Raw genomic sequence first — 57,671 nt, 5'->3', positions numbered from 1 at the left:
CCGGGCATCGTGCGGTAGCCCTCGGTGTGGAATTTGAAGGAGAGGATCTCGCCGTGGGCGTTGACCGAGGCGGTCACCATCCGGTCCTTGGAGGTTGCCGAGGCGGACGCCCTGGCCAGTTCCTCCTGGACCTGCTGGATCTTCTTCGTCTGCTCCGCGAGGCCGGCCATGGCCTCCGCGAGCTGTTCCTGGAACGACACCATCAGTACTGCTCCTCCTTGCCTTCCGCCGCCGCTTCCAGCACGTCGACCGCGCGGGACAGGTCGTCCGCGGACAGCCGCAGAGCGACGGGGCCCGTCGGGTTGAGGTACAGGTCCTGGCCTTCGGGTACGAGTGCGAACGCCTCCGAGACGGGCAGCACCCGGTGGGCGAGCGCGCCCGCCCGCTCCAGATGGGCGGGCGCGGTGAACACCGGCACCACCGGGTCGCCGTCCGGGGTACAGGCGCTGACCGCGCCACCGCCGGGAGCGGTCAGGACGGCCAGTTCGGCCGTGACCACGGCCAGGGCGACGCCCTCGACCGGGCCGTAGCCGGTGGCCGCGAGCTGCATGGCGGCATCCACGTCGTCGGTCGGTTCGGGCCAGCCGAGCATGCCGGGAGACGGCCGGTACTTGTCGTTCCGCTGCCATTCGACGATCTCGCCGTCGGCGTCGGAGCGCCACTGCCCGATCACCGCCCACAGCGGCGGTTCGCCTTCTCCGCTCCACGCGGGGTCCACCGTGCCGAACCAGTGCTCGGGTGCGGTGCGCGCCGCCGCACGGATGTCGTCGGGCACCGGCGGCATGGCGGAATCCTCGCTCCCGGTGGGTATCGCGCCCGCTTCTGCACCTGCGGAACTCATCGCCCGATCACGCCCGTTCCGGCGTCGGGCTCGGTGCCCCACACCTCTTCGTCCTCCGAGAGCCATACGTTGCGCTGCCGGTCACCGCCGTTGCCTCCGCCACCCGGGGCACCACCGCCACCGCCCATGCCCATCGGCGGCATGAACGGCATGCCGGTCCCCGCCCCGCCCCCCGCCCCGCCCCGCCCGAGGGCGCCGAGCGACTGGGTGGACACATTGCCCTGCGTGGGCGGGACATTGGGGGTCGCGGGCAGCCCCATGGCGGCACGGGCGCGGTTGCTGAGCCCGGACACCACGGAGGTCGGCTCGCGGATCGCGTTGCCGTTGCTGTCGACCATCCTGCGGAGATTCTCGGAGGCTCCCTTCGAGCCGCCGAAGAGATCACCGCTCGACGTGGACGGACGGCGCTGGCCGTTCAGCAGCTCGTCGAGCGTCTTGGGGTTGCGGGTCTTCAGGTTGTTGCTGCTCTCGGTGATGTGCTTGCCCTGCGGGTCGCTGATGGTTCCGTCGGCGTTGATCCGGGAGCCGGGCGGGACGGTGAGCTTCCCGCCGTACATGTTGGTCAGCGGCTTACCGTCCGCGCCGATCAGGTTTCCCTGAGCATCCACCCTGGTGCCCTTGGGGACGATGACGTTGCCCTCGGTGTCGACCCGGAAGCCTCGCGTCAGGTCCCCGGAGGTGGAGCCGCCCGGAAGCGTCGGCGGCTTCGGGCCACCGGTCGTGGGCGAAATGATCTTACCCCCGGGGCCGATCGTGGAGCCGGGGGGCACGATCAGGGGCTTGCCGTCCGCGCCGAGGACCGGTTTGCCCTTGGAGTCGGTGACGGCGCCGGTCTTGGGGTCGATGCGCGATCCGGCCGGAACCGTCAGGGACCCGCCGCCGCCCGTACCGGAGGTGCCGCCGCTGGCTCCGGTGACCGGATTCGGGCCCAGGCCGAGGTTTTTGTTCTTCGGGAGATTGGTTCCGGAGACGCCCCCGCTCGGCCCGGTGACCGGAGGCGGGGCACCGAGGTCGAGATCGCCGCCGCCCGCACCGCCGGAACCACCGCCGGTGCCGCCGCCCTCACCGCCCGCGCCGTCACCGCCGGCGCCTCCGCCGAGCATCTCCTTGAACTTGTTGAGGATGTCGTCGGCACCGCCCGTGCCGCCGTCACCGCCCGCACCTGCGTCGCCGTAGAAGTCCTTCTGCTCCTCGGCCGTCAGCGAGATGGTGAACGTCGGCTTCACGACGGAATTCGCGTCGGAGAGCCTCCCGCTCGCCTTGTCGTAGGCCGTCGCCAGGTCGAGCATCGTCTGGGAGGACTTGTCGTCGAGCTCGGTCTTGACGCCGTCGAGCCAGCTCGCCTTCGCGTCGCGCTCTATGCCGTCCCAGTCAGGACCACTCACCGTCGCGTCGTGGTCCGACTTGGGGTTCTGGGTGCTCATCACCTTCAGGAACTGCGCTTTCAGGTGGGTGAACGCCATGGAGATGGCACCGGCTTCTCGGTACTCGATGCCCGTGCCCACGGTTTCCAGCTTGTTGAACCAGTCCAAGGAGTTCTTCCTCAGTACCCCTATGGTGGTCGTCAATTGGTCGCTCACCGCTTGGAGATCGTCCTTTATCGCACCACCCATGTAAAAGGACTGAGTCTCTTGCAGCGAACGCTTCACCGCCAGGAGAACGGCTTCGAAGAGTGCGGCGGACTCCCCTTGCAGTTCCTCCGAGCCGTTGCCCACCTTTTCTGCCCATTCATTGAACTTGGCCGCCCATCCGCCCGTCCAGAGATCCATGTTGTTGAGGATCGCGGACGCTTTGCTCGACGACAGCGGATTGGCGTCCTTGTTCGTCCAGGACGCCACCGACCCAAGAATCGGACCGGCCGCTCCGGTGAACTCGGCCAGCGCCCCGGAATCATTGCCGAAGTCGGTATAGTTGTAGCCGAACCCGAACATCAGCCATTGTTCTTTATCCCTGGCGGGGAAGGCGAACGCGTACCACCCGTCCAGCCCCCACTCCTCCGCCTTGAGCTTCGGAGTGCCGCTGAACCATTGGCCGTTCACCTCTTTGATGATCCACTTCTTGGAACCCGAGCCCGCCACCAGGTTCCGGTCCGGCAGCTTGGTGATGCCGTCGTGAAACATGGCGAGGATGTCCTCCCACTTGGCCGGCATCCCGGGGGGCACCTCAGCCATGGTTTCACTTTCCCTTCGGGGTCAGGATCTCGGAGAACTCGTCGGCGAGGGCGCCGCCCATGCCCGTGGAGTCGTCCTCGGCGTCCTGGTGCTTGGTCTCCACGTCCCGCAGGCTGGCCGAGAAGTTGTTCATGAGCGTGATGGCCGTTTCGTACCGCGTACGCATACTGGCGCGGTACGTTTCCATCTGACCCTCGAGTGCCTTCGCCTGCGTGCACTTCTCGGGGTTTCCGACAGCGAGAGGGATCTTCGATCCCAGGCTCACATAGTCCGCCTTGACCGTGAGGTCACGACGGAACGTGGGGAGTTCCTGGTTCGCGTACCTGAGATAGACGCCGTCGGTCGACTGGAACATGTCGCCCGGTTTCTCGTCACCAGCCATGCTCACACCTCACAAGTCGATTCGGTCGGTCGGGTCAGCTGCCCTGAAGGTTGCTCAGACCGCGGCCACCGTCCAGGTCCCCGTCGATCTGCCGGGCGTGCATCCGCTGGAGAGTCGTCCGGGCGACCCCGTACTGCTCGTCGAGCTGCAGCTTGATCCGGCCCAGTTCCGCCTGGAATTCCTCCCAGGAGGTACGGGTCTGACCGCTCAGGGTGTCGCGCAGCGCGCCGAAGTTCTTCTCCATCCAGGCGAGCGCCTCCTTCATCTCCTGCTGAGCCGTATCCATGTTCTTGATGGCGTCCAGGACCCCTTGGTGGCTGATCTTGACGGTCATGGCGGAACTCCTCGTGAGGCGGTTAAGAGAGCGGGGAAGAAAAGGCGGGGGGAGAGCCGGGGAAGGTCACCCGGGGTTGATGGTGCCGGCGATACCGGCGGCGTAGCCCTGCGCCTCGTGCTCGGCGTCCGTGAGAAGCCGGTTGGCCATCGCGGTGCCCTCGCGGAAGAACTGGGTGCGCTCCATGACCCGTCCGTGCGCCCTGAGCCACTCGTCGATGCCCGCCGCGTGGGTCTCCGAGGAACCCGCCTGGTAGGCGGCCCGGACCTGGCCCTGGATGGTCCTGACCTTACGGCCCGCGTCATCCATGTCGCGAAGATGCTGGTCCAGCGTCTTCAGCGTCTCGAGCATCGCTGTTTCATCGTTGGACAGGCCGTCGGCCGAGTTGACGTTGAAGCCGGAGACATCAGACATGGGGGTCCTCCTGGACACTGCGGGAAAACGGCGGCACCACGGGCGCACGACAGGCCGACCACACCGGAATCACGCCCTCCGGGAGTCGACGGATCATCAGGTTAATACGCCGTACGGGATCTTGGTACGAATGTTCCCCGGCAATCTGAGTGTTCATCTGCAATACGTGCGTGAGCTGCGGAAATGCCGGGAAAGCGCGTACCCCCCGGCCCTCCTATCCTCAGAGAAACCTCAATTCCCTTAAGGCGGAGGGGAATCGGCTATCGGGGCATCGTGTTCTTCGATGCTTCCACGAGTCCCTGCGTCAGCAGGGCGGTGTCGTCCAGCGCGGGCCCCGACGCGAGCATGCCGAGGACACCGGACGGGACGGGCACGGACTGATCGGCTCTGTACCCGAGCCGCTGGAGTCCCTTCTCGCCCCCGGGGACCGGGTACTTGGCACCCGACTCGGTGACCAGGTAGTAGGCCGTGCCGGTGCCCGCCGAGGAGAGTGCCGTGACGAGGGCGCCGCCCTCCGGACGTACCGCGAACAGGTCGGCCGCTCCCGAACCCGCCGTGATCCCCGGCTGGTTGGACACCGCCCGGCCGCCCACCGCGTCCGCGCGCGGCAGGACGACCGAGACCGTCGGCCTGCCGTCCGCGGTGCCGACGACGGCACAGACGCCCTCGCCCGCGCCGACCGGACCGGGCCTGGGCAGACCGGTCGGGACCGTACCGCCTCCGGCCCCCACGAGCCGGGCCGCCTTCGGGTCCTGGTGGCGCGCCAGGTCGTCCGGGCCGATCTTCTGCAGGACGACCGCTCCTCCGGCGTAGGCGGTCCGCTGGGTGCGCGGATCGCCCTTCAGCAGTGCCTCCTCCAGCGCGGTGACCTTGGTCAGCCCGCGCTCCGTCAGCAGGTAATGGCCGCCGGAACCGTCGAAGAGCTGCCCGATCCGTGTCGGGCGGCCGGCCAGCGAGGGGCCCGCCTTGCCGCGTCCGGACACTTCCGGCACCGCCAGATCCGGGCCCGCCGGCAGGGCGTTGAGGAACGCGTCCGGGACCGGATGCGCCCCGTCGGGGTCGTAACCCAGCGCCTGGACCGCGTAGTTCGCGGTGTTCAGCCGCAGCCGGGTGCCGTGCCAGAGGAGGTACGTGGTGCCGCCCGGGACGGTACGGACCAGGGTGGCCCCGTCCGAGGTCACGGGCCTGCCCTCGGCGGTCAGGCCGACGGCCAGGGTGAGGAGCGGCTCCGCGGCGGCGTCGGGCCGGGTGGCGCACACCGACCAGGCCTCGCGGCTGAGCGCGCCCGCCTGCGGCAGCGGGTCCGGCGCGCCTACGATGCCCAGGGTCGCGCCGCGCGGGGCGTCCTCGATGGAGGCGGGCTTGACGCTCACCACCTTCATCCGGTCACCCGCCAGCAGTCTGGCCGAGGTCTCGTTGAGGACCGGGTGGAGGACTCCGTCGAGCGTGAGGTAGCGGGCGCCCGAACGTTCGTCGAGCACCAGCGTTCCGGTGGCCTTCCACGCGTTCGAGCCGCCGGGCACCACCAGCCCGTACACCGCGACGATGAGCGCGGCCAGGGCCGCGACCACGAGGCCGATGACGAAGCCCTTCGTGGTCCGCCGGTGTGCGGACTCGGGGGCGTCCGGGTCGTCCCGGAGCATTCCCAGTGACAGCCGGCTCATGACGAACATGTGCGCGTGGACCTGGTCCCGCCTGGACTGCATTCCTTGCCTTTCCGACCGGGCATCGGCCCGGCGCGCGAGGGCCCGGGGTTCCGGGGCTTTCGGCCGCCGGACCCCGGGATCCGCCGGCTGTCCGGCGGCGGACGCCGGAGAGCGGGCTCAGCTGTTGAGGCCCCGCAGGTACTGGTAGAGACCGGCGACGAGCAGGGCCAGTGGGACGAGGACGATGGCGAAGAGCAGGTGGAGCAGGTCGACCGCGCGCCCCCAGTAGGGCACCAGGCGACGGCCGGGGAGCGTCCAGCCCGTGATGGCGAGCACGGCCGCGACGGCCAGCAGACCGGCGAGCAGCAGCGGCCGGGACCCGTCGTCGGTCCGCAGGACCAGCTGCACCGTCAGCAGTACGGAACCGTAGGCGGCCGGCAGGACGACGGCGAGCCGCTGCCAGGCGCCGCCGATAGCCCGTGCGTGCGTGAACATCAGCGCGCACAGGACCGCGGCCAGGGTGAGCGGCGCCCAGGACGTCTCGAACGCCAGCGCCGTGAGGCAGCCCGCGGCCACCAGCCCGGTGGCGCCGTAGAGGCCCGTGAGGTAGCTGTCGGCGACGGCGCCGCGGGCGGCGATCCGCTCGTCCGGGGTGGGCTCGATGCCCTCCTGGAGCTGGCCCGCGTTGGTGGGCAGCAGCGGCACCTTCAGTCCGGACAGGCGGAACGCCAGGGACGGCAGGAAGTGTCCCAGCAGGACGACCGCCAGGATCAGCGGGGCGGCCGTGCCGGTGGCCGGGACGCCGAAGAGCATCACGGCTCCGCCGACCGCCCCGAGGACCGCGGCCAGGGCGGCGGCCAGGAACAGCGGGGCGCACGCGCCCACGGCGGCCAGTGCGAGCACGGCGGCGCCGGCCGCCGCGGAGCAGCCCGCGAGCAGCCGGGCGCCCAGTTCCGCGTCGGACTCGGCCCCTTGGGGCACCAGGGCTCCGGCCAGGGCGAGGTAGGGGACGGCCGCCGCGCCGAGCGCGGCGCCCGCGCCGACGTCGCCGACCGCCCGTGAGGCGGCCGCCGCACCGGCCAGCAGGAGGATCGCGGTCGCCGCCGCGCAGACCGTCCTGAGCCCCGTGGAACCGGGCAGCAGCAGGAGCAGCAGGCCGGTGGCGAGGGTGCTCAGGGCGAGCGCGGTCATGAGGTGGTGCGACCACACCGGCCGCCAGGAGTCGGGGCGTTCGCGCAGCCGGCTGGAGAGCCCGTCGACGAGGTCGTCGTAATGGATCTCGGGGAGGGCGTCCCCGCGCAGGCGCAGATGGACCGTTTCGCCGTCGTGCAGGCCCAGGTCGCCGAGGGTGTTCTCGTCGTCGAGGGGTTCTTGGCCGAGGCGCTGGAGCACCCAGCCGCCTGCCTGCGCGCCACGTTCGTAGAGGTCGGTGCCCCCGTGGTCGACGATGGTCGGCATCAGATCGGCGAGCACGATGTCGGACGGTACGGCGAGTTCGACGGAGCGGTCGGGCGTCAGCACCGTGAGGCGGCACAGGGGTGCCGCGGATATGTCGGTCAAGCGCGTTTCATCGCCTTCCAGGACAGTGGTCGACGCGGTCAGATTGATCACATTAACTTGTGCGTGCAGTCTGTACGTTGTGGGGTGCCGCCAAGATCGGCGGCCCCGCCCCCGCCCATCTCCCGGCCTGCACTCCCGCACCGTCGGCCGTACCGCAGGCGTTTGACGTTCCGTCATCCCGAAGACGCGTCACGGCAACCGCCGGCACCCCTCAGGAAGGCGATTCCCTTTGAGCGTGGTCCTCTTCAAGAGGCCTCCCCGGCGTCTTGGCCCCGAGATGCCCCATGGCGAACTGAGCCTCCAGGAGCCGCCCACGGTGCCGGAGACGCAGAGCGCGATGGGCAACCTGATCACGTACATGCCGATGGCGCTCAGCTCGCTCGGCATGGTGCTCATCTTCCTGCGTCCCGGCAGTGGCGGCGGCCCCATGATGTACGTCGCCATCGGGCTGATGGCGCTGTCGGCCGTCGGCATGCTGGTCTCGCAGATCGTCCGGGCATCCGGGGACCGCAAGCGGGCGCTGCTCGGTGAGCGGCGCGACTACATGCGGTACCTGTCGATCAGCCGCAGGCGCATCCGCAAGGTGATCACCCAGCAGCGGGAGGCGCAGGCGTGGTCGCATCCGGACCCGGTGTCCCTGTGGAGCCTGGTGCCGACGGCCAGGCTGTGGGAGCGGCGGGCGGCGCACGCGGACTTCGCCGAGGTGCGGATCGCGGTGGGCGAGCAGCAGCTGGCGACGAAGCTGACACCGCTGAGCACCAAGCCGGTCGAGGATCTGGAGCCGCTGTCCGCGCATGCCCTGCGGCGCTTCATCAAGGCGTACGGCACGGTGCCCGACCAGCCGGTCGCGGTCTATCTGCGTACCTACGCACGCGTCCTGCTCCAGTCCGAGGAGGAGGCCGCGCACGCGATGGTGCGGGCCCTGCTGGCCCAGCTGAGTGTGTTCCACGCGCCGCAGGACCTGCGGATCGTGGTGCTGGCGGACCATGACCGCCGGGACGCCTGGGAGTGGGTGAAATGGCTGCCGCACGCCCAGCATCCGACGGACGTCGACGGCGGGGGCCCCGTGCGGCTGGTCACCGATTCCGTCCTGGGTCTCGAATCGCTGCTCGGCGAGGAACTGACCGGCCGGCCCGCATTCGAGACGGACGCCGTCCCGAGCACCGAGGAGCCCTACTGCGTCGTGGTCCTGGACAGCGCCCGGACGCCCGCCGACTCCCGGCTGGCCACCGACGGCTACCGCAACACGGTGACGCTGGACGTGTCCGGCTCCCTGCCCTGGCGTCAGTCCCGCCACACCCTGCGGCTGCGGATCGCCGGGCAGCAGCTCGAACTGGTCGGCACCGACCGGTCGGGGAAGGAGACCACGTCCGCGCTCGGCAGGCCCGATGTGCTGGGTCCCCGGCGGGCCAGGGCACTGGCCACACTGCTGTCCCCCTATCGGATGGGCATCACCACGGACAACGGTGAGGCACTCACCTCGGACGTGCAGCTGACGACCCTGCTCGGCCTCCCCGACCTGCACACCGTCGATCTGGACGCCGTGCGCGACGACCGCAGCGAACGGGCCAGGCTGCGGGTGCCGCTGGGGCTCGCCGGTGACGGCACCCCGGTGGAACTGGACATCAAGGAGGCGGCGCAGGGCGGTATGGGCCCGCACGGCGTGCTGATCGGCGCGACGGGTTCCGGCAAGTCGGAGCTGCTGCGGACCCTGGTGCTGGCGCTGGCGCTCACCCACTCCTCGGAGAAGCTGAACTTCGTCCTGGTCGACTTCAAGGGCGGCGCCACATTCCTGGGCCTGGACGGTCTGCCGCACACCTCGGCCGTCATCACCAACCTCGCCGACGAGTCCTCCCTGGTGGACCGCATGCAGGATGCCCTCCACGGTGAGCTGATGCGCCGACAGGAGCTGCTGCGCAGCGCCGGGAACTACACGTCGGCGTTCGAGTACGAGACGGCGCGGGCGGCGGGGACCGACCTGGAGCCGCTGCCGACGCTCTTCGTGGTGGTCGACGAGTTCAGCGAACTCCTCTCCGCGCACCGCGACTTCATGGACCTGTTCGTGATGGTGGGGCGGCTGGGCCGCAGCCTGGGCGTGCATCTGCTGCTTGCCTCGCAGCGGCTGGACGAGGGCCGGATGACCCAGCTGGAGTCGCATCTGTCGTACCGGATCGCGCTGCGGACGTTCTCCTCGATGGAGAGCCGTGGCGTCCTGGGTGTGCCGGACGCCTACCAGCTGCCCTCCGTACCCGGCAGCGCCATCCTGAAGAAGGACACCGGGACCCTGGTCCGGTTCAAGGCCGCGTACGTCTCCGGGCCCTACCAGGGCGCCCGCAGGGTCGGCGCGTCGGCCGTCGCCGGTCAGGTCGTCCCGTACCGCACGGAGTGGACCGCGCCCCGGCTCCCCGCGCCCGACCCGGACCCGCAGCCGGTGGCGGAGGAGGAGAGCGAGGAGTCCCTGCTCGCGCTGGCCGTGTCCCGGATGCGGGAGGGCGGCAGGCCCGCGCACCGGGTCTGGCTGCCGCCGCTGGACAGCCCGCTGTCGCTGGACGTCCTGCTGATGGGGGTGGAGCCGCACGCCGAGCGGGGTCTCACCACCATCGATCCCGAGCTGCACGGCCGGCTGACGGTGCCGGTGGGCATCATCGACCGGCCCTTCGACCAGAGCCGCGAGCCCCTGGTGGCCGAGCTGTCCGGCGCGGGCGGGCACGTCGGTATCGCGGGCGGTCCGCAGAGCGGCAAGTCCACGCTCGTACGCGACCTGATCATGTCGCTCGCGCTCACGCACACTCCGCGCGAAGTCCAGTTCTACTGCCTGGACTTCGGCGGAGGTTCACTCGGTTCGCTCCGCGACCTGCCCCATGTGGGCGGCGTGACGGGCCGGCTGGACCTGGAGCGGGTGCAGCGCACACTGGCCGAGGTGCACGGGCTGGTGGCCCGGCGCGAGAAGCAGTTCTCCGAGCTGGGCATCGACTCCATGGCGATGCTGCGCGCCCGCCGGGCCGCCGGTGAGTTGCCGGACGAGCCGTACGGCGATGTGTTCCTCGTCGTCGACGGCTGGGGCACGATCCGCCAGGACTTCATGGACATCATGGACACCTTCACGGCGCTGGCGGCGCGGGGCCTCAACTACGGTGTGCACCTCATCGTGGCGGCGGGCCGCTGGTCGGAGATCCCCACCGCGCTGCGGGACCAGCTCGGCACCCGCTTCGAGCTGCGGCTCGGCGACAGCATGGACTCCATGATCAACATGCGGGCCGCCGCGACCATCCCCAAGTCACCCGGCCGCGGCATGACCGATTCCAAGCACCACTTCCTCACCGCTCTGCCCCGGCTGGACGGCGGCGACAGCGCCTCGGACCTCGGGGCGGGCGTCGCCGACGCCGTGGCCCAGGTGGCCGAGCACTGGCAGGGCCCGCCCGCACCCGCGGTCCGCACCCTGCCGTCGGTCCTGGAACCCTCCGAGCTGCCCGACGCCGAGGTCGGCGCGGACGGCGATCTGCGCCTGCCGCTGGGCCTGGAGGGCAACCAGCTCGACGTCATGTGGCACGACTTCGCACAGACCGCGCACCTGGTGGTGGTGGGCGACGCGGAGACCGGCAAGACCAACCTGCTGCGCTCGGTCTGCCGGGCGGTCACCGACCGCTACACCCCCGCCGAGGCGCGGGTGTTGCTGATCGACTACCGGCGCGGGCTGCTGGAGAGCGTCCCCGAGTCGCACCGGCTGGGCTACGCCGTCTCCGTCGACGTACTCAAGCAGGCGGTGGACGGCGTCGCACGGGCCATGAAGGAGCGCCTGCCCGGCGCGGACATCTCGCCCGCCCAGCTGAAGCGGCGGGACTGGTGGAGCGGCCCGCGGGTCTTCCTGGTCGTGGACGACTACGACATGGTGTCCGGCGGCAACATGAGCAACCACTTCGGGCCACTGCTCGACTACCTCGCCCAGGGCGCGGAGCTCGGTCTGCACCTGATCGTGGCACGCAGCGCCAACGGCGCGGCGCGGGCGATGAACGACCCGCTGCTGCGCCGTCTGCTGGAGGTCAACACACCTGCCGCGCTGCTCTCCTGCCCGCCCTCGGAGGGATATCTGTTCAACGACACCAAGCCGAGGCAGCTGCCGCCCGGCCGGGCACAGCTGATCACGCGCAGGGGTGTGGTGCAGGTGCAGACCCCACTGCTGCCGGACCCGGAGGGCGAGGCCTAGGCATGTACGCGAAGACCCGTCCCGCCCACTTCATCTACCGGGCGTACGACGGGACTTCGCGTGCGCGGCCGGACGGGATTCGTCCGGCGCACTGCCCCCGGGTGCTGCCGGCGCGGTCGTGCTGGCAGGCTGTCCCGGTCGGGATGCCGCCGGGCATCCTCCGATCCGGGGAGGTCCTGTCGTGGATACCGGTGGAAGGCCGTCGGAGCACCGCCCCGACTCCCCGGCGCGGCACGCGCCTCCGTTCGACCCGGAGTTGCGTGCCGCGCTGGCGGCCATGGGGGCGGAGGCACGTGAGCCGCTGACGCCGGAGGGTCTCGCGGCCAGGCAGGAGCGGGATGCCGCCGCCCGCCCCAGACCGGCCCTCGGCGAACTCCGGGCCGACGGCCGGTTCGAGGTGGAGGAGCTGCGGACGCCCGCGGACCGGGACGGGCGGGAGGTCAGGCTCGTCAGCGCACGGCCCACCGGTGCCGCCGGGCCCCTGCCGCTGCTGTACTACATGCACGGCGGCGGCCTGATCATGGGCAACGCCTGGTCCGTACTTCCCCGGCTGCTCCGGGAATGGGCTCTGCCGCTAGGGATCGCCGTCATCTCCGTCGAGTACCGGCTGGCGCCACGGGCGCCGTACCTCGGTCCCGTGGAGGACTGCTACGCCGGACTCGTCCGGGCGGCCGACGACGCAGCCGCACTGGGCCTCGACGCGGACCGCGTCATTCTCGGGGGCAAGAGCGCGGGCGGCGGTCTCGCCGCGGCACTCGCCCTGCTGACCCGCGACCGCGGCGGACCGGTCCCGATCGGTCAGCTGCTCCTGAGCCCGATGCTCGACGACCGCGGCACCACGTTCTCCAGCCACCAGATGGCCGGCCTCGACACCTGGGACCGGACCTCCAACGCGACCGCGTGGCAGGCGGTGCTCGGCGACCGGTACGGCGCTGCCGGCCTGTCGCCCTACGCCGCACCCGCCCGCGCCACGGATCTGTCCGGGCTGCCCCCGGCCTACATCGAGGCCGGGTCGGCCGAGACCTTCAGGGACGAGGCCGTGGCCTACGCCGACGCTATCTGGCGGGCCGGTGGCGAGGCCGAACTGCATGTGTGGCCCGGCGCCTTCCACGGGTTCGACACCCTCGCGCCGCGGGCGGTCCTCAGCCAGGATGCCCGCGATGCCCGTTCCCGGTGGCTGCGGCGGATCGTCGGACGTTGAGGCCGGCCGAGCGGGTCACCGGATGTCGAGACCGGCCGAAAGGACCGCCGGACGTTGACGCCGCTGCCGCCCAGCGGTGATGGCCGGGGCTCAGTCCGCTTCCGCGGCAGGACGACCTGCCGCCCGGCCGGCCCGCCATCCCCGGCGGCGCCCTCTGGGCAGCACGAACGCCAGGAAGGCGACCACCAGCGTCACCCCTGTCGCCCCGCCGGCCACGGCCAGCGCCCGGTTGCGCGCCTCCGGCGGGTCGAGCGGCGGGACGGCCGGTGCGGAGGCGTTCTCCGTTGCGGCCGGGGACTGTGTGTGTTCCTCGGGAAGTACGGCGGAGAGCGCCCGCACCGGATCGACGATCCCCAGCCCGATGCCGGGGTCCGGCGTGTCACCCACGGCCCCGTAGGCGGTGGACTCCAGCCGGTGCGCGACCTGCTCGGCGGTCAGCCGGGGGTGGTAGGAGAGGACCAGGGCCGCCGTACCGGCCACGAAGGCGCCGGCCACCGCGTCGCCGCGGCCGGTGAACTGGCCGCGGCCGCCCGGCCCCGGCCCCGTCACCGAGACGCCGGGGGCGCTCAGCCTGGGCTGCGTACGCCGCCCCTTCTCCGTGCCCGGTGCTTCCGGTTCGCCGCCCGGCCCCACCGAGGAAACGGCGAGCACCCCGGGCAGCGCCGCCGGGTAGGCGGGCCCGTTCACCGTCTGCGATGCCGCCGCGCCGCGCTCCCACTCCCGTGCCGAGGCGGGCGCCACCACCAGCGCACCGGCCTTCTGCGCGGCGAGGACGGCGTCCTTGAGCTGCTTCGGTGCGGAAGGGACGCTCAGCGCCACGTGGACGATCCGCGCCCCGGAGTCGGTGGCCGCCCTGATGCCCTTGGCCAGCGCCTCGGGTGTGGTCGCACCGTATTTGTCGGTGGCCCGCACCGCGATCACCTCGGCCTCCGGGGCGACGCCGGCCGCCTTGACACCCTGCTGCTGCCCGCCCGCCACGATCCCGGCGAGGAACGTGCCATATCCGACGCAGTCGTCCCGCACGGTGCCGCCCGCCACCACATCCGGGCCGCCGGTGACCCGGCCGTCCAGCGCCGGAACCCGCCGCAGATCCGCTCCGGTGCCGATGACGGCGACCTTGACCCCCGCGCCACGGCTGAGTTCCCAGGCCCTGTCGATCCCGAGGAAGCTCTGCGCCCAGGGGACTTGGGCAGATTTCTTGGCGGATCCCGGAGTGCATGGGCGGCCGTCGGCGACAGTGGCGGGCATTCCCGGCAGCGAGGGGCTGTCCGCGTCCCCCGCCGCACCGGCCGGAGCCGCGGTGCCGGGTATCAGGAGCAGGGCGGCCAGTGCTGCCGGCCCGAGTGCGTGGGACACCGAGGACCTCGAAGATCGCATGCGCCGATGGTAACGACGCTCCCCGGACCCGTGCCCCGGCGGCCCCGGAACGCCGACCACCATGGCGGGCGACCTGCGGCAACAGGCATGATGGGCACAGCAGTTTCCCACGCCCTACATGCCGCGCGTCTCCGCCCCGTACCTACGGCGCAGGGGTCCGGGAGGTCAGATAAGTGTCACGCCAGATGCTCACCGTCGCCGCCGACGGGACGGGCGACCACCGCACCGTCGGGGAGGCCGTCGCACGGGCCCGTGCCGGAGCGGTCGTCAGGATCGCTCCGGGGCGGTACGAGGAGAGCCTGACGGTCTCGGCCGCGATCACCCTGACCGCCGCCGAGGGCGAGGGGACGGTGGAGCTGGCGCCCCGGCGCGGTACGGCGCTGACACTCACCGGGGACGCGGTGATGGTCAGGGATCTCGTGCTGCGCGGGCACGACGACGAACTGCCCGTGGTCGACGCGCCGCGCGGGCAGCTCGCGATGGACCGGTGCGACATCCACGGTTCGGCCTGGTCGGCGCTCTTCGCGCGGGACGGCGGGTCGCTGGCGCTGCGTCAGTGCCGGATCAGCAACCCGGTGGGCGCCGGTGTGGTGTCCACCTCCTCGGCCGAGAGCTTCCTCGAGAACTGCGTCGTCGAACACCTCGGTACGTCCGCCGTGGTGGCCGGTGAGCAGGGCAGGATCACCGCGCGCTTCAGCCGGCTCAGGGACACCAAGGGCAACGGTGTCCTCACCAACGGGCAGGCGCACGTCCTCCTGGAGGAATGCGCGATATCGGCGACCGGAAAGCCGGGCGTCGCCGTCGAGGAGGAGAGTTCGGTCAGGATGGTGCGCGGCACGGTCCGCAAGGCCGTCGTCGGCGTGTTCGTGAACAGCGCCGGGCCGGTCGTCCTGGAGGACATCGCCGTCAGCGACGTCACCGGGCACGGATTCGTCCTGGGCGGCGGCAGTTCACCGACGCTGGCCCGGTGCAGTACCGAACGGACCGGCGGGCACGGCCTGTTGGTGACCGAGCGCAGCCGTGGCACGTTCGAGGAGTGCGTGTTCGCCACCGCCGAGGAACCCGGCGTACGCGTCACCGGCTTCTCCTCACCGGTGCTGACGGACACCGTCGTCCATGACGCCAAGGGCACCGGCGTGCTGCTCGACGAGGACTCGGCCGCCGAGTTCAACCGCCTTGAGGTACGGGACAGCGGCGGGTCCGGAATCGTGATCCGCGGCGGCGCCAACCCGCTGCTGCTGCGGGCCACGGTCACCGGCGCCGGCACGCACGGCGTGGAGGTCGTCAAGGACGGCAGGGGGCGGCTGGAGGAGGGCGTCGTCGAGCGGTCGGGCGACTCGGCGGTCCATGTCTCGGGCCACGGCAATCTGTTCGTCGGCAAGGGCCGGCTGCGTACCTCCGCCGGGGCCGGGATCCACATCGGGGCGCTCGGTACGCTCACGCTGCGGGACACCGGGGTCGAGGAGTCCGGCGGCGCGGGCGTCCACATCGCACCCGAGGGCGAACTGGCGGCCGTGCGTGCCGTGGTGACGGGGTCCGCCGAGTACGGCGTACTGGTGTCCGCGGGCGCGCGGGCCTCCCTCAACGGCTGCGAGGTGACCGGTTCGGGAGCCGACGGCATACGGGTGGAGGGCACCGACGCCGTGTCGCTGACCGGCTGCACCGTCCGCGCCAACCGGGGCAGCGGAGTGCGCCAGACGGTGCCCGGCGACCGGCTCGCCGTCGAGGGGCTGGCCAGTGCGGAGAACGGTGCCCCGGACGCCTGGGGCACCGCAAAGGACGCGGAGGCGGCGGGCGACGGGCGGCTGCCCGGCGGAGCCGCCCCGGCGGCGGCCGAAACCCGGTCCGGTACGGGCCCGATGGCCGAGCTGGAGTCGCTGATCGGCCTCGACGAGGTCAAACAGCAGGTGCTGACGCTGATCAACCTCAACCGGATGGCGCAGCGCAGGGCGAGCATCGGCATGCCCGCTCCGCCGATGAGCCGCCACCTGGTCTTCGCGGGCCCTCCCGGCACCGGCAAGACCACCGTCGCCCGGCTGTACGGCTCCATCCTCGCCTCGCTCGGCGTGCTGCGCTCCGGGCACCTGGTGGAGGTGTCGCGTGCGGACCTGGTGGCGCAGATCATCGGCGGGACGGCCATCAAGACCACCGAGACCTTCAACAAGGCGCTGGGCGGGGTGCTGTTCGTCGACGAGGCGTACACCCTGCTCTCCGACGGCGGCGGCAGTGGTGCCGACTTCGGGCGCGAGGCGATCGACACCCTGGTGAAGCTGATGGAGGACCACCGCGAGGACGTGGTGGTGGTGGCCGCCGGCTATCCGAAGGAGATGACGGACTTCCTGGCGTCCAACCCGGGTCTCGCCTCGCGTTTCACCCGCAGCGTCGAGTTCAGCGACTACACCTCGGACGAACTGGTCACGATCGTGGAGCGGATGTGCACCGGCCACCACTACGAGCTGGATCCGGCGGCGCGGACCGCACTGCTCACCCGCTTCGAGCGGATTCCCCGTGACGCGGGCTTCGGCAACGGCCGTACCGCCCGCAAGGTCTTCGAGGAGATGGTGGACCGGCAGGCATCCCGGCTGGCCACCCTGCCGGAGGCCGGCGAGCGGGAGCTGGCCGTGCTGACCGCGGAGGACGTGGGCGTCCCGGCGGGCGGCGCGCCGGAGGACGGGCAGGACGAGGATCCGCTGCTGCGGCTGGACGCCCTGGTGGGCCTCGCAGCCGTCAAGCGCGAGGTGGGCGACCTGGTCAATCTGCTCGCCACCGCGCGCCGGAGGAAGGAGGCCGGCCTGCCCGCGCCCCGGATCAGCAACCATCTGGTCTTCGCCGGCCCGCCCGGCACCGGCAAGACAACCGTGGCGCGGCTCTACGGCGAACTGCTGGCCTCCCTGGGCGTGCTGCCGCGCGGCCAGCTCGTCGAGGTCTCACGTGCGGACCTGGTGGGCCGCTATGTCGGACACACCGCGCAGCTGACCCGGGAGGTGTTCGAACGGGCTTTGGGAGGCGTCCTGTTCATCGACGAGGCGTACACCCTGACGCCCCGCTCGGGCGCCGGTTCCTCAGACTTCGGCCAGGAGGCGGTGGAGACACTGCTGAAGCTGATGGAGGACCACCGCGACGAGGTGGTGGTGATCGCGGCGGGGTATACCGCGGAGATGAACCGGTTCCTGAGCTCCAATCCGGGCCTCGACTCACGCTTCCCGCGGCGTATCGAGTTCCCCGACTACTCCTCGGACGAACTGGTCACGATCGTCCGCATGCACGCGGCCGACAACGGCTACGAGTGCGCGCCCGGCACGGCCAACGCGCTGCGGACCCACTTCGACGGCATCCCCAGGGGGGCGACGTTCGGCAACGCTCGGCTGGCCCGGCAGACGCTGGAGCAGATGATGACCCATCAGGCGGGACGGCTGAGCACCGTCGCGGTACCGAGCCTGGACGACCTGCGGCTGCTCCTCCCCGAGGACCTCTCCGCGCGCTGAGATCGAACCAGGCCCGGGGCCGCGGCGGATATGCGAAGCACTCCAGGATCACTGGCAGATCCTCCAGCCACTCCTGGAGGCGGGGCCGCCTGCGTGCGGCGAGCAGGCAGTGGTGCACGGTGCCGTCACGGAGACGGACGATGACCCCGAGGTGTCTGGGGTCCTGGGCCGCGTACTCGACGGAGCCGATCTCGGCCCAGGTGAACTGCGGGTCCCCGGCCGGGGATTCGATTATGACGCTGAAAGCCCAGCTTTCAGACTTGCGCGAATCCTGAGGTAGCGAGAGTTCGGCCCAGCGGAATCGTGACTCCGAGGACTGACGGCACGACGAGCATCACGGTACGCGGCACTCATGAGGGCGTGACCGAGCAGGACACGTTGACGGTGAAGGTCAAGGATGGCCTCGTCTACGTCGCCGAGGACGTGATCGGCGCATCGTTGCTGGTGGAAGGAAAGGAGGCCTACGGCGAGTTCGGCCTGAACGATGGGCTGAAGTACGAGATGGAAGGCAGGTCGGACGCAGGCGGGTCCATCGGCTTGGATGCAGCACAGATCAAATGGCATGGCGGCATCGTCGATCTGAACGGCGGCGACAATTACAAGCCGGTTGCCGTCAAGGAAGTGGACACGTTCACGTTCAAGGGAGACAAGATCCTCACACCGCAGGTCGAGGCGCCCACCAGAGGAGTCGTCTGGGCGGACGTGACGCTGGACGGCAAGACCTTCACGACAAACAGGGTCTTCCTGGACCTGCTGCCGTACAAGAACCTGGCAAAGGGCGCCGAAATCACTGCCGACCAGCAGCACGAGGCGGTGCCGAACCTCACCGACGGCAAGCTGATCGAGGCCGATCGGTTCGATCGGTCGAAGTGGTCGGTGCCAGGAAACGAGAAGGCTTGGATTCAATTCAAGCTTCCGGCGAAGCACGAGATCTCCAACATCGACATCAACTTCAACACGCTGGATCAGAATTACATCAACACACCCAAGACGATGAAGATCCAAACCAGTGTCGACGGCGTGACCTGGAAGGATGCCGGCACCGTCAACGGCCCCACAGGCACCGCCTATTTCGGGTTCTACGACCAGTACCCCCTCAGCGCACAGGCCCGGTACGTGAAGTTGGTGTTTGACGGCGGCTCCAACGGGTCGACGACCGACTTGCTCGAAGTAGCCATCAACGGAGTGTAGACAACGCGGCGACGGTCAGCGTCGTGCCCATCAGGGACGACGCTGACCGGATGCCGACGGAGAGGCGACCCGCACCGCACATTTTCGGCTCTACTTCACTTCCTCACCTCCGGGCCGTGTTCACCGGCCCGGAGGCGCCTGACGAAACGCGCGGCGGCTGCGGTCGGTCCGCCGGACATGGCGAACCGGCTCGGCAGCTACGTGATCGCCCGTCCCGGTTCCAGCTCGCCTACGGCACGGGCACCCGACGCTGGATTCTGTCTCCGTGTGCGTCCGCGGAGCATTCGCTCGGACCGGTAAGAACGCAATTGGCGCTGGACGTTGTCCAGCGCCAATTGCCTGCGGCGGACGCAGGCGATCACGGCCGCGTCATGCGCAGAGACACACCCAGCCGAACCCAGCTGCCCCTCCCCGGCCACCACAACTCTGTCCCATGGGTCAGCTCGGCGAGCCGTAGAGAATGACCTCCGCGATGCCCGCGACCGACTGCGCGCCGCCGCCGCTGACGTCGGTGATGTTGATACGGACGTACTGTGCGTGCTCGGCGGTGAAGGTCTCCGGCAACTTGTACTGGCCGCCGCGGGTCAGCTCGGGAATCGCCGTCGTCCATTCCTGCCCGTCACCGGAGACCTGCAGGTTGTACGTGTACCAACTGCTGTCCTTGCCCCAGTGGATGCGGGTACCTACCAGGTCGTGGGCAGCCGACAGCTGCACGGTCAGCGTCTGCGGCAGCGTTGCTGACGCGGCGACCCATCCTGTACCGAAGGTGATGTCGTCGTCGAGAGCCTTGGCGGGTTCAAAACCACTCTCGTGGCTGGTGGCGCTGACCTCGCTGATCCGGTCGCGGGGAATCCGTGGCCCTGGGTCGACCGGTGTGCCTCCGCCCGTGCCGCCGGGCGGAACGACCCGGAATTCGCGCATGCTCGGCCAACCGCCGTCGACCGCGGGCACGTTCACCCGCACATACCGCGCCTTGGCGGACACATTGTGGATCACTGTGGCGCTCTTGGCGGTGTTCGACTCTTTGTCCACCACCTTGGTCCAGTTCTCCGCGTCGTCCGAGGTGAGGATGGCGTAACGGTAGGTCGCCTGGTCGGACTCCCAGACGATCTGAAACTCGGAAATGTCCGATGCCTTACCGACATCGACCTGCCACCAGGCGGACCCGCTGCCGTTCGCGACCCACTTGGTGTTCGGGGTGTCATCGACGGCGTTGTCCGGGATGTTTCCTGGTTGGAAGCTCGATGCCGTGGTCGGCATGTTCAAGGCGATGTTCTGCGCGCCTTGGTCCTCCAGCGTCGAGATGTCCTTCCACTCGGGATGACGGCCGTCGGGCAGGTGCCGGCCAAAATAGGGCTCTGTCCGTACCGTGAACGCACCGGACTTCACCCCGTCGGACTTCGCGGTGATCGTGATGGCGCCCGGGTCCTTGTCCACCGCGAGCAGCGCGTATCCGATACCGGCGCCGGCCTTCTGCTTCTGTACCGCGAGGCGGGGGATGTCGTGGCCGACGAGGCTGCCCTTCCCGGTCACGGCGAGCTCGATCTCCGCGGTGGACGTCGGGACGACGGTGCCGTTCACGTCCACGACCTTGATGAACACCGGGATCAGGTCCGAGCCGTCGGCCACCGGCTGGATGCGGGTGCGCGCCCGGGCGAATCGACGGAGCGCCTCGGCCGCCGCGGCGGGGAGGGCGCTGCCGCGCTGCGCTCCGGCCTTCTTGATCAGCGCGTCGACCGTGTCGGGCCGCACGTCGTCGGCCAGTGTCGAGGCCGCCTTCGCGCCGGACGGCGAGGCGTCCCGCAGGTAGTACGCGAGCAGGTCGCGCAGTGCCTGACGGACGCCCGCGTCGTCGATCTCGATCTCGATGTGGTGCGGGGCTCCGGGGGTTTTCACGACCTGGCTGGTGACCGGCTTGCCGTCGATGTGGCCCTCGGCTCTCAGCTCGCCCTCGGCGAACGAGGGGAGGGAGAAGGTGTAGTAGGGGTTGCCGTCCTTCCCGGCGATGTGCTTGGCGGTGCCCGCGTTCTGGCTCCGGCTCTTCTCGCCGACCAGGGTGCCGTTCTGGTACAGCTTCACGTGGTCGGTGTTGCTGAAGACCATGACCTCGCGGCTGGAATTCGCCGAGTAGGTGCTGGCGATGAAGACCATGGGGCCGCCGTGATTGGGGTTCTTCGGCGACTGCATTCCCTTGAGCCAGTGGTAGCAGTACTTCGGGTACCGGTCGATGTCCACCGCCCCGGATTTCTGATACGGCGAGTTCGTGCCGTAGTCCTCGAAGACCCAGAGGAAGTAGCCGCCGATCCGGGGGTTGGCGTCCAGGCCGCCCCAGTCCCAGTACCCGGGACCGTTGAGGTACTTCTGCCGCCGCTCCACCTGCCCGACGAGGCCCGCCTCGCCACCTTCGCGGCCCGCCTGGCAGGGCCCCTCCCAGTCACCCCATTCCCGGGTGAAGAACGGCTTGTTCCGGTCGGGGTCCGAGCCGTCCGTGTTGACGACCTTGTAGTTCACGTCATAGTGCTGCTTTCCCCACAAGCCGTAGTCGCCCGCGGTGAACATCTGGTCGTTGGGCATTTCCGCGTGCGCAAGCTCGGCGACCTTCTTCGCCCACCACTCCGGGTAGTGCGTCTCGTTCAGCGAGGTTTCCCAGAGGACCACCGACGGGCGGTTGCGGTCCCGGCGGATCATCTGCACGGCGTCCGCGTAGGTGCGATTCACGAATGTCTCGTTCTCACTCCAGAACTGCCAGCCCGGCATGCAGGCGACGACGACCAGGCCGATCTCGTCGGCGGCGTCGAGAAACGCCGGGTCGTGCGGATAGTGAGCGGCACGTACCGCGTTGAAACCGCCCAGCTTCAGCCGGAGCGCCTCACGCCATTTCATCGAAGCCGGTGCGGCGTCGCCGACGTAGGCATAGTTCTGGTGGATGTTCGCGCCGCGCAGGTAGAGGCGCTCACCGTTGATGTAGAAGCCGTCCGGCCGGTATTCGATGCGGCGGATGCCGATGCGCGTGGTGAGGGAGTCCAGCACCTGGTCGCCCTGGACGACCTCGCTGACGAGCCGGTACAGGTGCGGGCTGTCCGGATGCCACAGGTCGGGGCGGAGCACCTCCAGGCTCTGCTCGAAGTCGTGCTGGGCGCCACGCGCGATCGTCGCGGTCTGGATGTCCCGGGCGACGATCTTTCCTTGTGGGTCGTAGATCGTCGACCGCAGCTTGGTGACGGCGGATGCGTCAGAGCTGTTCTCGACATTCGTCCTGGCGTTGACGACGGCCCGCTCCGCGTCGGCGTGCGGGTAGGTGACGAACACCCCGCCGCCTGCGACGCGGTCGGCCTCCAGGGGATCGGTGATGTGGATGCGGCCGGTCGTCTGCACCGTCACGTCGCGGTAGATGCCGCCGTAGGTGAGGAACCCGAGTTCTTCGCGCGGTTTGCCGGGAGGCGTCTTCGGGTCGTCGAGATTCGAGACGCGCACGGCGAGGAGATTGTCGCGGTCCCGGTGGAGCTTGTCGGTGACGTCGACGGAGAATCCGAGATAGCCGCCGTGATGCTCGACGAGCTTTTCGCCGTTGAGGTACACCACGCAGTTCGTCTGCACACCGTCGAACCGGACCGTCACTCTGCGGTCCTTGTCGCCGGAATCCATCCGGAAGTACCGGCGGTACCAGCCGATGCCGGCGAAGACGTTGTAGACGATGGGCTCTTTGCGTTCCAGCCGCATGGTGTGCGGAATCGACACACCCGCCCACTCGGAGTCGTCGAAGGACGGCTCCTGCGCGCCCTTGGCGTCCTCCCGCCAGAATGCCCAGTCGGTGCAGAGGTTGACGGTGCGCCGCCCCTCTTCCTTGCGTGCTCTCTCCGGCGATGCGGCACTCGCCGAGCCGGCAGGTACAAGCACCGCACCGGCACCGGCGAGGCCGGCTATCAGTACATTGCGGCGTCCAGGACCAAGTGGGTTCTCGCTCACGGGAATTGACCTCTTTCGTGTCGTGAGGCATGTCTGCCGCGCATGCGGTCTTCGGCGGTCCCGGTGAGTGGCGGGTCAGCCGGTGGGGCCCAGGTCCGCCGTGTCGAGGAGCTCGATCCGCTCGCCCGGCCGGTGCAGTTCGAGGATCACAAGCTCGTTGCGGCCGGCCCTCCACACCGGCGCGGGGGCGTAGAGGGTGCGCTGCGGGCCGCGGTCCCAGTAGCGGCCCAGGGCGAACCCGTTGAGCCAGATCTGGCCCTTGGTCCAGCCCGGCAGGGCGAGGAAGCCGTCGGCCGGGGCCGGGACCTCCACCTTCGCCCGGTGGAAGGCCGGGCCTTCGACGGCTTCGGCGGCCCCGAACCGCAAGGCGGTCAGATCGGTCAGCGGGAGCGGGCGGATCTCCCAGCCGAACTGGTACTGGGTGTCGATCCGGACCCCGCCGCTGATCCCCTTGCGATCCTCCAGCCAGGGGCCGTAGTTGATCCGCCCCATGTTCTCCACGAGCAGGTCGAGTTCGGCGCCCGACGCGGGGACGCTGATCGACAGCGCGTCCAACGGTCCGTCCCGCTCGAGGAGGCCGAGCGGCACACCGTCCAGGAACACCTGGGCCCGGTCGGCCAAGCCGTGCGCGCGCAGGGTCGAGTCGGGGAACGGACCACGCAGCCGGGTCCGGTAGTGGGTCAGGCCGAGTGACTGGCCCAGCGCCTCCATCGGCACCGGCGCGCGCCGGTGGTGCGGAACGGACAGCGCGTCCAGGGAGTTCAGCAGCGCCACCGCGCCGTTCGGACGTACCGTCTGCGGGGCGAGCCGGTCGGGCCGCGCGGGTGCCTCGTGTCCGATCGGACCGCGATGCCGCTCGATCACCTCGCGGAAGGCGTGGAACTTCGCGGTCAGCTCGCCCGCCTCGCCGACCGGGGCGTCGTAGTCGTAGCTCGTGCAGGTGGGCCGGTAGTGGGCCTCGTCGCGGTTGGCTCCGTTCCACCAGCCGAAGTTGGTGCCGCCGTGGCCCATGTAGAGGTTGACCGACGCGCCTCGGGACAGCATCCAGTCCAGTTCCGCGGCGGCTTCCTCCGGGTCGCGGACGTGGTGCTGCTCGCCCCAATGGTCGAACCAGCCGTGCCAGTACTCGGAGCACATCAGCGGGCCGGCTGGTGGCGGCGCAGCGTGGCGAGCGACTCCTTCGGCCGCGAGCCGAACGTCGCGGTGGCCAAGGTGCCGGGCAGGATCCCGCCGCGCAGGACGCCGTCGGTGGCACCGTCGGCGGTGAACAGAAGGCAGTCCACGCCGCGGCGTATCAAGCCCTGCCGCAGATGATCGAGGTAGGCGGTGTCGGTGCCGTAACTGCCGTACTCGTTCTCGACCTGGACGGCGACGACCGGCCCGCCCCGGCCGGCCAGCAACGGGCGCAGGACCGGGACCAGCTCGTCGAACCAGGCGTCCACGGCGGCCAGATAACGCTCCTCGGTCTGGCGCAGTCGCAGCTCGGGATCGGCGAGCAGCCAGGCCGGCAGGCCCCCGAACTCCCACTCGGCGCAGATGTAGGGGCCGGGCCGCACGATCACGTCCAGGCCCAGTTGTCCGGCGGTACTGATGAAACGGGAGATGTCGGCCGGGCCGGAGAACTCGGTCCGGTCGGGGGTCGGCTGGTGCAGGTTCCAGGCGATGTAGGTCTCGATGGTGTTGACGCCCATGGCGCGCAGGCGGCGAAGCCGGTCCTCCCACAGTTCGGGGTGGACCCGGAAGTAGTGGATGGCGGCGGAGATGATCTGGTGGGGGCGGCCGTCGCGCAGGAAGCCGTGGTCGGTCACGGTCAGCTCGGCGGCGGGGCGGAGTTGGGTCACAACTGTTCCCAGGTGGTGAGGGGGGTGGCGGTGGGGCGGGCGACGGTCTTTCAGCCGCCGGCCCCACCGGGCTTTCATGAGGCCGGACGCAGCTGCTGCAGGGTCAGCGTGGTGTCCGGACCGACGGTGGTGGATGGCGTGTACTTGGTGGTCTCGGGGGTCGGCCAGCCGGTGAAGTGGCTGGAGTTGATGTCGACGAAGGAGGCCGAGCCGCCGATCGGGATGAACGGCGCCTGCTGGGCGAGGATCGTCAGTGCCGGTCCGGCCAGTTCCTTGAGCCGGGCGGTGTCGGCGGGGTCGACGGCGGCCATCTTCTCCAGCTGGGCGTTGTAGTCCGGGTTGTTGAAGCGGCCGAAGTTGCTGGTGGTCGCCTTGCCGAGCGGGGCGTAGTAGTCACTGCTGAAGGCGTTGAGGGTGCCGAAGATGCTGCCGTCGCCGGAGGGCGGGGCGAACGCGGTCTCCATCGAGAAGTCACCGACCGGCTCCTTCTGCGTGAAGGTGGCCTCCGGCATGTTGTTGACCGTGACGTCCAGGCCGAGAACCGACTTCCACTGGTCCTTCAAGGCGGCGCCCATGTCCACCCAGTTCGCGTACGGCTGGAAGACGTTGAGCGACAACGGGTAGCTCTTGCCGTCCTTGCTGAGCTTGCCGCCCCGTACGCTCCAGCCGCCGGCGGCCAGCTCGGCGCGGGCACCGGCCGCGTCCTGCTTCAGGGTCTTGCCGGCCAGGTCGGCGGGCAGCCAGGTGGCGCCGACCTCGTTGTTCAGGCCGGACGGGTTGACCGCGGGCTGCTGCGTCCCCATCACCTTGAGCACCTTGGTCACGTCGACCGCCTTGGTCAAGGCCTGGCGGACGTGCACATCGGTGGTCGGGCCCTTCTTCGTGTTGAACAGCACGCCCTCGGACCCCAGCAGCGGATAGACCTGGTACTTGTGGTGCCCGGGGTCGCGGGCGACGAAGTTCTTCTCCGCGCCCTGCCAGGACATCGTGCTCCAGTCGAGTTGGTCCTTCAGGAGCAGGCTGCGCATGCTGGACTCCTGGGCCGCGACGACGGCGACCTTCTTGACGGCCCGGAACGAGCCGTTCCAGTAGTCCTCACGGATCTTGAGGGTGATCTGCTGCGGGCTGAAGGAGTCCAGGGTGACGGGGCCGCTGCCGACCGGCTTGAGGTTCTGGTCCGTCTTCAGGTTCCGCCCTGCCCAGATGTGTTCAGGGTAGATATTGCGGTTCTTGAAGGCGCCGAGGTCGGCGTAGCCACCCTTCGGATAGTGCACGACCACGGTCTTCTCGTCGGGTGCGTCGACCTTGGTGTAGAGCGCGCCGGTGAGGTTCAACTCCGTGTGCTTAATGGGCACTTCCAGGCTGAACTTGACGTCCTTCGCGGTGAGAGGCTTCCCGTCCGACCACTTCACTCCGGGGTGCAGACGGAAGGTGAGGGTCTTCCCGCCGTCGCCGAACTTCCAGGAGTCCGCCAGCCATGGCTGCGGCTCGGGGTTCTGGGCGTCGATCCGCAGCAACGGCTCGTAGAAGAAGGACACTCCGGCGTTGGGGTAGGCCGCGAACGGGTTCCACCCTTTCTGGAAGGCCTGTGTCGGGTGGGTGGCGAGACGCACGGTGCTCGTGGCCTTGTCCCCGGATCCGTCCGACTTCGCGGTGCTGCAGCCGGTCAGCAGACCGATGGTGGCCAGGGCCGCGGTGGCAGCGGCCGTCGAGCGCTTCATGGAAGCTCCTTCGAAGTTGTCCTGTCGAGCTCGGCCGACCGGCCGTGCTGGTGCAGCCAGCAGTGCGCCCACTGGCCGTCGGCGAAGGTGGTGCGGTCGGGAAAGGCGCGCCTGCAGTCGTCCATGGCGAACGGGCAGCGGGGGTGGAACCGGCAGCCGTCGGGCGGCGCGGTCGGGTTGGGCGGCTCCCCCGGGTCCTCGGCGTCGTCCAGGTCCTCGGCGTCCCACTGGTCTCGCAGGCCGCGTCCGGGCCGGTCGGGGTCGGGAGAGGAGTCGATCAGCAGGCGGGTGTACGGGTGCTTGGGCGACTGGATGACCGCTTCCTTCGGCCCGCCCTCGACCGTCTGCCCGGCGTACATCACCTGCACCTCGTCGCACAGGTACCGGGCGCTGGCGATGTCGTGGGTGATGTAGAGGAGGGCGAGGCCCTCCTCGTCGCGCAGCCGGGCCAGCAGGTTGAGCACGTCGAGGCGGATGGAGACGTCCAGCATGCTGATCGGCTCGTCACCCAGGAGCACGGCCGGGCGCACCGCCAGGGCCCGGGCGATGGCCACGCGCTGCAGCTGGCCGCCGGACATCTCGCTGGGACGCTTGTCGATGAACTCCTCGGCCGGAGTGAGGTTGACCCGGTTCAGCAGGTCGAGGACCTGCTCCTCCACCTCGGCGCGGGTGCGGGCGTGGCCGTGCAGGCGCAGGACGCGGCCGAGGATGTGCCGCACCCGTTTGAGGGTGTTCAGCGAGGAGAACGGGTCCTGGAAGATCAGCTGCACCTGGCGGAAGTAGCCGTTTCCGGCGGGCGGTGCCGGCTGCCCGGCCAGCTGGATCTCTCCCGCGCTGACGGGGTGGAACTGGGCCAGCATCCGGGCCAGCGTGGTCTTCCCGCTGCCGCTCTCGCCGACCAGGGCCACCACGCGGCCGCGGTGCAGCGCCACCGAGGCGTGCTCGACGGCGTGCACAGTGGTCTTGCGGCCCAGCTGGTCGCGGACGGTGAAGTGCTTGCTGACGTCGACGGCCGCGAGCACGGCAGGCTGGTCGGAGGTGGGGGCCTGCGTGGTCATGGCGCCTCCTGGGGGTCGGTGGAGTCGTGCAGCAGGCAGGCCACCTGCCGCTCGCGCTGCCCTACGACCTGGTGGAGGCGCGGCAGGGCCCGCTCGCACTCCGGCAGGCGCTTGCCGCAGCGGGGGTGGAAAGCGCAGCCGGGCGGCGGGTCGCGCAGGTCGGGTGGGCTGCCGGGGATGCCGGTCAGCGTCGTCAGCGGGGCGTGCAGCGGCGGGAAGGCGTCGCGCAGGCCGCGGGTGTAGGGGTGGAGCGGGTCCGCGTAGAGCTGCTCGGGTGCGCCGATCTCCACGATCCGACCGGCGTACATGATGGCGATCCGGTCGGCGATCTCCATCAGCAGGGACAGGTCGTGGGTCACGAAGACCACGGCGAAGCCCAGGCGGCGCTGCAGGCGGAGGATCTGGGACAGGATCAGACGTTGCATCACCACGTCGACGGCGGTGGTGGGTTCGTCCATGACGACGAGTTCGGGTTCGCAGGCCAGGGCGAGGGCGATGAGAGCGCGCTGGCGCATCCCGCCGGACAGTTCGTGCGGGTAGGAGCGGGCGCGTTCGGGGGCGATCCCCACCATGCGCAGCAGCTGGCCGGTCCGCTCGGCCACCTCGTCCCGGGTGAGGCCGGGCTCGTGCTCGGTCATCACGTCGGCGAACTGCGCGTCGAGCCGCATGACCGGGTTGAACGCGGCCATCGCGCTCTGCAGCACGATCGACAGGTCGGTCCAGCGCAGGGTGCGCAGCCGGCGTTCGTCCAAGGTGACGAGGTCGAGGACCTGGCCGTCGCGGGCGTGGTAGCGGATCTCGCCGCCGGTGGTCAGCGCGGGCAGCCGTTGGAGTCTGGTCAGGGCGGTGATCAGGCTGCTCTTCCCGGAGCCGGACTCCCCCGCCAGGCCGAGGATCTCGCCGCGGCGCAGGGTGAAGGACACCTCGTTGCAGGCCTGTACGGCCCCGCGCTCGGTGACGTACTCCACGGTCAGCCGCGCCACGTCGAGGAGTTGCTCGCCGCGCGGGGCCGTGGGCGGTGTGACCACCGAGCGTGCCGTGTCGACAGGACGGGCGGTCATGAGGCCACCTCCACGGGGGTCGTACGGTTCTGGCGTGCGGCCAGGTGGGCACGGGCGCGCCGGATCGCGGAGCGGTTGCTGTGCCGCAGCACCGGGTTGCCGATCTCGTCGAGGCCGAAGTTGATCAGTGCGGTGGCCGTCCCGAGCAGCGCGATGAACAGGCCGGGCGGCGCGAACCACCACCACATGCCGCGCACCACGCCCTCCTGCTGCTGAGCGGAGGCGATCATGGTTCCCCAGGTGACGGTGTCGCCTGCGCCGATGCCGAGGAAGCGCAGCCCGGCCTCGGCGAACACCCCGGTCACCACGGCCCGCAGGAAGAGCGAGGAGAGGAGGCCGGTCAGGTGCGGCATGATCTCCACGAGCACCATCCGCCGGTGGCTCTCGCCGACCATGCGCAGGGCGTGCACGAAGTCGCGCCCGCGCAGCGAGAGGGTCTGGGAGCGCAGGTAGCGGGCGCAGCCCGGCCACTCGAACAGGCCGATCAGCAGGGCGATGGCCACCGCACCGACGTTGGACATGTATCCGGCCACGATCAGCATCAGCGGGAAGCTGGGCAGGGTGGCGAAGATGTTGGTGACCGCGGTGAGCAGCTGGTCGGTGCGCCCTCCGACGAAGCCGCCGGTCACACCGATGAGGGCGGCCGCCACGACGGCGAGGACGCCGGAGAGCAGGCCCACCTCGACCGACCCCCGGCACCCGGCTATCAGTTGAGCCAGCACGTCCTGGCCGGAGGTGGTGGTGCCGAGCAGATGGTCGCCGCCGGGTGCCACCCCCAGGGCGTCGTAGTCGATCCGGTGCGGATCGGTGCCCAGGACCGAACTCACCAGCCACGGGCCGACGAGCGCGACGAGCAGGAATCCGCCGAAGACCGCAAGCCCGATCCGTACCTTGCCATGGGTCAGGAACTGCCTCATCGTTCCTCCCGGGTGCGCGGGTCGAGCAGCACATAGGTCGAGTCGGCGACCAGGTTGGCGGCCAGCACACCCAGGGTGATCAGCAGGAAGATCGTCTGCATCAACGGGTAGTCGTGGCTGCTGACGGCCTCGAACAGTACGTAGCCCAGGCCGGGGTAGGTGAAGACGATCTCGGCGACGACGACGCCGCCGAAGATGCTGCCGAGGGCCAGGGCGAGGCCGCTGACGTTCGGCAGGAGCGCGTTGCGTGCGGCGTAGCGCAGCATGACCCGGCGTGGGCGCAGCCCCTTGGCGCGGGCGAGCAGCACGTAGTCCTCGCCGACGGTGGTGGCCATGACGTTGCGCATGGCGAACATCCAGCCGTTGACCCCGATGAAGATCAGCGTGAACGCCGGCAGCGCGCCGTAGCGCAGCACGCTGAGCAGGAACCACAGATTGTTCAGCTGGAACGGGACGTCCGGGTCGTAGCCGCCGGAGATCGGGAACCAGCCGAGGGTGAAGCCGAAGACGTAGACCGCCAGGAGCGCCAGCCAGAACGGCGGAAGCGCGTAGAAGAAGGCAGTGAGCGGGGTCAGCACCGAGTCGGCCCGGCCGCCGGGCTTCCACCCGACGAAGGCGCCCAGCAAAGTGCCGAGGAGCCAGCCGATCACCGTGGTGGTGCCGGCAAGGAGCACGGTCCACGGCAGCGCGTCGAGCACGATGCCGGACACCGGAGTCGGGTAGTGGCTCACCGAGAGTCCGAAGTCGAGGTGCGCCAGGCTCTGCCAGTAGTCGAGGTACTGCTGGAGAAGGTTGCGCGTCGGGTCGCCGTAGAACATCCGCACCGCGTGCACGGCCGCCGCATTCGGCGTGGTGCCGGTGGTCTGCTGAAGGTGATTCAGCAGCGTGACGGCGGGGTCGCCCGGCATGAAGCGCGGGATCAGGAAGTTCAGCGTGATGGCGGCCCATGCGGTCACCAGGTAGAACCCCAGGCGGCGCAGCACGAAGGTCAAGCCCGAGCGTGCCCCGGAGTGCGGGCGGCGGTGTTTGGCGAGTGGCGCCGGCACGGGCGCGGCTCGTGTCGCAGCCATCCCCGCTCCTTTCGTCGGTGGTGCAGTGGTGGAACCGGTCCGCGCGCGCGTCGTACAGAACGTGGGCGATCAGCGGGTTTCTTGTGCCCCGGTCGAACCGGGTACTCGGTCACAGGCACATGGCACACAAGGCATAGATCTGATACATGCCAGGCGGCACTCATCAAGGGGCATTCCCGCGACGACGGCCACGACCGGGCAACCCCACCGGGGTGGGGAAAAGTCTGGGGTTACACGATCCTGGCGTCAAGAGTTTGGATGTGATTCACTGACCACCGATCAGGATATGTATCCGAAACATACAGCGGGGCTGAGGCGAGAGCGCGCGACGAAACCCCTCCTGAATCCCGAACCTCCAGCCGTGAAGGACATCCATGCGAATCACCGATGTGACTGTGGAACTGGTCGACCTGCCCGCTCAGCCGTCCTTCCGGTGGCGGGCCGGGCTTCCGGGCTCGGAGCCCGCGGTGGTGGGCGGAGTCCTGCGCGTCCACACCGACGAGGGCCTCGTGGGCGAGGCGCACACCAGGCGCGGGCTGATCGTCTCCGACCTGGTGGACCGTCGTATCCGCGCGGACCTGACCGGCCGCGACCCGTTGATGCGTGAGCTGCTGTGGCAACGGCTGTGGGAGCTGGACCGCATCGAGGAGCTTCCGATCTACGCGCTCGGCCTGGTCGACGTGGCGCTGTGGGACCTGGCGGGCAAGGCGGCCGGGCAACCGGTCCACCGGTTGCTGGGCCCGTACCGCGAGGCCGTTCCCGCCTACGCGAGCACGGTCACCTTCGACACCACCGAGGAGTACCTCGAAGTGGCCGACCAGTGCCTGGAGTTGGGCTACGCCGCCATCAAGCTGCACGGCTGGGGCGACCCGAAGGCGGACGCGGAGCTGTGCCAGAAGCTGCGGTCGCACGTCGGTGACGACGTGCCGCTGATGTACGACGGCTCGGCCGGGTTCGACCTCGCCGACTCGGTCTACGTCGGCCGTGCGCTGTCCGAGGCCGGCTACCTCTGGTACGAGGAGCCGATGCGCGAATTCAGCGTGACCGCCTACCGCTGGCTGGCCGAGCGGGTCGAGGTCCCACTCCTGGTCGCGGAGACCTCCGACGGTGCACACCTGAACGTCGGCGACTTCATCGCCGCAGGCACGGCAGGCCGGGTCAGGACGAGCGCGCAGTACAAGGGCGGGATCACCGGGGCGCTGCGCATCGCGCACCTCGCCGACAGCTACCAGCTACGGGCCGAGGTGCACGGCAGCGGAGTGGTCAACGCCCATCTGTGCATGGCGATACCCAACACCACGTATTACGAGTCCCTGGTGTACACCAACCCCGTGGTACGCGAGCCCGCCGTCGGCGCCGACGGTCTGGTCCGCGCTCCGTCGGTTCCCGGCATCGGGTTCGACGCGCCGGGCTGGTGACGCATGCGCGAGCGATCGCCGTAGGCGACAACAGGGGGCGGGCGCAGTTGCGCCCGCCCCCTGTTGTCGCCAGGCCGTCTTGCGTCAGAGGCGGTACCCCGGGAGGCCGTGTACGACTGGAGACCTGCGGTTCAGGGGGACTCGTCGCCGGGTACGACACGGCGCCAGATCTCCTGCTGGAACTGCTGGGCGGTCATGTCGATGTGTTCGGCCATCAGCGCTTCGGCACGGTCGGTCTCCCCGGCGGCGATGGCCTCGGCGATGGCCTCGTGCTGTTCGGCGGCCACGTGCAGGGATCCGCCTGCGATACCGGCCAGCCCTATCGTCGTGACCTGCCGCTGCAGGCGCCGCATGGCGTCGACGGTCGAGGCGAAGAACATGTTGGCGGCAGCGGCCGCGATGCTGGTGTGGAAGGCCTCGTCGGCGAGCGTGAAGGCGTCGATGTCACCCTGCTGGGCCGCCTGCGTGGACTGCTGCGCGGCTTCGCGTACCACCTTGACCTGCGCGGGAGTGGCGCGCTGCGAAGCCAGGTTGGCCGTGGTGGTCTCCAAATGGCGGCGGAACTCGAAGAGTTCGTCCACCTGTCGCAGGTCCGCGGGCAGGAAGTTGGCGAGTGACTGCTGCCAGGAGGACTGCTCCGGCTCGGCCACATAGATGCCGCGGCCCTTCTGCACGGACAGCCGCCCCAAGGCGGAGAGGATCTTCACCGCCTCCCGCACCACGGTCCGGCTCATCTGTACCTCTTCGGCCAGATCCTTCTCCGTGGGCAGCCGGTCACCGGGCTGCAGCCCCTCCCGCACGACGTACTCGAGGACGCGCTCGGCTGCGACCTCGTACCCGGGTCGGTACCCGCTCCCCGTGCCCGTCGGCACGGGCGCAGGCGCGGCGCTCTTCTCTGAGTGGGTCAACAGCTCTCCCTCACTTCCCTCTTGATGCATCAGCGCGCCAGGCCGGGCCTTCGTCGCCGGTTACATATTTCCTATACATCAAGCAACTCGGCCCCAGTGAATCACACCCAAACACTTGACGCCAGGATTCGGCGACCACAGACTCGACCAGTCTCCCGCTCCCGCAACCTGGAACGGCTGCCCGCAGGGTTGATGCAACCCTGCCCGCGAATCCGAAATATATCTGATTTATACTCTCCTTGCCGTCGCGTAAATGGGATGCCTCCCTCCGCCTCCATCGGTGTTCAGCCCCTCTCGCCGGCACACCGCGGCCATGGCTGATCCACCGTTCCGACTACGGCCTTCTTCCTGCCTCACCCCCCCATTGCGGCAACCGTAGCTCCTCCAAATCCCTTGAAAGGACAGCGCGTTGGACGACATCAGGCTCGGCGTCATCGGCCTGGGCAATCGCAGCGATCTGGTCGACCTGGTTCATCGGCCGGGCTCGGGCTCCGTGGTGGCCGCCGCCTGCGACCGCGATCTGCGGATGCTCGCGCTCGCCGAGAAGCGCTTCGGCGAGCGGGTGAGGTCTGCCGCGGACCACCACGAACTGCTCGACGCGGGACTCGACGGCGTGTTCGTACTGACTCCCGACCACACGCACGAGCAGGTCGGCCTGGACTTCCTCGCGGCCGGTGTGCCGGTGTTCCTGGACAAGCCGATGGCCATCACCGTTGAGAGCTGCGACCGACTGCTCGCGGCGGCCCGCGCCTACCGCACCCCTCTGTACGTAGGCCACAACATGCGGCACATGCCGGTCGTGGTGGCCATGCGCGAGCTGATCGACAGCGGGGCCATCGGCGAGGTGAAGGCCGTCTGGTGCCGCCACTTCGTCGGCCATGGCGGCGATTTCTACTTCAAGGACTGGCACGCGGACCGGCGCAACACCACCGGTCTGCTGCTGCAGAAGGGAGCCCACGACATCGATGTCATCCACTGGCTGGCCGGTGGCTACACCCGGCGCGTGAACGCCATGGGCGGACTGACCGTCTACGGAGACATCTCTTCGCGCCGCGACCGCAGCGGGGAGCGGATGACCGACTGGCTGTCGGCGGACAACTGGCCGCCGCTCAGCCTCACCGGTCTGCACCCGGTGGTGGACGTGGAGGACCTGAGCATGATGCAGATGCAGCTGGGCAACGGCGTGTTCGCCAGCTATCAGCAGTGCCACTACACACCGGACTACTGGCGCAACTACACGGTGATCGGCACCGAGGGGCGCCTGGAGAACTTCGGCGACTCCGAAGGCACGCAGGTGCGGGTGTGGAACCGCCGCTCCGACTACCGCGCCGAGGCCGATCTGGTGGTCCCCGTGCCCACGCCGACCGGCACCCACGGTGGTGCCGATCCGCTCCTGGCCGCGGAGTTCCTGCGGTTCGTACGGGAGGGCGGGGCCACCGTCACCTCTCCGGTGGCGGCCCGGGAGGCGGTGGCCGCGGGCTACGCGGCCACCATGTCGCTGCGGGACGGAGGAAGAGCCGTCGAAGTGGTTCCTCTGCAGGCGGACTTGGCCGCGTACTTCGCACACGGCCAGAGGTGAGACCGGTGGCTCCGGTCCGGAAAGGGAGACGGACCGGAGCCACCCGGCCGGGTGGCGGCTCAGCCTGTCGGGCCTGCCCCGCGCCCCGGGCGCACCGATCCCACGAATGACCGGCGTGGGCCCGCGCCAGAACCTCAGGACCAGCTCAGAGGTGGTAGACCCGCGAGGCCGTGCCGCCGAGGACCGGCTCCAGGGCCGCCGCCCGCAGCGGGACCTCGAAGCTCTCGCACAAGGTCCGGAGCGCCAGGGCACGTTCCGGCATGCGCAGGGGCGCGGGGGCGTAGTCGAAGGCTGCGCCGGGCCTGGGGTCAACCAGGAGGCCCGAGTCGAACACCCCGCCCACCAGCACGGACACCCCACGCCGTGCGGCCTGCGGCAGGAGTGAGGTCAGCCCGCTCTGGTCGAGGAGGGAGTAGCGGCCGGCCGGCAGGACCACGTCGATGTCGGTGTCGCGGATGAACCGTGTCGGCAGCTCGGTCTCGTTCATGCCGACGCCGATCGCGCCGACCGTGCCTCCGCGCGCATCCGTTCCGGCTCGGGGTAGGCGCAGTCGAGGGCCTGCCGCTCGTGCTGGTCCGGGTCGTGCAGGTAGACGATGTCCACCCGGGTCGAGGCCGATCCGGGTCAGGCTCTCCTCGACGGCGGTGCGGGTCGGATAGTTGGGGATATGACACGGGGCGGGGGCTGCCTTGCAGCCCCCGCCCCGGTGTCGGCCGGCCGGTCAGCCCTTCGTCGCTCCACCGGTGAGGCCCTTGACGAACTGCTTCTGGAAGGCCAGGTAGAACACGAGGATGGGCAGCGTCGCCAGGAGCATGAGGGCGAAGACCGAGCCGAAGTCTGCCTGATGTTCGCCGATGGCCCGGTAGATTCCGACGGTCACCGTGGTACCGGAGGCCGGGCCCAGGATGATCAGCGGGTTGAGGAAGTCGTTCCAGATCCACACACCGAGGAAGATCAGCACACTGGCCGACGCCGGTCGCATCAGCGGGAAGACCACCTGCCAGAATGCGCGGAACGCACCGGCGCCGTCGATGGCCGCCGCCTCCTCGACCTCACGCGGGATCGTCTTGACGAAGCCGGCGAAGACGAAGGCGCCGAACGGCATGTAGTAGCCGACGTACGCCAGGATCAGGCCGGGCACCGTACTCATCAGGCCAAGTCCCCTGAGTACGTCGGTGATCGGGGTGAGGATGACCGCCGGCGGCACCATGAGGCCGCACAGCAGCGCGACCATGGCGACCTTGGCCAGGGCGCCGGTCGCCCGCGCCAGATAATGGCCGAGCATGGCGGAGATCGCGGTGGTGATGAGGATGGAGATCACGGTGACCTCCGTGCTGTTGACCAACCCGTACCAGAAGAGGTGGTCGGGCCGGGACAGCACGCTGTGGATGTTGTCCATGGTCGGTGGGACCGGCAGACCCACCGGGTTCGACACGATCGCCGAACCGTCCTTGAACACATTGGCCAGCACGAGGTAGATCGGCAGGAAGAACAAGAGGCCGGCGAGGAGCGCGACAGCCGGACGGAGCCAAGCCCTGGATGGGTTCATGATCAGGAAGACACCTCGCGTTTCTGCAGGAGGCCGAGCGCGATCACCGACACAGCCGCGACCAGGACCAGCATCGCGACAGCCATGGCGGAGGCGTAGCCGACGTGGTTGCCGTTGAAGGCGGTCTGGACCACCTGGAAAGCGAGGGTGGATGTGGTGCCGGGTCCCGGGCCTCCGTTGGTGAGGACCTGGACCTGGTCGTAGGCCTTGAAGCCGCCGATCAGTGACATCACCGTATTGATCGTGACGGCGGGCGCCAGCATCGGCCAGGTGACATGGCGGAACCGCATCACCGGTCCGCAGCCGTCGATCGCCGCCGCTTCGTGCAACTCCTGGGGGATTCCCTGGAGTCCGGCCAGGTAGATCACGACGCAGAAGCCGAGTCCCTGCCAGGCGATGACCCACGAGACCGTGTACAGGGCGAGGCTCGGGTCGGAGAGCCACCCCGGCGGGTCGCTCACCCCCACCTCACGCAGCATGGAGTTGAGCAGTCCGTCGTCGACGAGGATCGCCTGCCAGATGACGCTGACCACCACGGCACTGAGGACGACCGGGACGAAGAACACGCTGCGCAGGACGTTGTACAGCCAGCCGCGTCGATCGAGGAGCATGGCGATGGCCAGCCCGCCGGCGTTGGTCACGAGGGTGACGATGACGGTGACGAGGACAGTGTTGCCCAGCGCTTTGAGGAATTCGTCGTCGGAGGCGAGGCTGGTCAGGTTGTCCAGGCCCACCCAACGAGTCGGTGGATTGAAGGGGTTCTTGTTCGTGAGGCTGTAACCGGTCGTGATGCCGATGGGTACGAGCACCAGAGCCAGATAGACCAGCAGACCCGGCGCCGCGAAGACGGCGAAGCGGCTCGCGCCGTGTCGTGAGCGTGCGCGTCGGGGGCGTTGCGACGACCGCTTCGCGACAGCGCGAGACCGCCGCTCCTGCGGTACGTCCGGTTCTCCGTCCGTGGCCGGGGAACGTTCCGGTCGGGTGAGGGTGCGGATACGCATCAGCGGGTGGCCTTGTCCCACTGGGTATCCATGTAGGCACCGAATTGAGTGGCTGTCATACGGCCACTGAGCAGTTTCTGCATGCCGATCGCGGCCTTGTCGGCCAGGCCCGGCGGCAGGGACCCGTCGCCGGTCTCCTGGGAGAACGAGTTGACGACTCCATCGGACTTCTGAGCCCGCCGATATGCAGCCACCGTCTCTTCGTACACGGGCCCCATGTTGGCCGGTGGTGTGTAGCCCTTGATGTCGATGATGAGCCCGTCGGCCTTGACGGCGGCATCGAGGTTCTTCTCGTCCTCCATGAACGCCTTGGCCCACTTCTTGGCCAGTGCCACGTCCGGTGCCTTCGAACTCACCGTCATCCCGCCTCCAGTGACGCCGGGCAGCGCCGGCGCTCCCTGATCGGTGGGCCACGCGAAGACACCCGTGTCGAAGCCCGGCTCTTTCGCGTCGGCGGAGGCGGAGAACCAGCTGCCCATCGGGTACATGGCGCCCTTGCCGTCACGGAAAGCCTGCTCGGTGTCCGCGTAGGAGCGGGAAAGTCCGGCCCGGTCCATGTAGCCCTTCTTCGCGAGGTCGGCGACCTTCCCCGCGGCGGTCACGAACGCCCGGTCGGTGAACTTGACCTTGCCGGCGTCGCGTTGGGACAGCCAGTCCGGCGTCTTTTTGTAGACGTCGGTCGCCACGGTGCAGATCAGCGGGAACATGTCGGCCCACGAGTCCTTGCCACCACCGCCGACCACCATCGGGTTGATTCCCTGGGCCTTCAACTTGGCGCTGTTATCAAGCAGTTCACCGTAGGTGCGGGGCGGGGCCTTGATGCCGGCCTTCGCGAAGTCGCTCTTGTTGTAGTAGACGAGCGTCGTCTGGGCGGCATAGGGCAGTTGGTAGACCTTGCCGTCGTACGTGTTGGCGTGCGGCTCGGCGTACTTCGCGAGCTCCTTGTCCGACCATGGCGCCAGCTTGCCCGACTCGGCGAATCCGGCAGGGTTCAAGCCGATCACGACGTCCGGGAACTGGCCCGTACTGTCCAGCTGCTTCGCGTATCCGGTGCGGTCGGCGCTGGGCGAGACAAGCTTCTTGATGGTTACTCCGGGAACCTTCACCGAGGCACGGGCGATCGCCGCATCCCAGTACTTCGCATCGAGGTTGGGCGTTTCGAAAGTGAGGAAGGTCAGGGTCACCTTGTCGCCCGATGACGCACTCCCACCGGTTCCGCCCGCCGTGCATCCGGTCAGGACCACTGCACCCGCGAGAGCGGCGACCCTCAGGAGTGTCCGATTGCGTGTCATGTGCCTCTTCCCTTACCCACCGAATGCGTCACATGGTTCAGACTCTTTCGAGCCCTACTGCGCTCAGGGCAGCTGCTCTCCTCAACCGCTCCCCCGTCTAAAACGCTCTGAGTATCGAAGCGTGTTCGCGACACTGTCAAGAGATGAAAATGATCTATTTTCCACACCGGGACGGTATAGATCCTAACTAAGCCTTGACTGGCTCCGCGGTCAGCTGCACGCTAGATCGCACTTGTGCTGGGCGTCTACCCACAAGGGGCAAGGAATTTCTCTTCCTGCCGATGCCGCGGAAGCGTCGGTGCCCGTAGTCACCTGCCTCCCACCCCCGCAGAAGAGTCCGAACTATTTAGGTGACACCGCGCTCGCGCAACCGATCAGCACGTGCACGCTCCGTCGAGATTCGCTACACCAAGGAGGAACTATGGACAGGCGGCGTTTCCTGGCCGTCAGTGGCCTGGGCTCGATCACGGTGATGGGGACGACGGGACTCACCGCCGCCCCGGCTCAAGCCGTGCCGGCAGCCGGCGATGCGACATCCCGATCGCAGCGCATCACCGCGGGCTTCCTGTCGCTGGGTGTCAGCGCCTTCGGCCGCGTGACCAGCCTGGTGGATCTGCGCAGCGGCACCGACCATCTGGCAGCGGGCACCTCGGTGCCGCTGGTCAGTGTGGTGGCCGACGGCAGGCATGAGGTGCCTGCCGAGATGAAGGTCTCGCCGCGCGACCGGCGCGTGCTGGTGTTCAGCGGCGAGAAGGTGACGATCGAGGTGAAGGTCGTCGGATTCCCGACGCACACCACACTCGAGGTGGTCGGTCTGACGGCCGCTCAAGGCGTGGATGTGCAGACGCTGCTGTGGGGCCCGCTGCCGACGAAGCTGGCCCGGACGATCGGTGAGACCGCCGGCGTGGTCACGGACGGCGAGTTCCTGCTGGGAGTTCGTCCGCTCAACGACAAGACCGTGGGCGGGTGGCCGAACGAGCACTTGGCCTACGGGTTCGGCCCGGATCTCGTCTGGAATCCGTACGGTCTGCAGACCGGCGCGAAGGACGAGTGGCTGGCGAGCAATATCGCGGCCAAGACGACGTGGGGCAGCGTGCTGCGCGCCGCCACCTATGACTACAGCCGCGTCCGGGTCCGGCAGCGCACCAACGGGTACGCGATCCCGCTCGGTCCGCTGCCCGCGCCGGACGGCCGGATCGTCGGGTCGAAGATCGCGCTGTTCGGCAGCGCCCCGGATCTCGCCCTCACCGTGCTGAGTCATATCGCCAAGGAACACGGGCAGGCGTACCCGACCCTCGACGGACAGTGGCAGAAGGCGGCCCAGCGCACGTCGCAGTCCCACTTCTGGATCCACGACCTCAATACGACCAATGTCACTGCCGCCAGCCGGTACGCCCGACAGGCCGGGGTCAGGAACATCTACGCCATCTCCGGCGACGGCCCCTGGGCGTCGCACGGGCACTACCGGTTCAACAGCGCGTTCGGCGGATCCGACGCGGCGGCGGCCCAGTTGGTGGCCACGGCGGCGAAGGAGAACACCGAGGTCGGCGTGCACACCCTGTCCGACTTCATCGACGCCCACGACCCGTATGTGAAGGCCCCGGCCGACCCGCGGCTCGCGCTCGGCGCAAGCGTCGAGCTGACCCGCCCGCTCGGCAGCTCGGACACCACGCTGTACGTGGACGACGACGGCCCGCTCGGGCCCGGCGTCGACGGTCAACGGCTGCGTATCGGTGACGAGTTCCTCACCTATGGCACCGTCACGAAGGTCAGCGACGGCGAATGGCAGGTCAGCGGCCTGGCGCGGGCCCAGTGGGGTTCGTCCGCGCAGCCCTGTCCGGCCGGGACCCGTGCCGCCCGGCTCATCCAGAACGGCTACGGCGGCGCGATCGGCGGGCTGCCGATCATCGACGAGATCGCGGCCCGGCTGGCCACGGCCTACAACGACACCGGCGTCCGGGCCACGTCCTACGACGGCCTCGAGTCGGCGGGCTACAACGGATGGGGCGGCTACGGCTTCGCGCGCCTGGTCAACGGTGTCTACCGGCAGCTGGACTCCAAGGAGTTCATCACCGAGTGCAGCAACCTCGCGTCCAACACCTGGGACGCCCAGTCCCGGGCCAGTTGGGGCGAGATCGGCGTGACGGACTACGCCCAGCTCCTCCGGAGCAACACGTTCTACCGGGCCAACTACCTGCCCGGGATGATGGGCCAGCAGGGCTTCTCCGGCAACGACAGCCTGCAGACCATCGAGGTCACCATGGCGCGCGCGGCGTCCCTGGACGCCGGCGTCAACTTCGAGACCAGCGTGCAGAGTCTCGACTCCGGAGCGAACACCGCCGCGCTCCTCCAAGCCGTCGGCACGTGGGAGTCCGCGCGCGGCGCGGGCGCGTTCACCCTGGATCAGAAGAAGCAGCTCGGCGCCGCGGACCAGCATTGGCACCTGAGCGAGGTGACGCCGCAGCAGGAATGGTCGCTGCAGCAGGTGGACGCGTCCGGTCAGCCGATCGGTGAGCCGCAGCAGGTCAAGGCCCCGACGCCGGGCTTCACCACGCCGGAGCCGCCGGATGCCAAGGCCGGTGTGCTGTACGCGTTCAAGGTGACGTCGAGCACGCCGCGGACCGTCCGCTACGAGATCACGTCCGGCAGACTTCCGGTTGGACTCGACCTCAACAAGGACACCGGCGGCATCACGGGCGTGCCCACCACCATGGGCACCAGCAAGTTCACCGTCACCGCCCGCAACGGCGGGAGCGTGGCCGACGGCGCGATCACGTACAAGGTGACGACCAGGCCGTGAGCACGGCCCTGTGACATGCAAAGGCCGCTCTCTCCACCGTGGACATCGTGTCCGTCCTGGAGAGAGCGGCCTTCTGACTACCCCTGTACGGTCGTCAACCTGCCTGACCTGTAGTGATGTTCAGCCGGTACCGCACTGCCGCGTCGGGAACGCCGTCGCCGTTGCGGGCCGTGACGGTGAAGGCCCTGGCGCCGGACTTGGTGGGGACTCCGGTGATCCCGCCGGTGTCCTTGTTGAGGCTCAGCCCGGCCGGGAGGCTGCCGGACGTGATCTCGTACCGGACGGTCTGCGGTGTGCTGGAGGTGACCTTGAACGCGTACAGCTCCCCCACGCGCCCCTCGGTCGGCTCGGGTGTGATGAAGCCGGGCTTCGGCGCCTGAACCGTCTGCGCCGTGCCGACCGGATTGCCGTCCGCGTCCATCTCCTGCAGCGTCCAGCGCTTGCCCGCGGTCTCCTCACCGAGGTGCCAGTTCTTGTCCTGGTCCGCCATGAGCTGCTGCTGAGCGGGGGTGAACGCACCGGCCGCGATCGCCGCGTTCCAGATCTTGACGGCGGCGGAGATCGCCTTGCTGTTGGGGCCCTTGGACAGGCTGCCCATGCTCGTCTCGAACCAGCCGAAGTTGACGCCGAGGGACGCGCCGCGCGCGAGGTTCGTCTCGACGTCGAGCGTCTTCGTGTCGCCTCCGATCGGGAGTGAACCTCCCATGAGTGGAAGGTAGTTGGCGCGATAGAAGGTAACGTTCCTGGCCACCTGGTCGTAGTTGGAGTCGGACCAGCCGATGCCGCCCCAGCTGACGCGCGACTGGGCGTTCCAGGAGTTGGACGACGGGTTGGAGGCTTCGGCGATGAAGCCGTCCTGTGACGCGAGCTGACGGTGGAAACCGTTGATCATGTGCGCATAACCCTGCCCGCCCCAGCCGTTCCAGGACACCTCCTCCAGTCCGTCGAACGAGATGTTCCTGATGCCGGTGGTGTTGCACACCGTGGCAAGGCGGGTGGCTATCTCATCGACGATGGGCAGGTCGCCTCGTGCGCCGCCGTACTGGTTCTCGGCGATCCGGGTGGCGTCGGCTCCCTGCGGGTAGGACGCCGCGACGGTTCCCCATTGTGCGCGCTTGACGCCGGTGAACTGCCACTCAACGGCTCCGACTTGGGTCGCACCGGAGAACGTGACGAACTCGTCGCCGAGCCGCAGCCGGCGGCCCAGGACATACCCGCCGCCGCCCGAGTCACCAGCGGCGTACAGAGTCGTGTCGGCCGCGGCGAGGGGGCGGGTCAGCTTCACGGTCTTGCCGGTCGTGAGCCGCTTGTCGGCCGGTGCCGGTACGACATAGGGGTCGTTGGAGGCGATGAAGTTGGACAGGGTGTGCACGCCGAGCCGCACTCCGCTCGCGGCGGCGATCGTCGCCATCTGGGTCGCGACGGCGTCGGAACCACCGAAGTTGCTGTTGAACTGGTAGTGGCCGGTGGACTTCCAGGGGCCTGCGGCGCCCTCCACCGAGTAGACATTCTTGATCCCCGCCTGCTGGGCGAACTCGACGGCGGCGGCCAGGTTCGTGGCACTCAGGTCGTGCAGCACCAGGAACGGTTGCCGGGTCGCCTCGGCCACCTTCTGCCACTGCCCGTTGATCGTCGGGTACGGCAGGTCCTCCCGCTGCGCGACCTGGCTGAGCACGGTGAGCACGAGATCGGGCGCGCTGCCGTACACCGCGAGCTTCGACCCGACGATCTTCCCTTCCGCTCCCGCGAGCGGGCCGGTCGGGATCTGGCCGTCCCGGATCCGGGCCTTGGTGTAGTCGTAGGTGTAGGCGCGCAGGATGCTGCCCCACGACGTCTTCGCCGCGGCGCTCCAGTCGTTCTGCGTCCCGCTCTGCCCGTACGGCCTGGACTCGACGTCCGCGCCGAACCCGAACGAGGCGAACTCCCTGGGCCAGGCGCCGATGGTCTTGTCGTTGAGCGGGTGGATGCCGAACACGAAGCGGCTGTCGCCGACCACGCCGACACCTTCACCGACCGTCTGGTTGGCGCGCACCGCGAGCGGCCCCCACAGCAGCGTCTGCACCTCCACCCCCGACGCAGTGTCCAGGCCGACGACTTCCAGCGTCGCGTACGTGGCATGCGCGACGACCTTCACCTCGACGGTCACCTTGTCGCTGCTGAACACCAGCACCCGCGGATCCCGCCGCGACACCTGCACCTGAGTCGGGGCTTCCTGCTTTCCGTCCTCCAGGACGACCGACACCAGGGGCACCGTTCTGCCCTCGGCCGCGTAGTCCGTTCCGTTGCGCAGGTCCACCAGGCTGGTCACCCGGCCCGTCTGGTCGAGGCCTATCGCCAGGAATCCCGCCTTGATCCGCGGTGCCTTGGGTTCCTGCGCTGCGAACGCCGGCTCGGCCAGCGCCGGCAGGGCGATCGTCGCCAGCGAACTCACGCCGCCGGCGATCAGGAAACTCCGCCTGTCCATGCATCCTCCATGTTGTTCTGTTCGGTATCGGTGGTGATCACGGGCTCGTGGCCCGGGCCTCGAAGCGCCAGAGCGAATAGCCGAAGGACGACGTGCGCTTGACCCCTTGCATACGCATGTATCGGGCTGTCACCGGCGCGAAGGTGAGCTCGTCGACGCGCGCGCCCGACGGCTTGCCCCTGGCGGTGGCGGCCGTCGTCCAGTGCTCCGCGTCGTCGGAGACCTGGATGTCGTAGTCCGCCGCGGATGCCGTCTCCCAGTCGAGCAGGACGCGCCGGACGGTCTGCGCGCGGCCGAGGTCCACCTGGATCCACTCGTCGTCCCGGTAGGCACTGGCCCATCGGGTCTTCCCGTCCCCGTCGGTGGCGTTCTCCGGTCCCAGACTGGGCACTTCGGACGACGAGGCCGAGGTCGGCCGATGCAGCGCGAGGTCGGGGGCGTCGAACACGCGCATGCTCCACAGCGCGTATCCGTCCTGCTTGCGGGCCGCCTCGGTGCCGACGACGCGTATGTGCCGGGCCGTGACCGGATCGAAGGTGAGCGTGTCGGGACCCGCGGATGTCCGGTCCGTGCGCGCGGCGACCGTGGTCCAGGTCGTGCCGTTCCCGGACACCTGGATCGCGTAGTCGCGCCCGTACGCGGGTGCCCAGTCCAGCTCGACCTTGCTGACGGTCTCCGGCCGGCCGAGATCCACGCGGAGCCAGGCGTCGTCTCCCGGGCCGCTCTCCCACTTGGTGGTCCCTACGCCGTCGAACGCCGCGCCGGCCTTGCCCGCGGAGGCGGTCGCCGGTCGGCCCAGGCTCAGTTCGCTGTTGGCCGGGGTGGCCAGAGTCGTGGCGACCTTGGTCAGTCCGGTGCCGACGCCGAGCCTGCGCACGGTCCCGAGGAAGGAGTCGTACGGCACACCCGACGAGGCGCCGCTCCACATCTTCTGGGCCAGCACGCCGAACGTGGGCTCGACCAGCCCGTGGACGTCCAGTTCACCGTAGGAGGCTTCGGTCAGGTCGTTCCAGACGGCGGACATGGCGCCGAGGAGTTGGGGGTCCTGGGGTTCGACGCTCTGGCCGCCCGGGAAGACGTTGGGTTCCCACTCGTCGTAGAGGTACTTACCGTCAAGTCCTCGCCCGTGGTAGTAGTCCGCGAACGGGACGATGTAGAGCAGCGCGTCATTGGTGTTGATGAAGGAATAGCCGTCCCGCTTCGCGGCCTGCGGCCCGTACCACTGGTTGTTCCAGCTGTTGAGGGTGACGTCGCGGTCGTAGCCGTCGGTGTCGGACGCCATCACGGACAGGCTGCCCCAGGCCCGTGGATGCTTCCCGAGCGCGCGGATGTGGGCCGCCATCTCGTTGAAGTAGGTCTTGTAGCGGGGCTTGTCGACCGTGTACTCGTCGGCGCCGAAGTGCACGTCCGGGCTGCGGAACCAGGGGACGAACTCGTCGAAGACCGACTTCATGAACGTGGTGGTCTCGGGCTTCGACAGGTCCAGATGGTCAGAGTCGCCGTTGTTCAGACCCAGTGACGGCCGGAACCGGGTGAACGCCAACGAGTGGGCGGGAGCGTCGATCTCGGGGATGATCGTGACGCCGTTGACGGCGGCGGTGTCCTCGAAGGAGTCCCAGTCGCGCCGGTCGTAGGCCCCGTCCTTCGAGGCAAGGCCGGCCAGTTCGGGGTTGTCGGACTTGAGCCGGAAGCCGGCCTGGACGTCGCTCCAGGACCCGTCGCCCTTGAACCCGTTGTCGTTCAGGTGCAGTTGGAGCTCGTTGAGCTTGAACCAGCCCATGAGATGTACGTAGTCGCGGATGAAGTCAGCGGTGAAGAAGCGCCGCCCGACGTCCAGACTGAGGCCCCGCACCTTGTAGTTCGGCCAGTCGACCGCGGTGCCCACCGGTACGGAGTCACGGCCGTCGTCCTGCAGCAGGATCTGCAGCAGTGTGCGGGTGCCGTAGTAGACGCCCTTCGCGGTCGGTGCGGTGATCCGCACGTTGCGGTCGGTGATCGTGAAGGTGTACCCCTCCTCCTTGAACCGGGCGCCTCCCCCGGCTCCGGTCAGCGTGGGGTCGACGGCGAGGACGATGTCGCCGTCCTGCGGGGACCAGGTCGAGAGGGCGAGCTTGCGTCCGGCCACCTGATCCAACTCACCAGGGAGCGCGGCCACTTGGTCACGCAGGCCGTCACCGGGCCGGCCGGCGAGCACGATGCGGCTGTGCCGACGCAGCTCGAAGGAGCCTGTGCCGCCCTGCCACTTCTGCAGGGCGGGAACCACTGTGGGCCTGGCATTCACGGCGGCGGGTTCGGCGGTCGCCGGGGCGACGGGGACAGCCAGGGTCAGGGCCAGTAAGGAGACGAACAGGGAGAGCAGACACGCGAGGGGTCTCGGGCGACATCTCATGGCGGGCTCCAAGCGTTCTCGATGGGATCGTTCCTGGAGGTGCGTGCGCGTTCTGAGTGGGGGTCTGTGTTCGGTGGCCCGGTCGTGGTGACCGGGCCACCGGGGAGGGACGGCCGGAGCCGTCGCCGGCACCGCTCTACGGTGCGACCCGGGTCAGCTTCACCGCGTGCCCGCCGTTCGCGACGGCCGACACGCTCAGCGTGGCTCCGGCCCGGATCGTCTTGCGCGTGCGCACCAAGCCGCCGTCCGGCCCGTCGGTGACGATCTCGGCCCGCCATGCACCCGAGCCGAGGAAGTCCGTCGGTGCGACGAGCGTGCCGAGGGCGGTGCATAGGACCAGTGCCGGTGTCGTGAGACGTAAGGTTCGGCGAAGTGGAGGCTTCAAGGCATGCCTTTCATGAGGGAGTGCGGCTCTTGGGGATCGCCGTTCACCTGCCGGCCGGGCCTCAGGGCAGCGTCCACCGTTGGTTCTCCCTGGCGTTGCAGTCCCACAGGGCCAACTGCACCGCGCCGTTGCCCGCGTTGCCGCCCGGGACGTCGAGGCAGCGCCCGGAGCCCGCGTTCCAGAGGGTTCCGTCGGAGCGCGACACCCAGCGCTGGTTCTCCCGGCCGTCGCACGTCCCGAGCTGGACCGGGGTGCCGTTGCGCGTGCTCTTGGCGTCGGCCTCGACGCACTTGCCGTCCCGGCCGCCGAGCCGCAGCGTGCTGCCGTACGACGACCACTTCTGCGCGTCGGAGCCGTTGCAGTCCCAGATCTGGATGCGGTTTTCGTCCGCCGTGGCGCCCTGGGCGTCGTCGAGGCACTTGCCGCTCAGGCCGGAGGTTACCGCACCGGTGCTGGGCTTCGGGGCCGTTCCCGGGGTGAGCTTGAAGTTGTCGAACTGGTCCGTCTGGTAGCCGGTCACCCCGAGGCCCGCCTGGCCGCGGGTGAAGGTGGAGTCCTCCACGCTGCCGAGCTTCCTGCCGTCGAGGTACGCCGTCAGCGTCGTGCCCTGCATCTTGAACGCCGGCTTGTGCCAGGTGTTCAGGCCCACGGCGTCGGTCTTGCCCTTGACCAGGGTCGCGTACTTCCATGTCCGGTCGCTCTTGTCGATCGACCAGGAACCGTCGTCGCCGAGCCTCAGGTGGTAGGAGTCCAGGCCGTTGTTGTTACGGCCCTGCATGCCGAGCCGGCCGAGGAGCTCGACGCTGCCGGACTTCTCCAGCATGACGTCGGCGGAGACCGTGTAGTTGGACCACGAGGCGTCGCCCATGAACGAGTACGGGGCGTAGTACGGCTCGTCGGTCCAGCGGATCGGGGCGGTCGGCGCCATCTGGCGCAGGCAGCTGCCGGAGCGGCCGCCGCCGCAGGCCACCTTCTTGAAGGCGCCGTTCATGTCGGAGAAGTACGTGGCGTTGGTGGTCGCGCCGGGCTTGTCGAAGGTGTCGCTGTACGGCAGCTTCATCGCGGCGCCCGCCGGGGCCTTCGCGGTGCCCTTGCCCTGGCCCGTGGTGGTGGTGAGCGAGTAGACGTGGCCCGGCTTCAGGGGCATGCGGTACGTGCCGTCCTGCGCCGGTGTGATGTCCTCGCCGCGCACGAAGTCGTCCGCGGTGCTGTCCGACGCCACGTCGGTGGACCAGACGTGCACGGTGCCGGTGGACAGGCCGCCGCCGACGGCGAAGTTCACGGTCTGGTCTTCCTTGGCGTCCACGGTCTCGATGACCGTCGAGTAGTCACGGTCGTTCGTCGACTTCAGCGAGACGTAGCTGCCGTTCGCCCGGTCGCCGCCGAGATAGCCGCTCGCGGAGTCGATGTAGTGCCAGCCCGGCTTGGTGAACTGCGAGGTGTGCGCGGTGATCCAGGTCGTTGTGCCGATGCTGTAGTGGCCCGACCAGGGCTGCGCCGCGACCGACATGCCGTCGGTCGAGAAGAACAGGTTCGGGTAGAGCGCGGCGATGACCGGCCAGTTGAAGTATGCGGTCATCTTGCCGTCGATGTAGTCGCGGTTGATGGCGCGGGCCACCGCGGGGGCGCCGGTGTCGGTTTCCAGGGATCCGTTCTCGCTCGCCCACAGCGGCTTGCCGAGGCTCTGCGCGGTGTCGGTGCTGGGGCACGAGGTGAAGTCGCTCTGGTAGCCGCACGGGTAGTGCACGCCGACGACATCGACCGCGTCGTTGAACTCGGGGTCGCTCTTGAGCGCGTCGGCCACGTCCCAGCCACTTTCTGCGGCGACGACCTTCGTGTCGTAACCCTGCGCTGTGAGCGCGGACTTGAGCTTCTTGAACCAGTCGGCGTTGTATCCGCGCTCGTTCCAGCCGCCGATGTAGTCGATGTCCAGGTGGTGCTTCTTCGCGCAGCCGAACCAGGACATGTAGTAGTCGATCGTGTCCTGGGACCAGAAGTTCCCGCCACCGATCCATCCCGGGGCGCCCCAGGCGAGGCCGGCCAGCTTGATGTCGGGGTTGCGGGCCATGGCCTGCTCGGCGAGCCACCACTCGTAGCCCTCCCCGCAGTCCACCTGCCCACGGGTGTGCTCGTGGCTGGGCTCGGCACCGTCGGTGGAGTTGGTGTCGCCGCCGATCTCCAGTTTCAGGAGTTGCAGGGAGGCCCCGTATCCGGGCTTGAACAGGTAGTCGAGCAGCTGGCTGCGCTGCGGCTCCGGATAGTCGATGAGCAGCCGGGTGTTGCCGCCGCCTCCGCTGATCGCCCCGACCCCGTCGAAGGTGCGGCCGGGTTTCGTGCCGTCGATCGTGATGGAGGTGTTCGGGGCGGCCTGGGCGTGGGGCGCGGGCCAGGCGATGAGAGCACCGATCACAAGGAGCAGGAGGGCAAGGAGAGTTGGTCTACGTCTGAGCAGGGATGTCATGTCGACTCCGAGAGAGTAGGGAGGACCGACCGTCAATCGCGCAATCTGAAACATGTGCGAACACGGACGCACAGTCGTGCCGATGGTGAGGGGTCCGGAGGAGCCTGTCAACGTCGAGGCGGCACGCCGTCAGCAGCACCGATAGCTCGGATGAACCCCCTCTGTGGCGTGGGGAATCCACGCACCTTGGCTCGAACTCCTCAATATGCAGGGAGTATTCACGCACGACAGCTCCGATGAATCGCGGCCGACCACCACGCTGGACTCACCGGCCGGAACTACGTCGGCTAGTGAATTGCTCTCAAGTAGTGTCATGCTGGTGAGACTTGAGCCGCTGATGTTTCGGGAACATTATGGTGCACCGCTCTTGACGTTCGAGGCGCCGAGCCGTTCTCATGACTCACGCTGCGCGAGGCCGTCCGGACTCCGCGTCTGACAGCGATGTCTCAACTGGAGAAGCAACGTGCGACCTGGTAGACCACCGGCGTTCGGCGCCCTGCGACGCTCCCGGTTTCCGCAGCTGACGCCGCTGTCCTGGGCGGTCACGCTCGTGACTGCCCTCCTCTCCGTGTTCCTCCCGCCGCTCACCTCGACACCGAAACACGAGCCGGATGATCCCCCGCGTCCACAAACGCGGCGCGCGCACGATCGGCCTGCTCAAGTACCTGTACGGTCCGGGCACCCATGAAGAGCACGTCGACCCGCATCTCGTGGCAGCCTGGGACAGCTTCGCTCCTGATCCCGGCCGCGATCCGCAGGCCACGCATGGACAGCTCCAGCAGCTCCTGGACCAGCCCGTCCAGGGGGTGGCGGAATCCCGTCGCCCGGCCAAGCACGTATGGCATCTATCGGTTCGTGCCGCGCCAGACGATCCGGTCCTTTCCGACGAGCAATGGGGCGAGATCGCCCGGCGCATGGTCGCCGCCACCGGCATCGCGCCGGCCAACGATGACTCGGGATGCCGCTGGGCTGCCGTACGCCACGCCGACGACCACATCCACATCATCGCCACGCTCGTCCGCGAGGACGGCCGCAAACCTCGGCTGAACAACGATGCAAAGCGCTCCCAGACGGAAGCCCGCCTGATCGAAGCCGAGTACGGACTCAAGCAGCTCAATACTGGCGACGGCACAGCTGCCCAACGCCCGACCAGCGCGGAGCGCCACAAGGCCCAGCGCCAGGGCCGCGAGCGCACCGCGCGCGAGGAACTGCGCGAGACCGTACGTCGGGCGGTGACCGGCGCCAGGAGCGAGGAGGAGTTCTTCGGTCGGCTGGCCGCCGCCGGCCTCCTGATCCGCAAACGTGCCGCCCCGTCCGGCGACCTGCTCGGCTACAAGGTGGCCCTGCCGGACGACCGCAACAAGGACGGCGAGCCCGTGTTCTACCCCGGCGCGCGCCTCGCCCCGGACCTGTCCCTGCCCCGGATCCGGGAGCGCTGGTCCGCCGATCCTTCCGACCAGGCCCCGTCGACAGGTACTTTCGGCCGCGCGACACCGAACAATCCGTCTGCGGCACGCCGTCGGACCGCGTCGGCCGCCTGGATCGCGATCACGATCGTCGAGCACGGCGACGACGCGGTCGCCGCCGCCCACATCGCGGCGGCCGGAGAGGTCCTGGACGCGCTCGCAAAGACATCCGCCGCCCACACCCGGCGCGAACTGCGGGACGCGGCCTTCGCGTTCGAGCGGGCCTCCCGCTCCCACGTCCGCGCTGAGCGCGGGCACGACCGTGTCCTGCGACAGGCCGCCCGCGACCTCGTACACGGCGGGCCCGCCCTTGGCCGGGGCGAAGACGGCGCGACGACCGCGATGGCGATCGACATGTTGTTCTTCCTGATCACCGCCACCGTGCACTGGCACGCGAAGAAGGGGCACGCGCAGCAGGCCGCCGCCGCCCGCCAAGCAGCCGAGCACCTGCGTTCCGCCTACCAGGCCGCCGCTGCCCAGCCCCTCGGGGTCCTCTACCAGCGCGGCCGGCGCCTGAACCGGCCCCTGCTCCAGCGGCAGACCGTGCTGCTGCACGAGGCGCTGCCCGGGCTGGCCGAGCAGATCCTTGCCGAGCCCGGCTGGTACGCACTGGCTGTGACCATCGCGGACGCCGAAGCCGTCGGCCACGACCCGGCCACTCTCCTGTCCGACGCGGTCGAGCGCCGCGAACTCGACACGGCGGACTCGATGAGCGACGTGCTGGTGTGGCGGCTGCGGCGTCTAGCCGATCTGCCTGCTGACACTTCTGGAGCGCCCGAGCACGGCACGGTGAAGCACCCATCCGCCAAGCGCCCTGTGGCGCCCCGTCCCACGTCACCTAACCGGTCCCGCGGCGAAGAGGCGGCAGGCAACAGACGATGAGCGCGCTCTCCAAACTGGCCAGCGAGAGGGATACGGCGCGCACAGCTACCGGTAGCGGACACACCCCTCGAACCAGTTGGGAGGCGTCTGCGCTCGGTCGTCGCTTACGTCCACCAGCACGGTCGCCACAGTGGGCACTGGCGGGGCCGGCGGTTCCGCCTCATGGGCTTCGAGGAGCCGGACCACATGGGGCGGCAGGAGGAGAGGGCCTCCACGCAGGACGGCGGGAGTGTCATCGTCACCATCGCCGTCCGGGGTATGGGCATACGCAGCATCCCCCTGGGTGCCGTCGCTGGGAGTTGGTACCGACGAGCACGTCGGTGACAGGCCCATTCCCACGAGCGTCAGCCCTTTGACGGCGGCGAATACTTCGCTAAGGATCTTGCTGCTGGAACGGGAGGACGACGCGTTGGCGGAACTGCGGCGGTCGCACAGCACCCTGTTCCAAGGCAGCGATTCCGCCCGCAGAACTGCGTGACGCACATTGTGCCCGCCTGCCTTCCCGCTGACCTCGCTCTGCACGCGATACGCCGACAGCAGCGTGCATCCGTGGTGTGACCCGTCAGCGGCGACGTGACCGCACAGAAGTCCTGCCCGAGCCGCTTCCTCCTCGTCCCGGCCTTTCCAATCCAAGTGGTTGTACAGCAAGTAGACGGGCACACACCTGACGGCCCGTGCGTGCTGGACGAGCAGGTCGCACTGGTACGCGTTCTGTTTCCCGACCGTGTGGTCGAAGGGGTACTGCTTCCGCTTCGACGCCTTCTTGGCCTGGATCCGCAGACCGACTCCGTGAGTGCGGTTGTGGATCCACATCTCCCAGTCGGCGCCGTTCTGGCTCTCCTGGTCCTTGGTGAACTGGAACACCTTGACCCGGTCTCCGGCGAACTGACGCAGGTGTCGGATGTTCATGTCGGTGAAGCTCTCCTCACCGGGTGCAGGAGGGTAGCGGTGATGGCCGTTGTGCAGCCAGTGGAACGTGTCGCCGGCTATCCACAGCAGCACCTCGCACAGCGAGGGCGGGTGATCCACCTGGGGGTCGGTGCTCGGCAGGGGAAATGCGCGTCCGATCATGGGCATCAGCTAACCAAAGGCCACCGACATGGGGCGTACTAAGCGGCCGAGGAGCGGGTCGTGAAGGCTCAGTGCGGGGTGCGAGAAACCACCTTCCATCCTCGTGGAGCGTGACTGTGGACTTTGTGAATTGAAGCTGCCCGCGGCGTGGGAGACGATCATGACGCGTGCAGGACGAGACGAAGGAGACGTCAGGGTGTTTCACCGCATACGCCGCAGGGCTGCGGAGCCCAGCGAGGAGCAGCGCCGGTTCTTCGAGCTGTCGGCGCAGCTGGAGGGCCAGGTACCTCCGGAGGTCGAGCGGGTGCGGGCCGAACTGGAGCGTGCCGAGCCGGCCACCGCGGTGGACGACTTCCTTCCGCCGGAGCTGCGCGTACCCAGCCACGACCAGCTCGATGGCCGGATGACGGCCTGGAAGCAGCCGCTCGTCCTCGACGGCGAGATGGTCGCCTGTGCCGAGTGCGGCGCGTACCGGGACTGGCTCGTCCTCTCCACCCGCGACCAGATCTGGCTGCGCTGCCGGGTCGGCCACCAGCAGCAGGAGACACGCCTCGACACCGCCTGGTACAACCGGCACACCGGCCCCGCGGACGCGACCCACGCGACGTTCGAAGACTGCCTGCGCCACCTCGGCCACTGACCCCCACTCCCACAACCTCAGGGCCCACGGGCCCGTACTGACCACCCGTCGCCTAGCACCAAGGGGTCAGTTCCACCATGCGCGTTCGCGTCGCTACCGCCCTCGGTCTCACCGCCGTCACCGTCCTCACCCTGCCCGCCTGCTCCACCGACACCACCGAGGCGAAGCCCGCCTCCACGTCCTCCACGCGCAGCGGGAAGCCGGCCACCGCCGACCAGAACGGTGCTCCGCTGTCCTCGGCCGCGCTGGAGGAGCGCCTGCTCGACGTGAGCGACCTCGGTAGCGGCTACACACGCAAGCCCGAGCGCCCCGCCCGGCACGACGACGTCACCGTCCTCGGCTGCCCCGCCCTCAACGACCTCGGCGGCGACGCGGCCACTGGAGGCTCGCTCGACTTCTCCCGCCAGGCGAAGGCCACCTTCACCTACAGCGGCGGCAGCGACTCGGAGGTCTCCGAGGAGCTGTACAGCGACACCGCCGATGAGCTGTCCGGCGGAACCGGCCGAATCTTCGACGCCATGACCGGCTGCCCGGAGTACCAGGTCCTCGTCGGCGGCACGGCGATAGACATGACCACGCAGAAGATGACCGCGCCCCAGCTCGGTGACGAGCGGTGGAGCCAGCTGCTGACCTTCTCCGCAGGCGGGCGCGGCACCGTGGTGAAGCAGACCGCGGTCCGGAACGGCAGCGTACTGCTGATCCTCTCCGGCTCGCCGGCCCTGGTGGACCGGTACCTCGACAAGGCCCTCGCCAAGGCCACAGCAGTCCGCTGACAGCCAGCCACATGACGACACCGGCGCTCCCGGCCATCACGGTCAGGAGCGCCGGCGGGGGCGTGCCCAATAGGTCAGTCGTCAGCGCGATAGGGGAGGCTCTAATGTGCTGCCATGCGCGACGACACGCCTGACGAAACGCGCCGTATCCACCTGAGCCGGACCTTCGACGAGGACGCCGAGCTGTACGACCGGGCCAGGCCCGGGTATCCGCCGGAGCTGTTCGATGACCTCGCCGAGGTGGCCGGTACCGGCCCCGGCTGCCGTGTCCTTGAGGTGGGGGCAGGTACCGGCAAGGCGACCTTGCCGCTCGCCGAGCGCGGTTGCCGGATCACCGCCGTCGAGCTGGGCACGGACATGGCCGCTGTCGCCCGGCGCAACCTGGCCGGATTCGGGTCGGTGGAGGTCGTGACGGCCGACTTCGAGACTTGGCCGCTGCCGGAGGAGCCATTCGATGCGGTCGTCGCGGCGACGGCGTTCCACTGGATCGATCCGGCGGTGCGGATGGTCAAAGCCGCCGACGCGCTGCGGCCCGGTGGCGCCCTCTCCGTGGTTGCCACGCAGCATGTGGCGGGCGGCAGCGAGGAGTTCTTCGTCGAAGTCCAGGACTGCTACGAGCGTTTCGATCCGACCACCCCTCCGGGGCTGCGGCCTCCTGCCGCAGAGGACGTCGACACCTCGGATCACGCGGACGAGGTCGCACGCAGCGGCCGGTTCGGCCCTGTTGTCTTCCGGCGTTACGAATGGAACCTGACGTACACCACGGCGGAGTATATGGAGGTGCTGCGGACCTACTCCAGCCACCGGGCGCTGCCGCCGGAAGCTAGGGAAGGGCTGCTGGGTTGCATCGTCGGGCTGATCGACAGGCGATACGAGGGCTGGGTCACCAAGCGATATCTCACGGAGCTGCGGGTGTCGCGAACGCCCCCACGTTCTTCAGTAGATGCGCCTCCAGCCGCCCCCACCCCGCATAGAGCCCGATGAGTCACCCGTTAGCCCATCAGGCGACCCATCGGACAGTGCCTAGTCCTTGCGATGCTCCACGGCACCCAGTCCGGTGCTGCTACGAGTGGAGCTGGTCGGGAGCAAGGGCGACGGTCATCCACGGCACGGCACGCTGACGGAAGCTGTGCCCCACGGGCTCCAAGCCGCCGCTCTGCTCGGTGAGGCTGAACGTCGTCACCATGACCATGTCCGAGCCGTCGGCTACGGAGACGAGTTGGGTGCCGCAGCGTGGGCAAAAGCCTCGGCGCAGGGCCGGCCAGGTCGAGTACCACGTCGGCTCCCCGCCGCGGCCGGTCCAGATCAGCGTCTCCCGGCGGAACCCGGCCCACGACATCGCCGGTGAGCCGGACAACAGAGTGCAGTGTTCACAGGAACAGAGGTGCGGATCGTCTGGAACGCCTGTCACCTCGTACGCGATATCGCCGCACTGGCAGCGGCCCGTCCGCAAGTCGGGTGCGATGGTCGATTCGGTCACTCCGGCATCTCCTTCGACGCGACGTGCGGTTGCGGTGCCAGTGTGCTGCCCTCGGAGCGGCCCGCGCTGGTGTTCGGGATTCCGCGCCCCGTGTGGAGAGGCACGTTCACCCGTCGCGGTGAACAGCAGCCCAGAAACGCATGAAGCTCGGCCACCCCGAAGCGGGATGGCCGAGCTTCACGTGTGTCGGGCGGGCGGCGCGGCCGGCCTCGTCCCTCAGCCGGCCGGGGCGCGCAGGAGCAGCTCCTGCGTGCTTTCGGGCAGCACTCGGCGCAGGACCGGTGCGGTGGAGCTGAGCGCGTTGGCGAAGCACGCGACGAGGTCGTGCGGCACGCTGGCGCCGAAGGACGCGGCCCACAAGCATGGTGCGCCCAGCGCCGGCTCGGCCCACGCCTGCCACCCGGCCGGCCCCACCTCATCGGCCTTGGCCGTCAGGGCGCGCGGGTCGGCGTCCTGGACGAGGGGTGGCACCTCGCCGAGGCTGACGTGCGAGGTGAAGGTCGGGTCCGTCGCTCCCGCATGGGGCTGGTCGATGTCGCGGAACCAGCCGTGCGCGGTAACCGTATCGAGGACCAGCTCTGGGCCGCCCAGCGGGACACCGGGCTGATCGCGGGCGTCAAGCGCGACGAGGAAGTCAACGAGGACCTCCCCCGGAACGTCGGGGGTGAAGTAGGCGGACCACTGCGCGAGCGGGCTGCTCGTGTCCGCGCGAGCGGAGACCTGCCAGGCGATCGGCAACTCCCCCAGGTGGAACGGCTCGTCCGCCAGAATCCATTGGGCCCAGCGAAGAGTATCGGGGCTGATGTGCAGGACGGTGCTGCGCAGGGCCTGGCGGTCCTCCGGTGCCTCGTCCGGCTCGTGCCGTCCGCGGACGATCGTCAGGTTCGTCCAGCCAAGGCCGGCGAGCGTGTCGGCGACGGCGTCGTAGAGACGTCCGTCATCACCGGCCAGGTGCCGGGGGCCGACCCAGTACGCGGACTGGGCACCCTGCGGGGTGGACGGGTCGGGCGGGAACTCGGGGTACAGGGGCGCCTCCAAAGGCTAGGTGCGGCTCTACTTGCCGCCGGCGGTACGACGGGGGCGGCGCGGGGGCGCCTGGACCGGAGAGTGCCAGGCCAGCTCGACGGCGACCTCGGGCGGCAGATGACCGAGTTGCGTGTCCGCGTCCCGCCCTTCAGCGAGGTAGACGACGGGCCGACCGGTCTCGTCCACAGCTTGGACGACCTGCGCGAGGCGGTGCGCCATCGGGAAGAACGGGTTCATCGCGAAGCGCACCGGCAGATCGCGGTTGCAGGCGGACAAGAGATCGGTCAGGTCACCGACGGTCATTTCCGCGTCCATCACGGGCAGCCTCCTTGTACGGCGAATGCGGGTGGGACGGCTGAGAAGCGGCCGGCCGGGTTGTCGGGGTCTCAACGGGGCGGGAGGTCTCCAGCACGCGGGCTATGGCGGCGGCGACTATGTCGGCCGGTGTCTCACGGTCGAAGGACGCCTCGTAGCCGCGGATGTTCGCGGTGCCGGTGACGGCGAGCTTCCATCCCTCGCCTTCCGAGCCGGGACGGCCGTTGGGGTACCAGCCGAGGTAGAAACGACCGTCCTTACTCGCGATGTGTACGTCCCCGCGGTCGTCCACGACGAAGTGGAAATCGTCGGCGTCGAACAGGTCGATCACATTGCTGGACTGGCCCGGGCCGAGCAACCACTCACGCAGCCGCAGAGCCTCGATCGTGGTGAAGAATCCAGGGCGGCTCACAGGAGCCACAGTCACGGGCATCACCTCTCTGACCTGGTGTTTCTTGCAAGGTCGTCTACGTTGACATGCCCCTGCCCGCGATGGCCAGTCTTTCGAGGATCTTTCCTGTCTGCCCCCGGCGAACTGTTGTCCGCTGCCATCCAATCGGGCGTTTGACAGCGAACCCGTCCGCCCTTGGCTTGCGTGCCAGCGAACCTGGTCCTGTGAGGTGAACGCGCTGGGGGTGCTGGTAGGCGCCGCTTCCTCTACCGCGACACCACCTGGTCCACGAAGACCTCGTAGGTCGTTCGGTTGTGCTTGCGCGCCGCCACCACCTGCGAACGGAAGTTGCGCAGCGCCGTATCGACCGCCTGTCGGTTGCGTAGAGTCGATGTCACCAGCGGGTCCCGCAGTTGGCCCGGAGCGAAGGCAAGCAGCGACTCTACGATGGGTTCCCAGACCATGGCTGCTGCGGACACGGTGAGGTTCTTCTTGAACCGCAAGACGTACGCGTCGCTGACGGCCTCTCCGATGAGGGTCTCCCTTGCGGTTCCAATGGCCTCCGCGGCGAGCATGATCGACCCTCGGAGCCCGAACCACTCGAACAGCTCGGTCTCGTCCTCGGTCCGCGCTTCTGCCGCGATGCGACCGAGTCTCGCCTTCTCCAGCTCGATGGCGCGCAGCAGACTCGCGACGAACACGATGTGCACGGCGCTGACGCGTTCGGGGAAGACTCGGCTGTAGATGGCGTCCTGTTCCCAGATCTTGCTCTTCTCGTGGTATGCCACGCCGGATTCCCCATGGAAGGCAGCGAGGGCCTGCGCCGCGACCTCGGCGGAGAGATGGTTTTCTCCCGGGCGCCGGATGACATCCTCGGCGCCGCCGCGTCGGCCGCCGCTGTAGCCGACGACCCCCAACTCCTGGAACTCGCGGACAAGCCG

General features: G+C 69.1%; 41 protein-coding genes and 2 pseudogenes (2 of these 43 cut by a window edge). 11 read left to right on the top strand and 32 right to left on the bottom strand.

From position 1 onward, the window contains the following. The 8 genes from NRF20_RS40870 to eccD form a co-directional block, all read right to left on the bottom strand. Nucleotides 1-203: the 5' portion of a YbaB/EbfC family nucleoid-associated protein gene (locus NRF20_RS40870; protein WP_398629461.1), read on the bottom strand. Its footprint begins 256 nt before the window's first position; 203 of the gene's 459 nt are visible here — the first part of the coding sequence; it begins with the start codon at nucleotides 201-203; its stop codon lies off the left edge, out of view. Beyond that, on the bottom strand, nucleotides 203-841 hold the full coding sequence (locus tag NRF20_RS40865) for a type VII secretion system-associated protein (RefSeq protein ID WP_398629462.1): 639 nt from the start codon (nucleotides 839-841) through the stop codon (nucleotides 203-205). The genes NRF20_RS40870 and NRF20_RS40865 overlap by 1 nt, the downstream gene beginning before the upstream one ends. Continuing rightward, nucleotides 838-3,012, bottom strand: a complete 2,175-nt coding sequence (locus NRF20_RS40860) for a hypothetical protein (protein ID WP_398629463.1) — start codon at nucleotides 3,010-3,012, stop codon at nucleotides 838-840. Before NRF20_RS40860 ends, NRF20_RS40865 begins: the two co-directional genes overlap by 4 nt. A gap of 4 nt (nucleotides 3,013-3,016) precedes the next feature. Continuing rightward, a complete protein-coding gene (locus NRF20_RS40855) occupies nucleotides 3,017-3,394 on the bottom strand; it encodes a hypothetical protein (RefSeq protein WP_398629464.1) in 378 nt (125 codons plus the stop codon). A gap of 34 nt (nucleotides 3,395-3,428) precedes the next feature. Beyond that, entirely contained in the window at nucleotides 3,429-3,728 is a 300-nt protein-coding gene (locus NRF20_RS40850; RefSeq protein ID WP_398629465.1) for a hypothetical protein, read from the bottom strand. 66 nt (nucleotides 3,729-3,794) lie between these two features. After that, nucleotides 3,795-4,142: a hypothetical protein gene (locus NRF20_RS40845; protein WP_266364618.1), complete on the bottom strand. Its 348-nt coding sequence runs from the start codon at nucleotides 4,140-4,142 to the stop codon at nucleotides 3,795-3,797. Between the two features lie 260 nt (nucleotides 4,143-4,402). Further along, nucleotides 4,403-5,848: a type VII secretion protein EccB gene (gene eccB / locus NRF20_RS40840; RefSeq protein ID WP_398629466.1), complete on the bottom strand. Its 1,446-nt coding sequence runs from the start codon at nucleotides 5,846-5,848 to the stop codon at nucleotides 4,403-4,405. A gap of 117 nt (nucleotides 5,849-5,965) precedes the next feature. Further along, the gene (eccD, locus tag NRF20_RS40835) at nucleotides 5,966-7,348 is read right to left on the bottom strand and encodes a type VII secretion integral membrane protein EccD (protein WP_398629467.1); all 1,383 of its coding nucleotides are present in this window, start codon (nucleotides 7,346-7,348) and stop codon (nucleotides 5,966-5,968) included. A 277-nt stretch (nucleotides 7,349-7,625) separates the two neighbouring features. Between eccD and eccCa the strand changes: the two genes are divergently transcribed. Together eccCa and NRF20_RS40825 are read left to right on the top strand one after the other, a co-directional pair. Then, entirely contained in the window at nucleotides 7,626-11,552 is a 3,927-nt protein-coding gene (gene eccCa / locus NRF20_RS40830; RefSeq protein WP_413754200.1) for a type VII secretion protein EccCa, read from the top strand. A gap of 277 nt (nucleotides 11,553-11,829) precedes the next feature. Continuing rightward, nucleotides 11,830-12,753, top strand: coding sequence for an alpha/beta hydrolase (locus NRF20_RS40825; protein ID WP_413754669.1), 924 nt, complete (start codon nucleotides 11,830-11,832; stop codon nucleotides 12,751-12,753). Between the two features lie 90 nt (nucleotides 12,754-12,843). Here the strand turns inward: NRF20_RS40825 and NRF20_RS40820 are convergent, their stop codons facing one another. Further along, complete coding sequence (locus tag NRF20_RS40820; protein WP_398629469.1) at nucleotides 12,844-14,130, bottom strand: S8 family serine peptidase; 1,287 nt, start codon at nucleotides 14,128-14,130, stop codon at nucleotides 12,844-12,846. Nucleotides 14,131-14,315: 185 nt separating this feature from the next. Between NRF20_RS40820 and NRF20_RS40815 the strand changes: the two genes are divergently transcribed. Continuing rightward, a complete protein-coding gene (locus NRF20_RS40815) occupies nucleotides 14,316-17,615 on the top strand; it encodes a right-handed parallel beta-helix repeat-containing protein (protein ID WP_398629512.1) in 3,300 nt (1,099 codons plus the stop codon). 360 nt (nucleotides 17,616-17,975) lie between these two features. Beyond that, a complete protein-coding gene (locus tag NRF20_RS40810) occupies nucleotides 17,976-18,806 on the top strand; it encodes a discoidin domain-containing protein (RefSeq protein ID WP_398629470.1) in 831 nt (276 codons plus the stop codon). Between the two features lie 438 nt (nucleotides 18,807-19,244). Here NRF20_RS40810 and NRF20_RS40805 read toward each other — a convergent pair whose 3' ends face one another. The 8 genes from NRF20_RS40805 to NRF20_RS40770 form a co-directional block, all read right to left on the bottom strand. Then, nucleotides 19,245-22,772: a discoidin domain-containing protein gene (locus NRF20_RS40805; RefSeq protein ID WP_413754199.1), complete on the bottom strand. Its 3,528-nt coding sequence runs from the start codon at nucleotides 22,770-22,772 to the stop codon at nucleotides 19,245-19,247. Between the two features lie 75 nt (nucleotides 22,773-22,847). Beyond that, nucleotides 22,848-23,909 carry a beta-galactosidase gene (locus tag NRF20_RS40800; protein WP_413754198.1) on the bottom strand — a complete coding sequence of 354 codons (1,062 nt, stop codon included), beginning with the start codon at nucleotides 23,907-23,909 and terminating at the stop codon, nucleotides 22,848-22,850. Further along, nucleotides 23,909-24,613, bottom strand: a complete 705-nt coding sequence (locus NRF20_RS40795; RefSeq protein WP_413754197.1) for a beta-galactosidase — start codon at nucleotides 24,611-24,613, stop codon at nucleotides 23,909-23,911. Before NRF20_RS40795 ends, NRF20_RS40800 begins: the two co-directional genes overlap by 1 nt. Nucleotides 24,614-24,687: 74 nt before the next feature. Beyond that, nucleotides 24,688-26,334: an ABC transporter substrate-binding protein gene (locus NRF20_RS40790; RefSeq protein ID WP_413754196.1), complete on the bottom strand. Its 1,647-nt coding sequence runs from the start codon at nucleotides 26,332-26,334 to the stop codon at nucleotides 24,688-24,690. Beyond that, nucleotides 26,331-27,392 (bottom strand): ABC transporter ATP-binding protein, encoded by a 1,062-nt coding sequence (locus tag NRF20_RS40785; protein WP_413754195.1) that lies wholly within the window; start codon nucleotides 27,390-27,392, stop codon nucleotides 26,331-26,333. Before NRF20_RS40785 ends, NRF20_RS40790 begins: the two co-directional genes overlap by 4 nt. Then, nucleotides 27,389-28,453, bottom strand: coding sequence for an ABC transporter ATP-binding protein (locus NRF20_RS40780; RefSeq protein ID WP_413754194.1), 1,065 nt, complete (start codon nucleotides 28,451-28,453; stop codon nucleotides 27,389-27,391). The genes NRF20_RS40785 and NRF20_RS40780 overlap by 4 nt, the downstream gene beginning before the upstream one ends. Beyond that, nucleotides 28,450-29,370 carry an ABC transporter permease gene (locus NRF20_RS40775; protein ID WP_398629476.1) on the bottom strand — a complete coding sequence of 307 codons (921 nt, stop codon included), beginning with the start codon at nucleotides 29,368-29,370 and terminating at the stop codon, nucleotides 28,450-28,452. The genes NRF20_RS40780 and NRF20_RS40775 overlap by 4 nt, the downstream gene beginning before the upstream one ends. Next, nucleotides 29,367-30,440, bottom strand: a complete 1,074-nt coding sequence (locus tag NRF20_RS40770) for an ABC transporter permease (RefSeq protein WP_413754193.1) — start codon at nucleotides 30,438-30,440, stop codon at nucleotides 29,367-29,369. The genes NRF20_RS40775 and NRF20_RS40770 overlap by 4 nt, the downstream gene beginning before the upstream one ends. Nucleotides 30,441-30,814: 374 nt before the next feature. Here NRF20_RS40770 and NRF20_RS40765 point away from each other — a divergent pair, with 374 nt between their 5' ends. Continuing rightward, nucleotides 30,815-31,858 carry an enolase C-terminal domain-like protein gene (locus NRF20_RS40765; protein WP_326769392.1) on the top strand — a complete coding sequence of 348 codons (1,044 nt, stop codon included), beginning with the start codon at nucleotides 30,815-30,817 and terminating at the stop codon, nucleotides 31,856-31,858. A 131-nt stretch (nucleotides 31,859-31,989) separates the two neighbouring features. Here the strand turns inward: NRF20_RS40765 and NRF20_RS40760 are convergent, their stop codons facing one another. Beyond that, nucleotides 31,990-32,766: a FadR/GntR family transcriptional regulator gene (locus tag NRF20_RS40760; protein ID WP_398629478.1), complete on the bottom strand. Its 777-nt coding sequence runs from the start codon at nucleotides 32,764-32,766 to the stop codon at nucleotides 31,990-31,992. A gap of 409 nt (nucleotides 32,767-33,175) precedes the next feature. Here NRF20_RS40760 and NRF20_RS40755 point away from each other — a divergent pair, with 409 nt between their 5' ends. Then, a complete protein-coding gene (locus NRF20_RS40755; protein WP_413754192.1) occupies nucleotides 33,176-34,345 on the top strand; it encodes a Gfo/Idh/MocA family protein in 1,170 nt (389 codons plus the stop codon). Nucleotides 34,346-34,511: 166 nt separating this feature from the next. Here NRF20_RS40755 and NRF20_RS40750 read toward each other — a convergent pair. From NRF20_RS40750 to NRF20_RS40735, 4 genes and pseudogenes are all read right to left on the bottom strand, one after another. Then, a pseudogene (locus NRF20_RS40750) lies at nucleotides 34,512-34,994 on the bottom strand (aldo/keto reductase); the annotation flags it as partial. A gap of 72 nt (nucleotides 34,995-35,066) precedes the next feature. Continuing rightward, nucleotides 35,067-35,894 (bottom strand): carbohydrate ABC transporter permease, encoded by an 828-nt coding sequence (locus NRF20_RS40745; RefSeq protein ID WP_413754191.1) that lies wholly within the window; start codon nucleotides 35,892-35,894, stop codon nucleotides 35,067-35,069. 2 nt (nucleotides 35,895-35,896) lie between these two features. Then, complete coding sequence (locus NRF20_RS40740) at nucleotides 35,897-36,895, bottom strand: carbohydrate ABC transporter permease (RefSeq protein ID WP_398629481.1); 999 nt, start codon at nucleotides 36,893-36,895, stop codon at nucleotides 35,897-35,899. Further along, the gene (locus NRF20_RS40735; RefSeq protein ID WP_413754190.1) at nucleotides 36,895-38,187 is read right to left on the bottom strand and encodes an ABC transporter substrate-binding protein; all 1,293 of its coding nucleotides are present in this window, start codon (nucleotides 38,185-38,187) and stop codon (nucleotides 36,895-36,897) included. Before NRF20_RS40735 ends, NRF20_RS40740 begins: the two co-directional genes overlap by 1 nt. Before the next feature lie 421 nt (nucleotides 38,188-38,608). Between NRF20_RS40735 and NRF20_RS40730 the strand changes: the two genes are divergently transcribed. Then, on the top strand, nucleotides 38,609-40,987 hold the full coding sequence (locus NRF20_RS40730; RefSeq protein ID WP_413754189.1) for an Ig domain-containing protein: 2,379 nt from the start codon (nucleotides 38,609-38,611) through the stop codon (nucleotides 40,985-40,987). 94 nt (nucleotides 40,988-41,081) lie between these two features. Here the strand turns inward: NRF20_RS40730 and NRF20_RS40725 are convergent, their stop codons facing one another. The 4 genes from NRF20_RS40725 to NRF20_RS40710 form a co-directional block, all read right to left on the bottom strand. Continuing rightward, nucleotides 41,082-43,451 (bottom strand): Ig domain-containing protein, encoded by a 2,370-nt coding sequence (locus NRF20_RS40725; protein ID WP_413754188.1) that lies wholly within the window; start codon nucleotides 43,449-43,451, stop codon nucleotides 41,082-41,084. A gap of 37 nt (nucleotides 43,452-43,488) precedes the next feature. Next, complete coding sequence (locus NRF20_RS40720; protein WP_398629485.1) at nucleotides 43,489-45,840, bottom strand: discoidin domain-containing protein; 2,352 nt, start codon at nucleotides 45,838-45,840, stop codon at nucleotides 43,489-43,491. 136 nt (nucleotides 45,841-45,976) lie between these two features. Next, a complete protein-coding gene (locus NRF20_RS40715; RefSeq protein ID WP_398629486.1) occupies nucleotides 45,977-46,225 on the bottom strand; it encodes a hypothetical protein in 249 nt (82 codons plus the stop codon). A gap of 61 nt (nucleotides 46,226-46,286) precedes the next feature. Then, nucleotides 46,287-48,635, bottom strand: coding sequence for a ricin-type beta-trefoil lectin domain protein (locus NRF20_RS40710; protein WP_398629487.1), 2,349 nt, complete (start codon nucleotides 48,633-48,635; stop codon nucleotides 46,287-46,289). Nucleotides 48,636-49,297: 662 nt separating this feature from the next. Here NRF20_RS40710 and NRF20_RS40705 point away from each other — a divergent pair. Further along, entirely contained in the window at nucleotides 49,298-51,034 is a 1,737-nt protein-coding gene (locus tag NRF20_RS40705) for a relaxase/mobilization nuclease domain-containing protein (RefSeq protein WP_413754187.1), read from the top strand. A gap of 45 nt (nucleotides 51,035-51,079) precedes the next feature. Here NRF20_RS40705 and NRF20_RS40700 read toward each other — a convergent pair whose 3' ends face one another. After that, a complete protein-coding gene (locus NRF20_RS40700; RefSeq protein ID WP_398629489.1) occupies nucleotides 51,080-52,105 on the bottom strand; it encodes a DUF6615 family protein in 1,026 nt (341 codons plus the stop codon). Nucleotides 52,106-52,301: 196 nt separating this feature from the next. Here NRF20_RS40700 and NRF20_RS40695 point away from each other — a divergent pair, with 196 nt between their 5' ends. The 3 genes from NRF20_RS40695 (at nucleotide 52,302) to NRF20_RS40685 (ending at nucleotide 54,502) form a co-directional block, all read left to right on the top strand. Further along, entirely contained in the window at nucleotides 52,302-52,745 is a 444-nt protein-coding gene (locus NRF20_RS40695) for a hypothetical protein (RefSeq protein ID WP_398629490.1), read from the top strand. Between the two features lie 77 nt (nucleotides 52,746-52,822). Then, entirely contained in the window at nucleotides 52,823-53,518 is a 696-nt protein-coding gene (locus NRF20_RS40690) for a hypothetical protein (protein WP_398629491.1), read from the top strand. Nucleotides 53,519-53,632: 114 nt separating this feature from the next. Beyond that, nucleotides 53,633-54,502, top strand: coding sequence for a class I SAM-dependent methyltransferase (locus tag NRF20_RS40685; RefSeq protein WP_413754186.1), 870 nt, complete (start codon nucleotides 53,633-53,635; stop codon nucleotides 54,500-54,502). 79 nt (nucleotides 54,503-54,581) lie between these two features. On the opposite strand, the gene NRF20_RS40680 is transcribed toward NRF20_RS40685, so the two are convergent. From NRF20_RS40680 to NRF20_RS40660, 5 genes and pseudogenes are all read right to left on the bottom strand, one after another. Then, nucleotides 54,582-54,998: a GFA family protein gene (locus NRF20_RS40680; protein WP_398629493.1), complete on the bottom strand. Its 417-nt coding sequence runs from the start codon at nucleotides 54,996-54,998 to the stop codon at nucleotides 54,582-54,584. Nucleotides 54,999-55,214: 216 nt separating this feature from the next. Further along, nucleotides 55,215-56,036 carry a DUF317 domain-containing protein gene (locus tag NRF20_RS40675; RefSeq protein ID WP_413754185.1) on the bottom strand — a complete coding sequence of 274 codons (822 nt, stop codon included), beginning with the start codon at nucleotides 56,034-56,036 and terminating at the stop codon, nucleotides 55,215-55,217. Between the two features lie 15 nt (nucleotides 56,037-56,051). Then, on the bottom strand, nucleotides 56,052-56,342 hold the full coding sequence (locus tag NRF20_RS40670; protein WP_266355553.1) for a hypothetical protein: 291 nt from the start codon (nucleotides 56,340-56,342) through the stop codon (nucleotides 56,052-56,054). A gap of 70 nt (nucleotides 56,343-56,412) precedes the next feature. Next, nucleotides 56,413-56,766 (bottom strand): annotated as a pseudogene (locus NRF20_RS40665) (DUF317 domain-containing protein); the annotation flags it as partial. A 230-nt stretch (nucleotides 56,767-56,996) separates the two neighbouring features. Beyond that, a protein-coding gene (locus NRF20_RS40660; protein ID WP_413754184.1) for an AIPR family protein crosses the window boundary here: on the bottom strand, nucleotides 56,997-57,671 show its 3' portion. The gene runs 1,074 nt beyond the window's last position; the window shows 675 of its 1,749 coding nt (coding positions 1,075-1,749); its start codon lies off the right edge, out of view; its stop codon occupies nucleotides 56,997-56,999.

The organism is Streptomyces sp. R-74717, assembly GCF_047305335.1.
Lineage (GTDB): Bacteria > Actinomycetota > Actinomycetes > Streptomycetales > Streptomycetaceae > Streptomyces > Streptomyces atratus.
Note: the sequence above shows the minus strand (reverse complement) of the source record. Positions and strands in the feature narration are given on the sequence as shown.

Excerpts from the sequence above, each read along its gene's own strand:
- NRF20_RS40865 (WP_398629462.1), bottom strand. The coding sequence starts at position 841 with ATGAGTTCCGCAGGTGCAGAAGCGGGCGCGATACCCACCGGGAGCGAG.
- NRF20_RS40860 (WP_398629463.1), bottom strand. The coding sequence starts at position 3,012 with ATGGCTGAGGTGCCCCCCGGGATGCCGGCCAAGTGGGAGGACATCCTC.
- NRF20_RS40855 (WP_398629464.1), bottom strand. The coding sequence starts at position 3,394 with ATGGCTGGTGACGAGAAACCGGGCGACATGTTCCAGTCGACCGACGGC.
- NRF20_RS40850 (WP_398629465.1), bottom strand. The coding sequence starts at position 3,728 with ATGACCGTCAAGATCAGCCACCAAGGGGTCCTGGACGCCATCAAGAAC.
- NRF20_RS40845 (WP_266364618.1), bottom strand. The coding sequence starts at position 4,142 with ATGTCTGATGTCTCCGGCTTCAACGTCAACTCGGCCGACGGCCTGTCC.
- eccB (WP_398629466.1), bottom strand. The coding sequence starts at position 5,848 with ATGCAGTCCAGGCGGGACCAGGTCCACGCGCACATGTTCGTCATGAGC.
- eccCa (WP_413754200.1), top strand. The coding sequence starts at position 7,626 with ATGCCCCATGGCGAACTGAGCCTCCAGGAGCCGCCCACGGTGCCGGAG.
- NRF20_RS40825 (WP_413754669.1), top strand. The coding sequence starts at position 11,830 with ATGGGGGCGGAGGCACGTGAGCCGCTGACGCCGGAGGGTCTCGCGGCC.
- NRF20_RS40820 (WP_398629469.1), bottom strand. The coding sequence starts at position 14,130 with ATGCGATCTTCGAGGTCCTCGGTGTCCCACGCACTCGGGCCGGCAGCA.
- NRF20_RS40815 (WP_398629512.1), top strand. The coding sequence starts at position 14,316 with ATGCTCACCGTCGCCGCCGACGGGACGGGCGACCACCGCACCGTCGGG.
- NRF20_RS40800 (WP_413754198.1), bottom strand. The coding sequence starts at position 23,909 with ATGTGCTCCGAGTACTGGCACGGCTGGTTCGACCATTGGGGCGAGCAG.
- NRF20_RS40790 (WP_413754196.1), bottom strand. The coding sequence starts at position 26,334 with ATGAAGCGCTCGACGGCCGCTGCCACCGCGGCCCTGGCCACCATCGGT.
- NRF20_RS40785 (WP_413754195.1), bottom strand. The coding sequence starts at position 27,392 with ATGACCACGCAGGCCCCCACCTCCGACCAGCCTGCCGTGCTCGCGGCC.
- NRF20_RS40780 (WP_413754194.1), bottom strand. The coding sequence starts at position 28,453 with ATGACCGCCCGTCCTGTCGACACGGCACGCTCGGTGGTCACACCGCCC.
- NRF20_RS40775 (WP_398629476.1), bottom strand. The coding sequence starts at position 29,370 with ATGAGGCAGTTCCTGACCCATGGCAAGGTACGGATCGGGCTTGCGGTC.
- NRF20_RS40770 (WP_413754193.1), bottom strand. The coding sequence starts at position 30,440 with ATGGCTGCGACACGAGCCGCGCCCGTGCCGGCGCCACTCGCCAAACAC.
- NRF20_RS40765 (WP_326769392.1), top strand. The coding sequence starts at position 30,815 with ATGCGAATCACCGATGTGACTGTGGAACTGGTCGACCTGCCCGCTCAG.
- NRF20_RS40745 (WP_413754191.1), bottom strand. The coding sequence starts at position 35,894 with ATGAACCCATCCAGGGCTTGGCTCCGTCCGGCTGTCGCGCTCCTCGCC.
- NRF20_RS40740 (WP_398629481.1), bottom strand. The coding sequence starts at position 36,895 with ATGCGTATCCGCACCCTCACCCGACCGGAACGTTCCCCGGCCACGGAC.
- NRF20_RS40735 (WP_413754190.1), bottom strand. The coding sequence starts at position 38,187 with ATGACACGCAATCGGACACTCCTGAGGGTCGCCGCTCTCGCGGGTGCA.
- NRF20_RS40730 (WP_413754189.1), top strand. The coding sequence starts at position 38,609 with ATGGACAGGCGGCGTTTCCTGGCCGTCAGTGGCCTGGGCTCGATCACG.
- NRF20_RS40725 (WP_413754188.1), bottom strand. The coding sequence starts at position 43,451 with ATGGACAGGCGGAGTTTCCTGATCGCCGGCGGCGTGAGTTCGCTGGCG.
- NRF20_RS40720 (WP_398629485.1), bottom strand. The coding sequence starts at position 45,840 with ATGAGATGTCGCCCGAGACCCCTCGCGTGTCTGCTCTCCCTGTTCGTC.
- NRF20_RS40705 (WP_413754187.1), top strand. The coding sequence starts at position 49,298 with ATGATCCCCCGCGTCCACAAACGCGGCGCGCGCACGATCGGCCTGCTC.
- NRF20_RS40700 (WP_398629489.1), bottom strand. The coding sequence starts at position 52,105 with ATGATCGGACGCGCATTTCCCCTGCCGAGCACCGACCCCCAGGTGGAT.
- NRF20_RS40690 (WP_398629491.1), top strand. The coding sequence starts at position 52,823 with ATGCGCGTTCGCGTCGCTACCGCCCTCGGTCTCACCGCCGTCACCGTC.
- NRF20_RS40685 (WP_413754186.1), top strand. The coding sequence starts at position 53,633 with ATGCGCGACGACACGCCTGACGAAACGCGCCGTATCCACCTGAGCCGG.